At 46.0% G+C, this 56,523-nt stretch carries 62 protein-coding genes, 2 tRNA genes and 1 riboswitch (2 of these 65 only partly in view); of the genes, 43 read left to right on the forward strand and 21 right to left on the reverse strand.

Annotated elements, in window-relative coordinates; translation table 11 throughout:
• From M2125_RS03320 to M2125_RS03385, 14 genes are all read left to right on the forward strand, one after another.
• A protein-coding gene (locus tag M2125_RS03320; RefSeq protein WP_280742475.1) for an outer membrane protein crosses the window boundary here: on the forward strand, positions 1–417 show its 3' portion. Its footprint begins 393 nt before the window's first position; the window shows 417 of its 810 coding nt (coding positions 394–810); the start codon falls outside the window, past its left edge; its stop codon occupies positions 415–417.
• A 79-nt stretch (positions 418–496) separates the two neighbouring features.
• Positions 497–2,170, forward strand: a complete 1,674-nt coding sequence (locus M2125_RS03325; protein WP_280742476.1) for an AMP-binding protein — start codon at positions 497–499, stop codon at positions 2,168–2,170.
• Positions 2,167–3,147 carry an NAD(P)H-dependent flavin oxidoreductase gene (locus M2125_RS03330; protein WP_280742477.1) on the forward strand — a complete coding sequence of 327 codons (981 nt, stop codon included), beginning with the start codon at positions 2,167–2,169 and terminating at the stop codon, positions 3,145–3,147. The genes M2125_RS03325 and M2125_RS03330 overlap by 4 nt, the downstream gene beginning before the upstream one ends.
• A gap of 33 nt (positions 3,148–3,180) precedes the next feature.
• Positions 3,181–3,930, forward strand: a complete 750-nt coding sequence (locus tag M2125_RS03335) for a lysophospholipid acyltransferase family protein (RefSeq protein ID WP_233126615.1) — start codon at positions 3,181–3,183, stop codon at positions 3,928–3,930.
• Positions 3,930–4,832, forward strand: a complete 903-nt coding sequence (locus M2125_RS03340; protein ID WP_277540753.1) for a TorF family putative porin — start codon at positions 3,930–3,932, stop codon at positions 4,830–4,832. Before M2125_RS03335 ends, M2125_RS03340 begins: the two co-directional genes overlap by 1 nt.
• Positions 4,833–4,846: 14 nt before the next feature.
• Positions 4,847–5,242 carry a DUF805 domain-containing protein gene (locus M2125_RS03345; RefSeq protein WP_076023268.1) on the forward strand — a complete coding sequence of 132 codons (396 nt, stop codon included), beginning with the start codon at positions 4,847–4,849 and terminating at the stop codon, positions 5,240–5,242.
• Positions 5,243–5,394: 152 nt separating this feature from the next.
• Positions 5,395–6,063 carry a carboxylesterase/lipase family protein gene (locus tag M2125_RS03350; protein WP_280742478.1) on the forward strand — a complete coding sequence of 223 codons (669 nt, stop codon included), beginning with the start codon at positions 5,395–5,397 and terminating at the stop codon, positions 6,061–6,063.
• A 220-nt stretch (positions 6,064–6,283) separates the two neighbouring features.
• Positions 6,284–6,574 carry a hypothetical protein gene (locus M2125_RS03355; RefSeq protein WP_076023270.1) on the forward strand — a complete coding sequence of 97 codons (291 nt, stop codon included), beginning with the start codon at positions 6,284–6,286 and terminating at the stop codon, positions 6,572–6,574.
• Between the two features lie 144 nt (positions 6,575–6,718).
• Complete coding sequence (locus tag M2125_RS03360) at positions 6,719–6,904, forward strand: helix-turn-helix domain-containing protein (RefSeq protein ID WP_076023271.1); 186 nt, start codon at positions 6,719–6,721, stop codon at positions 6,902–6,904.
• Positions 6,901–7,197 carry a hypothetical protein gene (locus M2125_RS03365; protein WP_076023272.1) on the forward strand — a complete coding sequence of 99 codons (297 nt, stop codon included), beginning with the start codon at positions 6,901–6,903 and terminating at the stop codon, positions 7,195–7,197. The genes M2125_RS03360 and M2125_RS03365 overlap by 4 nt, the downstream gene beginning before the upstream one ends.
• A 37-nt stretch (positions 7,198–7,234) precedes the next feature.
• Positions 7,235–7,696 (forward strand): Smr/MutS family protein, encoded by a 462-nt coding sequence (locus M2125_RS03370; RefSeq protein ID WP_280742479.1) that lies wholly within the window; start codon positions 7,235–7,237, stop codon positions 7,694–7,696.
• Positions 7,697–7,751: 55 nt separating this feature from the next.
• Positions 7,752–8,093: an ElaB/YgaM/YqjD family protein gene (locus M2125_RS03375; RefSeq protein WP_076023274.1), complete on the forward strand. Its 342-nt coding sequence runs from the start codon at positions 7,752–7,754 to the stop codon at positions 8,091–8,093.
• 6 nt (positions 8,094–8,099) lie between these two features.
• Positions 8,100–8,468 carry a phage holin family protein gene (locus tag M2125_RS03380; protein WP_076023275.1) on the forward strand — a complete coding sequence of 123 codons (369 nt, stop codon included), beginning with the start codon at positions 8,100–8,102 and terminating at the stop codon, positions 8,466–8,468.
• Positions 8,465–8,749 (forward strand): YqjK family protein, encoded by a 285-nt coding sequence (locus M2125_RS03385; RefSeq protein ID WP_233126617.1) that lies wholly within the window; start codon positions 8,465–8,467, stop codon positions 8,747–8,749. The genes M2125_RS03380 and M2125_RS03385 overlap by 4 nt, the downstream gene beginning before the upstream one ends.
• 17 nt (positions 8,750–8,766) lie before the next feature.
• Here the strand turns inward: M2125_RS03385 and M2125_RS03390 are convergent, their stop codons facing one another.
• Complete coding sequence (locus M2125_RS03390) at positions 8,767–9,285, reverse strand: adenine phosphoribosyltransferase (protein WP_277540762.1); 519 nt, start codon at positions 9,283–9,285, stop codon at positions 8,767–8,769.
• An 11-nt stretch (positions 9,286–9,296) separates the two neighbouring features.
• On the opposite strand from M2125_RS03390, the gene M2125_RS03395 reads away from it, so the two are divergent.
• On the forward strand, positions 9,297–9,857 hold the full coding sequence (locus tag M2125_RS03395; RefSeq protein WP_280741482.1) for a phosphorylase family protein: 561 nt from the start codon (positions 9,297–9,299) through the stop codon (positions 9,855–9,857).
• Between the two features lie 15 nt (positions 9,858–9,872).
• Here M2125_RS03395 and M2125_RS03400 read toward each other — a convergent pair whose 3' ends face one another.
• Positions 9,873–10,748, reverse strand: a complete 876-nt coding sequence (locus M2125_RS03400; RefSeq protein WP_143742147.1) for a transporter — start codon at positions 10,746–10,748, stop codon at positions 9,873–9,875.
• Positions 10,749–10,781: 33 nt separating this feature from the next.
• Positions 10,782–11,312 carry a hypothetical protein gene (locus M2125_RS03405; RefSeq protein WP_076023279.1) on the reverse strand — a complete coding sequence of 177 codons (531 nt, stop codon included), beginning with the start codon at positions 11,310–11,312 and terminating at the stop codon, positions 10,782–10,784.
• A gap of 200 nt (positions 11,313–11,512) precedes the next feature.
• Between M2125_RS03405 and M2125_RS03410 the strand changes: the two genes are divergently transcribed.
• From M2125_RS03410 to M2125_RS03425, 4 genes are read left to right on the forward strand one after another with little or no spacing between them, the layout of a single operon-like run.
• Entirely contained in the window at positions 11,513–11,923 is a 411-nt protein-coding gene (locus tag M2125_RS03410; RefSeq protein WP_280741483.1) for a MarR family winged helix-turn-helix transcriptional regulator, read from the forward strand.
• The gene (locus tag M2125_RS03415; protein WP_277540766.1) at positions 11,920–13,350 is read left to right on the forward strand and encodes an efflux transporter outer membrane subunit; all 1,431 of its coding nucleotides are present in this window, start codon (positions 11,920–11,922) and stop codon (positions 13,348–13,350) included. Before M2125_RS03410 ends, M2125_RS03415 begins: the two co-directional genes overlap by 4 nt.
• Positions 13,351–13,372: 22 nt before the next feature.
• On the forward strand, positions 13,373–14,341 hold the full coding sequence (locus tag M2125_RS03420) for an efflux RND transporter periplasmic adaptor subunit (protein WP_280741484.1): 969 nt from the start codon (positions 13,373–13,375) through the stop codon (positions 14,339–14,341).
• Between the two features lie 8 nt (positions 14,342–14,349).
• Positions 14,350–15,885, forward strand: coding sequence for a DHA2 family efflux MFS transporter permease subunit (locus M2125_RS03425; RefSeq protein WP_076023283.1), 1,536 nt, complete (start codon positions 14,350–14,352; stop codon positions 15,883–15,885).
• Positions 15,886–15,914: 29 nt separating this feature from the next.
• Here the strand turns inward: M2125_RS03425 and thiD are convergent, their stop codons facing one another.
• Positions 15,915–16,790: a bifunctional hydroxymethylpyrimidine kinase/phosphomethylpyrimidine kinase gene (gene thiD, locus M2125_RS03430; protein WP_280741485.1), complete on the reverse strand. Its 876-nt coding sequence runs from the start codon at positions 16,788–16,790 to the stop codon at positions 15,915–15,917.
• 21 nt (positions 16,791–16,811) lie between these two features.
• Here thiD and M2125_RS03435 point away from each other — a divergent pair.
• Positions 16,812–16,887, forward strand: a tRNA-Asn gene (locus tag M2125_RS03435).
• A gap of 65 nt (positions 16,888–16,952) precedes the next feature.
• On the opposite strand, the gene M2125_RS03440 is transcribed toward M2125_RS03435, so the two are convergent.
• The 7 genes from M2125_RS03440 to M2125_RS03470 form a co-directional block, all read right to left on the reverse strand.
• Positions 16,953–17,537, reverse strand: coding sequence for a hypothetical protein (locus tag M2125_RS03440; RefSeq protein WP_076023285.1), 585 nt, complete (start codon positions 17,535–17,537; stop codon positions 16,953–16,955).
• A gap of 117 nt (positions 17,538–17,654) precedes the next feature.
• Positions 17,655–18,581 carry a thiamine phosphate synthase gene (gene thiE / locus M2125_RS03445; protein ID WP_277540859.1) on the reverse strand — a complete coding sequence of 309 codons (927 nt, stop codon included), beginning with the start codon at positions 18,579–18,581 and terminating at the stop codon, positions 17,655–17,657.
• Positions 18,582–18,599: 18 nt separating this feature from the next.
• Positions 18,600–19,418 (reverse strand): thiazole synthase, encoded by an 819-nt coding sequence (locus M2125_RS03450; protein ID WP_076023287.1) that lies wholly within the window; start codon positions 19,416–19,418, stop codon positions 18,600–18,602.
• Between the two features lie 21 nt (positions 19,419–19,439).
• Positions 19,440–19,637 carry a sulfur carrier protein ThiS gene (gene thiS / locus M2125_RS03455; protein WP_076023288.1) on the reverse strand — a complete coding sequence of 66 codons (198 nt, stop codon included), beginning with the start codon at positions 19,635–19,637 and terminating at the stop codon, positions 19,440–19,442.
• Positions 19,628–20,782, reverse strand: a complete 1,155-nt coding sequence (locus M2125_RS03460) for an FAD-dependent oxidoreductase (protein ID WP_280742480.1) — start codon at positions 20,780–20,782, stop codon at positions 19,628–19,630. Before M2125_RS03460 ends, thiS begins: the two co-directional genes overlap by 10 nt.
• A 9-nt stretch (positions 20,783–20,791) precedes the next feature.
• A complete protein-coding gene (thiC, locus tag M2125_RS03465; RefSeq protein ID WP_277540863.1) occupies positions 20,792–22,708 on the reverse strand; it encodes a phosphomethylpyrimidine synthase ThiC in 1,917 nt (638 codons plus the stop codon).
• 38 nt (positions 22,709–22,746) lie between these two features.
• Positions 22,747–22,855, reverse strand: a riboswitch (TPP riboswitch).
• A gap of 90 nt (positions 22,856–22,945) precedes the next feature.
• A complete protein-coding gene (locus M2125_RS03470) occupies positions 22,946–23,788 on the reverse strand; it encodes an NUDIX hydrolase (RefSeq protein WP_076023291.1) in 843 nt (280 codons plus the stop codon).
• A 284-nt stretch (positions 23,789–24,072) separates the two neighbouring features.
• Here M2125_RS03470 and M2125_RS03475 point away from each other — a divergent pair, with 284 nt between their 5' ends.
• The 7 genes from M2125_RS03475 to M2125_RS03505 all read left to right on the forward strand — a co-directional run bounded on the left by M2125_RS03475 (position 24,073) and on the right by M2125_RS03505 (position 30,135).
• Positions 24,073–24,486 carry a surface-adhesin E family protein gene (locus M2125_RS03475; RefSeq protein WP_076023292.1) on the forward strand — a complete coding sequence of 138 codons (414 nt, stop codon included), beginning with the start codon at positions 24,073–24,075 and terminating at the stop codon, positions 24,484–24,486.
• An 85-nt stretch (positions 24,487–24,571) separates the two neighbouring features.
• Entirely contained in the window at positions 24,572–24,925 is a 354-nt protein-coding gene (locus M2125_RS03480; RefSeq protein WP_277540866.1) for a DUF1622 domain-containing protein, read from the forward strand.
• Positions 24,922–26,124, forward strand: coding sequence for a c-type cytochrome (locus M2125_RS03485; protein ID WP_076023294.1), 1,203 nt, complete (start codon positions 24,922–24,924; stop codon positions 26,122–26,124). The genes M2125_RS03480 and M2125_RS03485 overlap by 4 nt, the downstream gene beginning before the upstream one ends.
• 114 nt (positions 26,125–26,238) lie before the next feature.
• Complete coding sequence (locus M2125_RS03490; protein WP_280742481.1) at positions 26,239–27,486, forward strand: hypothetical protein; 1,248 nt, start codon at positions 26,239–26,241, stop codon at positions 27,484–27,486.
• A 6-nt stretch (positions 27,487–27,492) separates the two neighbouring features.
• Positions 27,493–28,929 (forward strand): patatin-like phospholipase family protein, encoded by a 1,437-nt coding sequence (locus tag M2125_RS03495; RefSeq protein WP_280742482.1) that lies wholly within the window; start codon positions 27,493–27,495, stop codon positions 28,927–28,929.
• A 39-nt stretch (positions 28,930–28,968) separates the two neighbouring features.
• Positions 28,969–29,781 carry a peptidylprolyl isomerase gene (locus M2125_RS03500; RefSeq protein ID WP_076023295.1) on the forward strand — a complete coding sequence of 271 codons (813 nt, stop codon included), beginning with the start codon at positions 28,969–28,971 and terminating at the stop codon, positions 29,779–29,781.
• A 210-nt stretch (positions 29,782–29,991) separates the two neighbouring features.
• On the forward strand, positions 29,992–30,135 hold the full coding sequence (locus M2125_RS03505) for a hypothetical protein (RefSeq protein ID WP_280741487.1): 144 nt from the start codon (positions 29,992–29,994) through the stop codon (positions 30,133–30,135).
• A 53-nt stretch (positions 30,136–30,188) separates the two neighbouring features.
• Here M2125_RS03505 and M2125_RS03510 read toward each other — a convergent pair.
• The 4 genes from M2125_RS03510 to M2125_RS03525 form a co-directional block, all read right to left on the reverse strand.
• Positions 30,189–30,263 (reverse strand) — tRNA-Arg (locus M2125_RS03510).
• A gap of 29 nt (positions 30,264–30,292) precedes the next feature.
• Positions 30,293–30,460 (reverse strand): hypothetical protein, encoded by a 168-nt coding sequence (locus M2125_RS03515; RefSeq protein ID WP_158025474.1) that lies wholly within the window; start codon positions 30,458–30,460, stop codon positions 30,293–30,295.
• Positions 30,461–30,498: 38 nt separating this feature from the next.
• Entirely contained in the window at positions 30,499–31,740 is a 1,242-nt protein-coding gene (locus M2125_RS03520; RefSeq protein ID WP_280742483.1) for an MFS transporter, read from the reverse strand.
• A 14-nt stretch (positions 31,741–31,754) separates the two neighbouring features.
• On the reverse strand, positions 31,755–32,975 hold the full coding sequence (locus tag M2125_RS03525) for a CaiB/BaiF CoA transferase family protein (protein ID WP_076023297.1): 1,221 nt from the start codon (positions 32,973–32,975) through the stop codon (positions 31,755–31,757).
• A gap of 79 nt (positions 32,976–33,054) precedes the next feature.
• Here M2125_RS03525 and M2125_RS03530 point away from each other — a divergent pair, with 79 nt between their 5' ends.
• Positions 33,055–35,043 (forward strand): DNA topoisomerase IV subunit B, encoded by a 1,989-nt coding sequence (locus tag M2125_RS03530; protein WP_076023298.1) that lies wholly within the window; start codon positions 33,055–33,057, stop codon positions 35,041–35,043.
• The gene (parC, locus tag M2125_RS03535; RefSeq protein ID WP_280742484.1) at positions 35,043–37,475 is read left to right on the forward strand and encodes a DNA topoisomerase IV subunit A; all 2,433 of its coding nucleotides are present in this window, start codon (positions 35,043–35,045) and stop codon (positions 37,473–37,475) included. Before M2125_RS03530 ends, parC begins: the two co-directional genes overlap by 1 nt.
• 87 nt (positions 37,476–37,562) lie before the next feature.
• On the opposite strand, the gene M2125_RS03540 is transcribed toward parC, so the two are convergent.
• The 3 genes from M2125_RS03540 to M2125_RS03550 all read right to left on the reverse strand — a co-directional run bounded on the left by M2125_RS03540 (position 37,563) and on the right by M2125_RS03550 (position 40,141).
• A complete protein-coding gene (locus tag M2125_RS03540) occupies positions 37,563–38,021 on the reverse strand; it encodes a RidA family protein (RefSeq protein ID WP_076023299.1) in 459 nt (152 codons plus the stop codon).
• Between the two features lie 71 nt (positions 38,022–38,092).
• Positions 38,093–39,268 (reverse strand): vWA domain-containing protein, encoded by a 1,176-nt coding sequence (locus M2125_RS03545; protein ID WP_277540882.1) that lies wholly within the window; start codon positions 39,266–39,268, stop codon positions 38,093–38,095.
• 15 nt (positions 39,269–39,283) lie between these two features.
• Positions 39,284–40,141: an AAA family ATPase gene (locus tag M2125_RS03550; protein WP_076023301.1), complete on the reverse strand. Its 858-nt coding sequence runs from the start codon at positions 40,139–40,141 to the stop codon at positions 39,284–39,286.
• 164 nt (positions 40,142–40,305) lie between these two features.
• On the opposite strand from M2125_RS03550, the gene M2125_RS03555 reads away from it, so the two are divergent.
• Positions 40,306–40,668 (forward strand): c-type cytochrome, encoded by a 363-nt coding sequence (locus M2125_RS03555; protein ID WP_425334231.1) that lies wholly within the window; start codon positions 40,306–40,308, stop codon positions 40,666–40,668.
• A gap of 17 nt (positions 40,669–40,685) precedes the next feature.
• On the forward strand, positions 40,686–41,030 hold the full coding sequence (locus M2125_RS03560; RefSeq protein WP_076023302.1) for a c-type cytochrome: 345 nt from the start codon (positions 40,686–40,688) through the stop codon (positions 41,028–41,030).
• An 88-nt stretch (positions 41,031–41,118) separates the two neighbouring features.
• Here the strand turns inward: M2125_RS03560 and M2125_RS03565 are convergent, their stop codons facing one another.
• Positions 41,119–41,757, reverse strand: coding sequence for a GntR family transcriptional regulator (locus M2125_RS03565; protein WP_076023303.1), 639 nt, complete (start codon positions 41,755–41,757; stop codon positions 41,119–41,121).
• Between the two features lie 98 nt (positions 41,758–41,855).
• Between M2125_RS03565 and scpA the strand changes: the two genes are divergently transcribed.
• Genes scpA through M2125_RS03605 form a run of 8 tightly spaced genes read left to right on the forward strand, consistent with a single transcriptional unit; the run spans position 41,856 to position 50,979 of the window.
• On the forward strand, positions 41,856–44,039 hold the full coding sequence (gene scpA, locus M2125_RS03570) for a methylmalonyl-CoA mutase (RefSeq protein WP_076023304.1): 2,184 nt from the start codon (positions 41,856–41,858) through the stop codon (positions 44,037–44,039).
• Positions 44,040–44,052: 13 nt separating this feature from the next.
• The gene (gene meaB / locus M2125_RS03575; RefSeq protein WP_280742486.1) at positions 44,053–45,078 is read left to right on the forward strand and encodes a methylmalonyl Co-A mutase-associated GTPase MeaB; all 1,026 of its coding nucleotides are present in this window, start codon (positions 44,053–44,055) and stop codon (positions 45,076–45,078) included.
• 9 nt (positions 45,079–45,087) lie between these two features.
• On the forward strand, positions 45,088–46,620 hold the full coding sequence (locus M2125_RS03580; protein WP_076023306.1) for an acyl-CoA carboxylase subunit beta: 1,533 nt from the start codon (positions 45,088–45,090) through the stop codon (positions 46,618–46,620).
• Positions 46,621–46,645: 25 nt separating this feature from the next.
• Positions 46,646–48,670 (forward strand): acetyl-CoA carboxylase biotin carboxylase subunit, encoded by a 2,025-nt coding sequence (gene accC / locus M2125_RS03585; protein WP_280742544.1) that lies wholly within the window; start codon positions 46,646–46,648, stop codon positions 48,668–48,670.
• A gap of 10 nt (positions 48,671–48,680) precedes the next feature.
• Positions 48,681–49,145, forward strand: coding sequence for a VOC family protein (locus tag M2125_RS03590; RefSeq protein WP_076023308.1), 465 nt, complete (start codon positions 48,681–48,683; stop codon positions 49,143–49,145).
• Positions 49,146–49,181: 36 nt separating this feature from the next.
• Positions 49,182–49,916, forward strand: coding sequence for a tRNA (adenosine(37)-N6)-threonylcarbamoyltransferase complex dimerization subunit type 1 TsaB (tsaB, locus tag M2125_RS03595; RefSeq protein ID WP_280742487.1), 735 nt, complete (start codon positions 49,182–49,184; stop codon positions 49,914–49,916).
• A gap of 2 nt (positions 49,917–49,918) precedes the next feature.
• Complete coding sequence (rimI, locus tag M2125_RS03600) at positions 49,919–50,455, forward strand: ribosomal protein S18-alanine N-acetyltransferase (RefSeq protein WP_076023310.1); 537 nt, start codon at positions 49,919–49,921, stop codon at positions 50,453–50,455.
• On the forward strand, positions 50,452–50,979 hold the full coding sequence (locus M2125_RS03605) for a uracil-DNA glycosylase family protein (RefSeq protein WP_076023311.1): 528 nt from the start codon (positions 50,452–50,454) through the stop codon (positions 50,977–50,979). Before rimI ends, M2125_RS03605 begins: the two co-directional genes overlap by 4 nt.
• Here the strand turns inward: M2125_RS03605 and lplT are convergent.
• Positions 50,976–52,295, reverse strand: coding sequence for a lysophospholipid transporter LplT (gene lplT, locus M2125_RS03610; protein ID WP_277540904.1), 1,320 nt, complete (start codon positions 52,293–52,295; stop codon positions 50,976–50,978). The genes M2125_RS03605 and lplT overlap by 4 nt on opposite strands.
• Before the next feature lie 74 nt (positions 52,296–52,369).
• Here lplT and alr point away from each other — a divergent pair, with 74 nt between their 5' ends.
• Positions 52,370–53,461: an alanine racemase gene (gene alr, locus M2125_RS03615; RefSeq protein WP_076023428.1), complete on the forward strand. Its 1,092-nt coding sequence runs from the start codon at positions 52,370–52,372 to the stop codon at positions 53,459–53,461.
• A 73-nt stretch (positions 53,462–53,534) separates the two neighbouring features.
• Here alr and M2125_RS03620 read toward each other — a convergent pair whose 3' ends face one another.
• Positions 53,535–54,428: an outer membrane protein assembly factor BamD gene (locus M2125_RS03620; protein ID WP_076023313.1), complete on the reverse strand. Its 894-nt coding sequence runs from the start codon at positions 54,426–54,428 to the stop codon at positions 53,535–53,537.
• A gap of 20 nt (positions 54,429–54,448) precedes the next feature.
• Between M2125_RS03620 and M2125_RS03625 the strand changes: the two genes are divergently transcribed.
• The 3 genes from M2125_RS03625 to phaC form a co-directional block, all read left to right on the forward strand.
• Complete coding sequence (locus tag M2125_RS03625; RefSeq protein WP_280742488.1) at positions 54,449–55,486, forward strand: RluA family pseudouridine synthase; 1,038 nt, start codon at positions 54,449–54,451, stop codon at positions 55,484–55,486.
• Entirely contained in the window at positions 55,486–56,247 is a 762-nt protein-coding gene (gene pgeF, locus M2125_RS03630) for a peptidoglycan editing factor PgeF (RefSeq protein ID WP_076023315.1), read from the forward strand. Before M2125_RS03625 ends, pgeF begins: the two co-directional genes overlap by 1 nt.
• 107 nt (positions 56,248–56,354) lie before the next feature.
• Positions 56,355–56,523, forward strand: partial view of a class I poly(R)-hydroxyalkanoic acid synthase gene (gene phaC, locus M2125_RS03635; protein ID WP_277540914.1) — the 5' end (the start) only. Its footprint extends 1,463 nt past the window's final position; 169 of the gene's 1,632 nt are visible here — the first part of the coding sequence; it begins with the start codon at positions 56,355–56,357; its stop codon lies off the right edge, out of view.

Consider the following 56,523-nt stretch of genomic DNA (forward strand, 5'->3'; position numbering starts at 1 on the left):
GGGCAGCTCAGTCTTGCGCCTACCACCATGAATGGTAATGCTGGCGTGATTCCTATACCGGGGGCCTCAACAACAGCTACATACAACGTTAAAAACCTGTATAGCGTTGTATTTACACCAGGATATGTAATTGATAAAGACCGTTTGGCTTATGCGAAGCTTGGTTACACCGGTACAACAATAGGATTGTCGGGCCCAACTCTGGCCTATACATCTGTTAACTTATCTGGGTATACATTAGGTCTTGGTTACAAACAAATGGTTTCGCAGTCTCTGTATGCTTTTGGAGAGGTTAATTACGGATCTTACGGCAATAAATCTTTGTCACCGACCCTTACGAATGGAACAGCGCTTAGCGGTATGACCGTTAGTGGTAATGGTCTCGACTTCTTGGTTGGTATCGGTTACCGCTTCTAATGTTGTAATTGCCTGATTAAAAGCCCTCTGCTTGAGGGCTTTTTCTTTCCTTGTTTTTGCTTTTCTTACAAACACAAATATGACGAATCCCAGTAAGCCATGGCTTCAGAGTTACCCAGAGGGTGTACCACATGATGTCAACATTTCTGCCTATTCATCTTTGGTGGAAATGTTTGAAGAATCATTTTCTCGCTACCCTAATCGCAATGCTTGTGAATATATGGGTAAGTTTTTTACTTATCGCGAAATTGATTTCTACTCTAAAAATTTTGCCGCTTACTTGCAAACTTTAGGCTTAGAACCAGGGTCTCGCGTAGCCGTGATGTTGCCAAATATCGTGCAATTTCAGATTGCAATGCTCGGTATTTTGCGAGCTGGCTTCGTGGTGGTGAATGTCAATCCACTCTATACATCCAGAGAGCTCGAGTATCAACTCAAAGATAGTGGCGCTACTGCCATGATCATTCTAGAAAATTTTGCCCATGTGTATCAGCAGATAGCAGGCATCGTCCCTTTGAAGAAGTTAATCGTTACAAGCCTCGGAGAAATGATTGGCTTGAAGGGCAAGGTGGTCGATTTTGTAGTGCGCAAAGTAAAGAAAGCAGTACCAGCATGGGATGTGCCTCACGACACTTTTAAAGGGGTCTTAAGTAAAGGATCGCGCTCCCACTTATTAAAACCAAATTCATCTTTGGACGACATTGCCTTTTTGCAATACACCGGTGGTACTACTGGTGTGGCGAAGGGTGCGATTCTGTTACACCGGAATATTCTCGCAAACGTTTTTCAAACGGAGCTCTGGTTAGAGCCTGGTCTACGTAATCGATCCGTCGATCAATTGGTTTTTTTGTGCGCTTTACCCATGTATCACATCTTCGCTTTAACAGCCTGCGCACTTTTTGGTATGCGAAAAGGGGGCTTACTTATTTTCGTTCCCAATCCGCGTGATATGGATGGATTTATCAAATTACTAGATACGCATCCCAATATTAATATTTTCCCAGGAGTAAATACTCTATTTAATGCGCTAGTTCATCGCCCAGCATTTTTAAAGGTGAAGTTACCTAATTTATTGGTAACCATTGGTGGCGGTATGGCGGTACAGAAGGTGGTAGCAGATCAATGGCAAAAGATAACGGGTGTACCGATTGCAGAGGGATACGGCCTTTCTGAAACCTCTCCAGTGGCTTGTGTCAACACTCCTCTGATATCGAGTTTTACCGGAACCATTGGACTGCCTGTGCCCGGAACCGAGGTTCTTATTTTGGATGATGCGGGAGTCGAGGTGCCCTTTGGTGCTCCAGGTGAAATTGCTATTCGTGGCCCGCAAGTAATGGCGGGTTATTGGAATAAACCAGACGACACTAAACATGTGATGACGAGTGATGGCTTTTTTAAATCCGGCGATATAGGGGTGATGAACGAGCAAGGGTATACAAAAATTGTTGACCGTAAAAAGGACATGATCGTAGTCTCAGGCTTTAAAGTATTTCCAAATGAGCTTGAAGAGGTGATCTCTAAAATGCCTGGTGTTTTGGAATGTGCTGCGATTGGCGTACCAAATGATGAGTCTGGCGAGGCGGTGAAAATATTTATTGTTAAATCAAATCCAAATATCACCGAAGAGGATGTTGCTGAGTATTGTAAAAAAGAATTTACAAACTATAAACGCCCTCGATTCATTGAATTTAGGGCTGATTTACCAAAAACAAACGTTGGAAAAATCCTACGCAGAGAATTGAGAAATAAATGAGCGCCTCAAGAATACCTAAAGCATTGCAAGGACTAAGATTACCCATCATTGCTGCGCCAATGTTTACAGTCAGCTATCCAGAATTGGTTCTCGCCCAATGTAAAGCGGGGATCATAGGTTCATTTCCGGCTCTCAATGCCCGACCACCAGAGCTTCTAGATGAGTGGTTGAGTAATATTAAAGAGGAGCTCGCAAGACATTCTGCCGCACATCCGGGCAGGGCCGTTGGTCCTCTGGCAGTCAATCAAATCGTTCATATTTCTAATACACGCCTTGAGCATGATGTACGTGTCTGTGTACAACATCAGGTTCCCATCTACATTACTAGCCTGCGTGCACCGGTTAAAGAAATTATTGATGCCGTTCATGGTTATGGTGGAATTGTTTTGCACGATGTGATTAGTATTCGTCATGCTGAGAAAGCACTTGAAGCTGGTGTGGATGGGTTAATACTGGTAGCTGCTGGAGCGGGAGGTCATGCCGGCAATCTATCGCCTTTTGCTTTAGTGGGCGAAGTACGTGCCATGTACCCAGGTCCAATTATTTTATCTGGGGCGATATCAACCGGTGATGCAGTACTAGGCGCTTTGGCGATGGGGGCTGATTTCGCCTATATGGGCACTCGCTTCATCGCAAGTAAAGAAGCTCATGCAAGCGAGCCATATAAAGAGGCCATTGTGAAGGCGCAAGCTGCTGACATTATTTATACGGATCATTTCACTGGCATTCATGGGAACTATATTAAGCAGAGCATCATTAATGCTGGCTTAGATCCCAGTAATTTAGAGCCTGGAGATTCTCAAGCTTTTGCAAAGCTATCCCAGGCCGGTAAAGATGGCTCGGGTGCGAAGGCTTGGAAAGATATTTGGGGTGCGGGCCAAGGAGTCGGGCTGATTGAGGATGCTCCTAGTGTTGCACAGATTGTTGACACAATTGAGCGCGAGTTTAATGCGGCCAAGCAAAGGTTGCTAGGCTAAAATCTTCAGCAAGTTCCCATTTCTGGTTGGCTGATGACTATTCTGATTCTCTGGCTTCGTTCGCTCCTTTTTTACCTCTTTCTTTTTGCCTATGTAACGCTGTGCGCAAGCATCGTAGTCATCATGATTCCCTTTTCTAGTACCAGTGCTCGCTACCAGATAGGTGTCTTTTGGAGTAAAACCACTTTATGGGTGCTAGCAAAGCTCTGCGGTATTGAATATCGAGTTCAGGGCTTAGAAAATATTCCCAAAGATGAAAAGACCCCCCTGATCATTCTGGGTAAGCATCAATCTGCATGGGAAACCATTGCTTATCCCTCAATCTTTCCAAAACCCTTGTGTTTTGTCTTTAAAAGAGAATTACTTTATTTGCCATTCTTTGGTTGGGCATTGGCTTCCTTAAAGATGATTCATATCAATCGCGGCGATGCAGAAAAGGCGCGAGTTTTGGTGGCTAGTCAAGGCAAGCTGCAACTGGCAGAGGGTAAGTGGATTGCGATTTACCCCGAAGGAACTCGTACCCGCGCTGGGAGTTTTAGCCCCTATCGTAAGGGTGGCGTGCGCCTAGCATTAGCTACACAAACCAATATATTGCCGGTCGCTCAAAATTCAGGGCGATTTTGGCCTAGGAACTCAATCTTAAAACGCCCTGGAGTGATTACAGTATCGATAGGTTCGGTTATTGAGGTTGCGGGCAAGAACGAGGTAGAGCTCCAGCAAGAACTCGAGACTGTCATTGAGTCTGAAATGCATCGACTAGATCCCCATTCCTATCATCAGTAATGAACAATAGCTATATTCGTATTCGTCACATACTATGCTTGGTTTCTATGCTAATTGGCCTAAATACATACGCTCAAACTGATAGCGATCACAGCAAGAAATTCAATGCAGCGCAAACTCCCTATCAATTTCAATGGGATATGGATGTAGTCTCAGACTACCGATCGCGTGGCCTGACCCAAACTTTTGGAATGCCGGCAGTGCAGGGCGGAGTGGGGTTGATGCTCCCCAACCACTTTTATGTCGGCAATTGGAACTCTACCGTCTCTTCGGGGGCCGGTTATCCCGGAGCGCTTTTAGAAACAGATCTCTTTGGAGGTTGGGCTCAGCAGGTTGATGAGTACCATATCAATACTGGAATTTATGGGATCATTTATCCAGGTAGCAATGTATCCAACTACGTATTTAGTCCTTTTAAAACTGGAATGTCTTCTGGGATGGTGCATAACGGGGCTGTATTTTTTGCTGTTCAGCGCGGCCCGTTTTCCGTCCAACAAAATATTGCATTTACCAATTTTGAAAGTATGCTCAGTCCCACAGGCGCCTCCACTGCAGGCTCTGCTTATACGAATCTGACTGGTAATTTCCCTATGTCTTCATGGACTTGGGCTGACGGAGGGTGGAGTTTAATAGCCCACGCTGGATACCAGTACGTTGCCAATTATTCTGTTGCTAGCTATGTCGACTGGAAGCTTGGTATTGAAAAAAAATTTGCCAGTATGTGGTCTGCTAACTTGGCATATACACAGACCAACGCCAATGGTAACTGCAGCGCTGCAGCCATTAGCGCTCAACCATACTGCGTTAACAAGTACACTAACAGTAGTGGCATCGGGTCGGGTCCAACGATGAATTCTGGCGGTGCGGCTTTGTTTCTCACAATCAAGGTTGCAAATTATTAATATCAGAGATATTGATGAACATAAAAGAATCCATTGCAAGCTGTTATTTCAAGTATGCAAGCTTTAAGGGTAGAGCCTCTCGCAGTGAATACTGGTACTTCTTTTTGTATGCTGTTATTTTGGGCGAGATCATTCAGTTTGCGGTATCAATGGCGATGCAGCAGCCTTATATGATGATTGATCCTGTTAATGGTTCCGTTGTTTACACCAACGCTTTTTGGATTACACAGGCTATTAGCTTGTTTCTCATTACGATACCTTCCGCATCAGTCATGATTCGCCGCTTGCACGATTCTGATAAATCGGGTTGGTGGTGGTTGGTTAATTTCACAATCATCGGCGTCTTTTACTTTATTTATTTGTTAATTCGAAAGGGCACAGATGGCCCTAATCAGTTTGGTAGCAATTAATTCCTTGTCGAGAAATTCAATGAAGAAAATGATTCCTATTTTTCTAACCCTCAGTGTATTTGCCATCACTGTCTACGCTGATCAGCAAAAACCGATTGTTTAGATTCAAACAGGCACCCTGCAAGGCGCTTTTGAAAACTCCATGATTAGTTTTGGATCCCAGCGCCTTCTATAAGGGCGAATTTGGTAGCTCATTTGTGGATTGTCAAATCATTCCTGGAGATCCGCCGCAACTATTCGCCGCGCATAAACAGGCTCAAGTTCCATTTATTATTGGCACCAATTCTTGGGATTCTAGTTTTTTAGTCCCCGGCCAACCTCCCGTCGATGTTCTCCTGAAAAAGCTGCATGAAGACCCAAAAACTATTGCCAAGCTGTATGCAAAAGTAAAGGATCGCTGTATTTTGTCCTCTGATATCCAAGGGGATATGATTTATCGCGCTAGTACCAAGATGTTGACTGGCAGCATGAAAGGCATTGCCCCTGCTTATGCCTATTATTTTGATTACCTGAGCAAAAACATTCGGGTCTCTCATCCGGGAGCGCATTCCTTTGAAATTCCTTATGTCTTCGGCAGCCTGGCTCTCATGCCGCAAACCCCTTCTCAGCCTGAATCTGGGGCAGATCAATGCGGTTTAATTGCGCATGCCACTGCTGATCTAAAGAAGGGTATTTGGTCTACATATTGGTATCCAAGCATGGGTAAAAATAGTCCGCAAGATCAAGCAATGTCTGAAAAATTACTCAAAGCTGGGCGGCATTTGCAAAAACTGGTAATCCCAGTGTGGATGGACAAGCTCATTGGCCAATCTACGATATGAAGCAAGATGTGATGAGGGATTTCACGTACGACAGGGGGATCGTAAAAAATCTTCTGAAAGATAGGGGGTTGGTTATCAAATCACACATCTCAAAGAAATCTTTGGACTTGAGTTTTTCAAGGATATTTTTTGATAATCAGCCAACTTAATAACCACCTTAGGGTGGTTTTTTATTCGCTAAGGGGCGTAAAATAAACCTAGAAACTGATACACAGCGATTATGAAAAGTTACCTCATTCCCTTGGCCTGCACTGTTTTTTTAACAGCTTGCGCTGATATTGAGGCTGAACAGACCAATAATCCTGAAGATATTACATCCAGTGTTGAGGGTTCTACGCCTTGGTCCTTGGGGTCAATCCCCATGAATATGCAAATCCAAGAAGCAACTTTATTGTGCAAAGAGCAGGGCGGCACCTTGCAAATTGTCGATACCCGCATTGCAGCACCCTCCAATCTGAATTCTATTGAATTTGGTGACGTCCAATTCATGTGCTTTGGCACCACCCGCTGACCACCGAGCCTTCCTAGCGTCATAGAAGCCCCTCTCGCAGGGGTTTTTTCTTTTTTCTTATCCCATATCTCTGCTAATAAATATTTTTACTAAAGTTCACAACTTCACAACTTCAGTGGTATAGTAATAAAAGAAAGGGGAGATATGAAACGATTGATACCAAAAACCCACCAAGCGCTAGAGTGGGTGGGCAAGGGCATGACTGCGGCTCAAGCTGCTAGAAAAATGGAAATTTCAGAGTCAAGTGTGTATGCCGCTCTCCGAAAAGTTCGAGCGCAAGATTTAGGTTGTTGCCCAACATGTGGTCACAAATTAAGGAAAACAGAATGAAAAAGACAATACTTGCTGCTATTTCAATATCAGTTGTTGCAATAGCGTATGCCAATACAAGCACCGATTCATCTGAGATGCTCGATCAGCAGTGCAAAATTTCAGCTGAAGCCGTATCCACTCTGAAGGAGTTACGTTATGGAAATACCTCCATTCGTAAGGATGTGAATAGCCTGATTAATACAAGTCTTAAAGTGCAGGAGAATAGAGATGAAGCACGCAAGGCTTTAAATAAAATGGTGGATGATGCATCAAGCAACGCTAGCGTATTAGAAAAGAAATATTGCTCTTAATATTTTTGCAATTTATTTCTTGTGGGGTTGAATCCTAGTGACCAGCGCTTTTGAGTGTCCTGAATGTGGCAACCCTCGCCCTATGGTTGGCTCTTGCCCATATTGCAATAGCAATCTTCTACCACTGTTGCATGAGGACACGGCAGTATTTAATTTAAAGCAAGGCAGTCCAACCGTAGAGGAGGCCGTTGATCGTCTTACGCACTATTTGCGTCGTGCAAGTGAGGTGGGAATAAAAGCGATCATCCTGATTCATGGCTATGGATCTAGCGGTGAGGGCGGAAGAATCAAGTCTGGAGTCCATCAGGCCCTAGAAAATAACTATTTCTCAGATCGCGTTGACGAGTATTACTTCGGTGAACAAGTTGCATTTGGCGGTGAGGCATACCATCGTTTATTGAGAAGGCGTCCCGGCTTAAAAAGTCACCTGAAACACTTTAAGGAAGGTAATGCCGGTATGACAGTTTTATTATTAGGAAATGAGAGCAGAATTGCTTAGAATAGAAGTGTTAATCACTTGCAACCATTTGCCGTCATATTTTTGAAGGATAGGTATGTCTACCAAAGCTTCATCACACCATATTGAGCATGGGACCGCAGCATCAAGCACAGATCAATTGGTCGGTGACTTTAAAGCCCTGATGACTGACGTAGAGGCTCTAATATTGGCTACTGCTTCCCATTCTGATGGGCCAATTAGCGCTATTCGAGGTAAAGCCCTCGAATCTCTTGCAAGCGCCAAAGAATCCTTATCTACGGCTCAAGGGCCAATCACTGAGAAGGTAAAAGAGCTTGCTGAGGGCACGGATGATTTTGTGCATCGCAATCCATGGGAGGCAATTGGCGTTGCGGCCGGCCTAGGTTTGTTAATTGGTCTTTTCATTAGTCGACGCTAGGAATTTATGTCTCAGGAAAATTTGCTGGCATCTCTCAAGGGCCTATTTTCTACTGCGGCCTCAATAGCGCAGACACGGTTAGAGCTACTTTCAACAGACGTACAAATTGCTCGTAGCAAATTTATTAGCATCCTGGTGTTGATTCTCTTTAGCCTTTTCTTTCTATTTTTTGGTTTAGTAATGCTGGCTTTGTTTATTGTGATTTATAGCTGGGAAAGTAATCGGATGTTAGCTTTAGGTCTACTGACTGGCGGCTTCCTCAGTATTGGGCTGATTTTTTCTTTGATTGTGCTGCGCTCTCTCAAAACCATGCCTAAATTATTCGAGGCAACCATTGCTGAGTTGGACAAAGATCGTAAGGCGCTTTCTAAATGATGGCTCAGCAGCTCAGAGCTTTGGAGGGGCGTCGGAATGAGCTCCAGATGCAGGCCGCACATGAACGTGTGCAACTTGCTATCCATTTTGAGCCTCTTGAAAAGCCGCTGGCATGGGCTGATAAGGGTATTGGCGCAATTTCATTTATTAAAAATACTCCTATCCTTTGGACAGGCACCTTTGCTTTGCTTGCCCATTACAAACCCAAGATTGCGAGCAAGGCGCTAGCAGTTGGCTGGGGCGCCATGAAGTTATTAAAGACTACAAAAAACTTCATTTAACTTTTTAGCTTAAATATTTAGACGGTCAGCACTGTCTTATGTTCAATTTGATGTTGATTAAGTAACTGCAAACCATTTAGAAAGCGGATTTCTAGTAAAGAGAGTGCGCCAGCAATCCTAAATCCAGCACTTTCAAGTAATTTCTTTGCTGCTACGATGGTTCCTCCGGTGGCTAGTACGTCATCAATGATTAAGACTTTTGCATCCGCCGGAAGAGCAGCCTGTTGAAGTTCCAATGAATCATTGCCATACTCAAGGCCAAATGATTGCCGATGGCTCGCCTGGGGTAACTTATTTGGCTTTCTAGCGAGAGCCAAACCTTTTTGGTTGCGGTAGGCTAGGGCGCTCGCAAAAATAAAACCACGCGATTCAATACCCAAAATATGACTAAATTCAAATTCCAGTGCCAGTAAACTCATTTGATCAATCGCATGCTGAAAGGCGATGGGGTTTGCTAATAATGGCGAAATGTCTCTAAAAAATATCCCGGGCTTCGGAAAATCTGGCACTACCGGTAGATAATCAATTAAATTCATGCTTATAGAATATGAAAACACAATTACTCATTATTACCGCATTAGAGTCTGAGCTCAAGCGTGATGCACTTCCGAGAAACGTCGAAGTGATTTACTGTGGGATCGGTAAGATCAATGCAGCAATTGCGAGCGTCAAAGCCATTACGCAGTTTGAGCCAGCTCATATCATTAATTTTGGGACTGCTGGCAAAGTAAATACGAAGCTATTTGGGTTGATTGAGATTGGTAAAGTCATCCAGCGCGATATGCTGACCGAACCTTTAGCGCCCCGTGGAAAAACGCCATTTTGTGATCATCCGCATGAACACTATTCATTGGGCGGCCAGTATTGCTGTGGAACGGGTGATAGTTTTGTTACTGCTCATGATCCGTGGCTGAATGACAATCAAATTGATGTAGTTGATATGGAATTATTTGCAATTGCAGCTGTCGCCCATCAATTTAACGTACCATGGAAATCTTTTAAGTACATCACTGATGATGCAAATGAACATGCTGGAACGGACTGGCAGAAAAAAGTTCATCACGGCCAAGAACTTTTTTTAGATAAATTACATTCTCTTTTGATGTGATGATTGATCTGGATCCTATAAACCAGGCCCCCAGCGATACTGCCAGGATAGGCCTAACAAATCAAAGCTATTGTTTGTTCTAGATGAAATACCTGTGCTAGCTGATAAGCGAATCGCATTGTGCTTATCGATTGGGTAGGAGAAGGTGCTGCCGAAGCGCCAATTTTCTTGTGAGCCATTGATTGGGGTGCCATTTACAAAAGCTTGGCCGCCAATAAAGTAGGTGGTGTCAATTGATAACCATGCGGTGGATGGAAAATAATAAATGACATGCGTTTGAGTGGAGTAAATCGGGTTTTCTGAGAATGTATTGCTACCAATATAACTTGTATTGCTGGTAAAAATAGTTGCCGCACCTTCTAATTCAAGCCGCCAGGGCCCAATCGCCTGTGATGCACCAACCCCTGGTTGAATAAACCAGCGATTAGCACCGACATTAATCAGTTGTTGATTGCTATAACTACCCCATGGAATGGAGGCATTGAGACTGGCGCCGACAATTAAATCCTGTTGATAGCTTTTGAATTCTTCACTATCGAGAGCGGGGGCACCATATAAATTGATGGAGGCCTTGAGAACAGGGTCTGAAAATCCGTTCGCAGAGGCATTGATAGTTTGACTATTAACGTTTTTAGATCCCGTTAATTCAGCATAGGGAATAATGAGACTTATTTTTCCGGACTGTCCGTTGATATCCAGAATATGGGTAAAACTAGTAACTTCGCTGGTGAGGGTATAGGAGCCGCTAGAAGCTTGGGCTATTCCAGCGCTAGCAAAATTAAGGCCAATAGGCGCGTTAGAGTATGCGCGCGCCTCAATTTCTTGCCCGAACGTCGCGCCATAATATAGAGCTAATGTCCACCAAACACAAACTTGGAATAGTGTGCTCACAGCTACTTGGTTTTTTCTGAAACCGGACGCCACTTATTTTGACGGGCTGCCAAATAGAATTTCAGAGGTTTCGCTTGCTCCAAGCGCCTTTTTAAGGCCGATGAAAATCAAGTAAGGCCAAATAATGAGCCAATAAACAATCGATAGGGCAAGAATATGGAGTGGATAACCATGACCAAAGTTATTTAGGGAGCTAATAAAACTTTCGCCATGAAAGAGTCCTTCAACTCCCGCTTCTACAAAGCTCAGCGCAATCACGATGACGAGATAAGTTATTGATTTTTTGAAGAGCACATTGAAAATGCCTTTGCTCTTATTAATTACGATTGGGTAAATCGCCTGACCGATCAACATAAACTTGGCACAAATTCCGGCCTTGATGAATGCCAAGCCAAATACTTCTAGTGGTATTGGATCCTTATGCATAGTAGTAAGCGCTAAAAAGGCGAGGGCGCAAAACCAAGAGGCTAGGTACAGTGTCAGATAAAAAGCTTTCTTTGCCTCCGCTTCCGCACTTGCTTTAAATAGGCTAATTTTGCTGGGTTTTGGGGGGCTTGAGCTCATCAGGTCATTGTAAGTGACTGATAAAAATAGATAAAGCGCAGTTTTAGTCTTTTAGGCAGGCTTCATAAGCCTTCTGCAGAAAATATCAGAATCCACTAGAATTACTTGACTAGTCAACTAATTGAATCAATATGCCTCTCACAGAGCCGCAATTCTATAAACCAGAAAGCTACACGCCACACGGTAGTTTGGTTTACCTTATGCTGAGAAACAAATCGGTTTATCAGCGTATTGCAGATATCAGCTTGTCTGACTTGGGCGTTACTGCTGCTCAGATGAGCGTATTAATGATGGTTGCTCACAATGAAGAGCCAACCATTTCATCCATTTCACAGCTACTTGGAATTCATGCTGCTGCAACCGTACGCATGATTCATAAGCTTGAATCAATGGAGTTGATTAAAAAAATACAGTCTGATTCAGATAAGCGTGTGTTTCATTTGTCTCTCACTCAGTCGGGATCTAAGCTTGCTAAACGCATTCCTGAGCGCCTATGTGGACTACTCAATCGCTCATTGATGGGCTTTACGCATGCTGAGTTTGATCAATTCAAAGATTTCTTGCTGAGAATTGAAAAGAACAATGCGTTGCAATTAAAGGATCTTTCATGATTCATTCAATAAGTAAGAATATGCGAAATATTTTGATCATTGGTTTTGCTCTGCTGTTATCTTCTTGCGCTCTTTTTCCAAGGGATAGCTTGCCTGAACAGGCGATTAAGCCGCTTGAGCAACTGGAGCCGCAATTAGATACGAAAGCCAGCCAAATTAGCGATGAGTGGTGGAAAGCATTTGGAGATCCACAGTTAAATCGGCTGATCTCCTTGGGGCTTAAGAATTCACCAAGCCTGGAGACTTCAGGCGCAAGGATTGTTGCTGCGCAAGCTATGCTTGACACTGAGAAAGCGGCTTTCTTGCCCCAAATTGGTGTAAGTGGTCAGCTTGATCGTGAGCAGCTTTCGCAGAACTATATTTTTGTGCCGGGCATGCCGGTCTATACGGGTTATGGATTGGCCAGCGCTTCACTAAATTGGTCAATCGACATATGGGGTAAGCAGAAAAAGTATTTCGATGCAGCCAAGAATCAAGTCATTGCTGCTCAAGCAAATTATCGAGCCTCCCAGTTACTACTCGCTACAACGATTGCTAGAATTTATCTCGATTACGATCGCATGACTCAGGCCCGGGCCTTATTTACCCGAGATGCAGACTTAAAAAAATCCCTCTATCAAATAGCACGCGATAAACAGCGTACTGGCTTGGCGGATGCAATTCAAGTAAATCAGCGCCAAGTCGAATTTGAAACTGCAGAGGCCAACTTAAGTCAGGCTAATTTAAGTGTGAAGATGTTGCAACATCAACTGGCTGCTTTGGTTCAAGAGGGTCCGTCATGGGGTGAGACTCTAAATGCCCCAACGCTTAAGGTCGTGGGACTTGGTTTACCTGAGGTGATTCCCTCTAACTTACTTGAAAGAAGGCCTGATTTACAGGCCCTGCTTAGTCAAATAGATGTAGCGAAACTTCAATTAGATGGAGCTAAGCTAGAGTATTTGCCCGATGTCAACCTGGCTGGTTTTATTGGCGTCCAATCGTTTGGTATTTCTCAGCTCTTTAACAGTAGAAGCCAGCAATTCAGTATTGGACCTGCAATTAGCCTGCCTATATTCGATGGTGGCGCAATAGCAGCAAATATTACGGGCAAGGAATCTGCCCGCAATCAGGCGATTGCTAATTATCAAGAGCAGTTGGTGCAGGCCTTACGAGATGTCGCTGATGGTGTTGGCTCCATGAGAAGTAGTCAGGCTAATTTTGAGAGCTATAAGACCACCTTTCAAAGTGCAAAATCAAATTATGAGATTGCTCGTCAGCGTGCAAAGGTAGGCATTAGCTCGCAAGAAGCAGTATTAACTACGGAACAATCCTATCTAGCTCAGGGCCAAAATTTTGCTGATGCTAAAGCCAAAATGCTTACTGCCAATGTTGTCTTGGTGCAGGCGTTAGGCGGATCCTATTTACAACATTCTAAAAAATCAGATTAACACTTCATATAAAGAAATCTTTATGGAAAACGCTTCAGAAAATTCAACGTTTAATCGACCAAAAGCATTTAAGATCTTTGCAGCTATTTTGCTTGCAGTCGTTGCGATTGGTTTACTCTATTGGCTCATTTTTGGCCGCAACTCTGAGTCGACCGATGATGCTTACGTCAGCGGCTCTCAGGTCCAAGTGGTGTCCCAGATTGAGGGAGCTATTGCTTCGGTGAACATTTCCGAAACGCAATCGGTAAAAGAGGGTCAGACCCTTTTTAAAATTGATCCAACTGAGGTCAAAATAGCTTCGGAGAAAGCCGATATAGATTTGCTCAATGCGTATTCGGATTACCAGAAACGTAGCGCGCTCGAGGGTGATGCAGCGGTTTCAAAAGAAGAGCTTGAGCATAGCCACTTGGCATTATTAAAAGCCATTGCGAATGCTCGTCAAGCTTATGTCAATGTATTGCGCACTAATGTACAAAGTCCACTAGCTGGCGTTGTGGCAAAGCGCTACGCCCAAGTTGGGCAAAGGGTTGCTCCCGGCGCCGAATTAACACTGATTGTAGAAAATCATGAGATTTGGGTGGATGCCAATTTTAAAGAAGACCAACTAAAAAATATTCGCGTAGGGCAGAGTGCAAAATTAGAATCTGATGTTTACGGCTCCAAGATTGAATACCACGGGACTGTAATGGGCTTTGCTCCAGGAACTGGATCCACATTGGCTTTGTTGCCTCCTCAAAATGCGACTGGTAATTGGGTCAAAGTGGTTCAACGCTTACCAGTCCGTATCGCCTTAGACCCGAAGGATCTAAAAGACTATCCATTGCATATTGGCCTATCGATGTATACAACGGTTGACACCAGCAATACTGCTGGATTACCTTTGCAGGCGATGGAGGGTGGCCCAATTAGCGAGACAAGCATTTATCAGAAGCAATTTGATGAAGCGCAAAAGCATATTGAATCACTGATACATCCACACAGCAAAAAATAAGTAAATATATGTCAGCCAATCATCAGCTGGAGCCTTTGCACGGTTATAAATTAGTGCTGGGCACCTTAGCCTTGGCATTAGGCTCCTTCATGAATGTGTTAGATATGTCGATTGCAAACGTGGCATTACCAACCATTGCGGGCGACTTTGCAGTGAGTCCAACGCAGGGTACTTGGGTCATTACGTCATATGCAGTAAGTGAAGCAATCTTTTTGCCTTTAACCGGTTTTCTTTCTAAACGTATCGGTGAGGTTCGCCAGTTCTTATTTGCAACGATGCTCTTTACACTTGCATCGATGCTGTGCGGAATCTCACCAAGCTTTCAGTTTTTAATTGTGGCGCGTATTTTGCAGGGCGTAGTTGGGGCGTCAATGATTCCGCTTTCGCAAGCCTTGCTCATGAAATCCTTTCCTCCCAATAAACGAGGGATGGCCTTAGGAATATGGGCCACTACTACGGTGGTTGCGCCGGTTCTAGGGCCTTTAATTGGTGGTTGGCTGACTGATAATTTAGTCTGGCGCTGGGCTTTTTATATTAATTTACCTTTCGGAATATTGAGCGCCTATTTAGTCTATTGGCTCATGGGCGCACCAAAGCCAGAGCCCTCCAAAGAGAAGATTGATATTGTAGGCATTGCTTTGCTAGTTGCAGCTGTCTCATCCATGCAGATTGCGCTTGATAAGGGTAGTGAGTTAGATTGGCTTTCTTCTCCATTCATTACTTTTTTAGCAATCGTATCCAGTATTTCTTGGATCTCTTTTGTCTTATGGGAGCTCGGAGAGAGACACCCTATTGTTGACCTGCGTTTATTTAAGTTAATTAACTTTCGCATGTCCGCCATATGCTTAGGCCTAGGATCTTTTGCTTTTTATATCTACATTGTGATTGGCCCCTTGTGGTTGCAAACACAATTGGGCTATACGGCGTTTAATGCCGGTAAGGTGATGGCCATTACAGGTGTCTTGGCTCTATTTTGTGGACCCTTATTTGGCGCTAATATTCATCGCGTGGATGCGCGTATTATTGCCAGCGTTGGGTTTTCAGCCATGGCGATTGGTTGCTGGATGGCGGCAAACTTTACAACTGGCGTCGATGAGAAGACCTTGATGCTGGCACGTGTCATTATGGGTGTAGGTATTGCTGGTTTCTTTATGCCGATGTCAGCCATCTCGATGTCACAGCTTAAGGGCCATCAAATTGCCTCAGGCTCTGGCATCTCTAATTTCTTACGAAATGTTGGCGCCAGTGTGGGTACCGCAGTATCTACGACCCTTTGGCAAGATAATGCGATTCGTCATCATGCCAACCTCACCGAGCACGTTCAATTGGCTAACCCAGCCTACAGCGAATTTTCACAAAAAGCGCTGCAATTGGGCTTTACTGAGATGCAAAAAAATGCCTATATGGATTATTTGGTTAACTCTCAGGCGTATATGCTTTCAACCAACCAACTGATGCTGCTGGCTGCCGTCATATTGGTGCTGCTCATGCCATTGATTTGGTTTGCGAAACCACCATTTGCATCTGGTAAAGGCGCACACTAATAGCTCAATCATCAATTGAGAGTGCCGCCTTATTTTTCCAAGGGTAGGGAGGTGGGGTAAAACTCAAACATGTGCCACAAAGGTCCCGGTCCTTCACCAATGCTCAAAAATTTACCGGCTTCTAGACCTGCCTCAACATAAGAAATTGCTTTGGCTACCGCATGCGTGAGTTCATGGCCATCCGCTAGGTAGGTGGCAATTGCAGATGCGAGAGAGCAACCCGTTCCATGCGTATTAGCGGTAGTAATTCGATCATGTTTGAATTCTTTTGAGAGGACTACTTCTAGATCATCGTCGATGCTGCGCCACATTAAGTAATCAGTTATTTGTGTATGCGTTGCATCCAGATGCCCGCCTTTAATGAGGACTGCTTGTGGACCCATCTCCAACAGTTCTTGTGCGGCTAATTTAAAGTCATTTGGAGAGTTTAAATCGCGGCCCAATAAAAGTGAGGCCTCGTCTAGGTTCGGCGTAATGATGCTGGCGATTGGAAAGAGCTCCTTCATCATGGCTTGGGCAGTATCGTCACCACCCAAGCTCGCTCCAGATGTGGCTCGCAAAACGGGATCCAAGACAATCTTCTTCATTCCATGGCGACGCAAAGCAATTGCTACCGTGTGAACAATTTCTGGGCTGGCTAACATTCCGATTTTGACAATATCAGCGCCAATATCCAGAAGGACGGCGTCTATTTGAGCTTCTATGACATCCAGATCGATATCCTGGATTCGCGTAACGCCCAGAGTATTTTGGGCTGTGATGGCTGTGACGACCGATAGACCATAGCCACCCAGGGATGTGATCACTTTGAGATCTGCCTGAACACCCGCGCCACCACCGCTATCAGACCCTGCAATGGTCAGTACTTTGGGGATCTGTATAGAAGTAGGGGAAGTCGTTTTCATTTTGCTATAATATTCGCTTATTCCTCGATAGCTCAGTCGGTAGAGCGCCGGACTGTTAATCCGTAGGTCCCTGGTTCGAGCCCAGGTCGAGGAGCCAAATAAGTGAAAGGCCTAGAGAAATCTAGGCCTTTTTGCTTTTCAGCCCAGCAGCAATGCGGTGATTTAAATGATGCCCTTTTTGCGCAGGTTAGTAAGGCGGTTATTTAAGCTCTTATCTGTCAGAAGCATGTATTTGTCACCTTCAGACCAATTGCTGCCTCGCCACTCAATACCTTCTGTGGTGATGTTGGCAAAAGGCTCTTTGCCTTCCTTTGCATAGCCTTCCAGGATTGCCATTAGGATTGAGCGATCATTTGAGCCGTTGGCATCTTTGATGGCATCGAGAATAACTTGGGTAATCGCTTCTTTATGAATCACTTTTGAGTCAGGATGTTTTGCTTTAGCTGGTTCATCAAAGATGTAGTCGTGCGGCCATTCAAATACATTGCGCGCCGCATTTTTGACCGCCTCTGGACTGACTGTGATGAAGTCTGTATTTTTTGGATTGCTAGGCAAATTCAACTCTAAGATCCACGCCTCAAATTCCGCAATACGGCTGTAACGCTTGGCTTCACTGCCACGCGTTTCTTCCTCTTGTGACAATAGTAGGGTAACCCAGGCCCAGGCAATGTCCTTAGGTGTGGAAAACTCCTGGGAGAGTATGTGAGCGGCTCGCTTGAGAATCGGTTTTGATTTGAGCTTAGTCATTCTTATTTCCTTAATGCTTCAATAGTGGGTAGTGAGTGCGAGATAGCATCCCCTTTACTTGGGGTTCACACCATAGATGACACAGAATACTCTTGATTCGTATGGTTGAGACTAAGTCTAGCTTTCCATTAATTCTTTAAGCCGTTTAACAGCCGCTTGTGGATTGGCTGATTGGGTAATTGCTCGAACGACAGCTACTGAGCCAACACCGCTCTGTGCCACTGCATGAATACTCGTCTCGTCAATTCCACCAATCGCTACCAGAGGGTAGTTGCTCATCAGCTGGGCATATTTATATAAGCGGCCGAGGCCTTGTGGCGCTGTTGGCATTTGTTTTAGTTGCGTTGGAAAGACAGCGCCCATTGCTATATAGCTAGGGCAGAACTGATCAACGTAGGCCATCTCTGCATATCCATGGGTACTTAAGCCAAGCCGTAAGCCGGCCGATCGAATTGCATCGAGATCGGCGGTTTCAATATCTTCTTGACCAAGGTGAACACCATATGCACCAGCTTCAATGGCTTCTTGCCAAAAATCATTAATAAATAATAGGGTTTTGCTGCCCTTAACAGCAGCTACCGATTCAGTAATCTGTTTTTGGGCTTGGGCAAGATCGCTACCCTTATAGCGTAATTGGACTGTGGGAACTTCAGCATCGACCATGCGCTTAACCCAATCTGCATCGGGCATGACCGCATATAAGCCCAGTCTCTTTGGGCAAGATGGATACGCCTTGGGATTTATATTTCGAATCCAGGGCAGAAGATCAAAGTGTTCTGGGCGGTTGGGCCACTTAAATGGATTAAACCCACCATCTTGATGCACCATGCGCGACCATGCCTTGCCTAAGACTTTCGCATCACTCTCAATAAAGCCCATTTCAATGGCTGCTACCGTACCAGCTAATTCATAGTGGTCAGCAGCATGTTCATTATCAATCTGGGGTGGCGGATTGTTGATGCTGAATGTAGGAATCGGCAGGCACAAATCCTCCATACGGTGGGCTGCCACAATTTGATCCGCTAGGTCGCGTACTAAACTCATTTCACTCTTTGCTATTGATTAGGACTGGTGCCAAAAAGGGGTCCCCACAAGTGGGGTGCTGGCTTGGGCGGATTCTTGGGCAGGCATTGCCCCCGAGAGGTAGGCGGTACGGCCAGCCTCTACAGCCTTCGCAAATGCTGTGGCCATAGCCACTGGGTTATCGGCTAAGGCAACGGCAGTATTTAGTAAAACCCCATCAAAACCCCATTCCATAACGGTGCAAGCATGTGATGGCAGCCCGAGCCCAGCATCAACCAGCAAGGGAACGTTCAGGCGCTCACGCAGTAATTTCATGGCAAATGGATTAAGGGGGCCCTGGCCGGTGCCAATGGGTGCTGCCCATGGCATTACAGCCTGACAGCCAACATCAACCAGGCGCTGGCATAAGATGAGATCTTCAGTGCAATAAGGCAATACCTTAAAGCCATCCTTAATTAAGGATTGAGCGGTTTCCACTAACCTTAAGGTATCGGGTTGGAGTGTGTAGTCATCACCAATGAGCTCTAACTTAATCCAATCGGTTTCAAATACCTCGCGCGCCATCTGTGCAGTAGTAATGACTTCTTGTGGGCTATGACAACCTGCCGTATTGGGTAAGACGGGAACCTGCATTTTCTTCAGCAGATCCCAAAATCCACTATGGGATTCGGTAGTGCTCGTTCCTTGTCTACGCAAACTCACCGTGATCATGCCTGGATTAGATGCCAGGACTGCGTTCTCCAAAATCTGTGGAGAGGGATAGCGTGAGGTACCCAATAGCAGCCGGCTGGAGAATTGCTCTCCGTAAAGCGTTAATACATCGGCTTGAGGAAAGTGATTAGGTAGAGGTGCAGTCATTGCAATTAGTTTGAATAAAAATTAACCGCCGGTAACAGGAGCAATCACTTCGATATGATCGTTTTCATGCAGACCGTGCTCTGTATATCGGCTTTTAGGTACGAACTGTAAATTCACTGCTACAGCATAGGGAGGTTTGGCATTAATCAGACGCAAGGCATCACTCACTTTGCTTGAGTTCTCCACTTCGTAAGGGAGTTGATTGATGACTATGCGCATAGGGCATCCCCTTTTGCTGAACTCAGTGCAGTTGACTTGGTCACACGCAGATTTAGTGTGCTTGCTGTTGTGCTGACACCATGCTCCAAGATCTCGAGGGCGCAATCTAAGATTGCTGGAGAGATCATAAAACCATGACGATACAAGCCATTAATTAACATCAGGCCGGGCTGTGAAATGCGAATTTCTGGTAAGTTGTCCTTGAGAGTAGGGCGACATTGAGTCGCCATCTCTAAAATACGCGCTTCAGCGAAACCGCTATGAACGGTATAGATTGCACTGAGTAATTCCATGGCTGAGCGTAAACTCATCTCAGATAGATCTTCCGATTCAATTTCGGTGGCACCCACTACATAGACATCATTTTCTTTTGGTGCAATATAAATCGGATAGCGCGGATGAATGAGGCGCGTTGGTCTTTGTAGCTTGACTTCTGGTGCATGTAAGCGAATGACTTCACCCCGAATGCCACGCAATGGATTGCTATTAGCATGCTTCGCATTTTGGCCCCATGCTGCTTTAGCGCCCAACCCGCGACAGTCAATGACCCAGTCATATTTATTTTGTTCACGCAGCAGTTCTGGATCGGCAGGGCTGTTCCAGTGACAACGAACTTTTAATATGTCTAATTCTGTTGCCAAGGCACTGAGTAGTTGGCGGTTATCCAGCTGGCCTTCATTAGGTAGATATAGAGCCTGATGAAAGCGCTCGCCAATACTCGGATCTAGACTTCTTAAGCGTTCGCCGTCCACTTTCTCTGGGTTACTGAGCATTTCATTATTAGCACTATTGCGCTCTAAGTGTTTAATAAAACGCTCGGCATCGCTGGCATCTTGGCGATGCCACAAAATTAAAGTGCCATTTTGCTGAAAAAATACCGGAGAACTGAGTTCGCTTAAAAGCGTTGGCCAGCGTGACAAGCTATACACACCCATCCGCACCACGTTATCTTCGGTAATGGCTGATTCTGCTAACGGGGCCAACATGGCGGCAGCAATTCTTGCGGGCGATTGCAATGCATCAGCTGCGCCTTGTTCATATATCTCAACTTGAGCGCCGCGCTTTGCCAAGGCAACAGCAAGTAGTCGGCCGATGAGCCCGGCGCCGACTACTGCATATTGACTGTTGGCAAAAGTCTTGCTCATTCTGGTTTCTTATTGATAGATTTCACTACCGCGTTGACGAAACTCAATCGATTTTTCTTCCATGCCTTGGACCGCCTCAACTGCAATCGGAATGACCTTGGGATTGCCATCGGCATCCAAAGAGGCAGCATAGTCACGCACTTCCTGGGTGATCTTCATCGAGCAGAACTTCGGTCCACACATTGAGCAGAAGTGGGCGATTTTGGCGCCCTCTGCTGGCAAAGTTGCGTCATGATATTCACGAGCGCGCTCAGGATCTAAACCGAGGTTAAATTGATCCTCCCAGCGGAACTCGAAGCGGGCTTTAGATAGGGCATTGTCGCGAACCTGGGCACCAGGTAAGCCTTTTGCCAAGTCAGCACCATGAGCGGCAATCTTGTAAGTAATAATCCCCTCGCGGACATCTTCTTTGTCTGGCAAACCGAGATGCTCTTTGGGGGTGACATAGCAAAGCATCGCTGTGCCATACCAACCAATTTGTGCTGCACCGATGCCGCTGGTGATGTGATCGTAGCCAGGCGCAATATCAGTAATCAATGGTCCGAGAGTGTAGAAGGGCGCTTCCAGGCAGTGCTTGAGCTCTTCAGTCATATTCTCCTCAATGCGTTGCATTGGAACGTGACCAGGACCCTCAATCATGACTTGCACATCATGCTTCCATGCTTTAGCAGTGAGTTCACCTAGGGTATGCAGTTCACCGAATTGGGCAGCATCATTGGAGTCGGCAATGCAACCTGGACGTAAGCCATCACCAAGACTAAAGGACACGTCATACGCCTTCATGATTTCGCAGATCTCATCAAACTTTGTATATAAGAAGTTTTCTTTGTGATGAGCAAGACACCATTTAGCCATGATAGAACCACCACGTGAAACAATGCCAGTGATGCGATCAGCAGTCAGTGGTACATAACGTAACAGAACACCTGCATGAATGGTGAAGTAATCAACACCTTGCTCTGCCTGCTCCACTAATGTGTCGCGGAACATTTCCCAGGTGAGGTCTTCTGCAATACCACCGGTCTTATCCAGCGCTTGATAGATGGGTACTGTTCCAATGGGTACTGGGGAGTTACGAATAATCCACTCACGAGTCTCATGAATATGTTTCCCGGTAGATAAATCCATAATGGTGTCTGCACCCCAACGAATAGACCACACCATCTTTTCAACTTCTTCATTAATAGAAGAGGTCACTGCTGAATTGCCTAAGTTGCCATTAATCTTGACGCGGAAGTTGCGGCCAATAATCATTGGCTCTAACTCTGGGTGATTAATGTTCGCTGGAATAATCGCGCGGCCCGCTGCAATTTCTTGCCTTACAAATTCACCGGTCACAATTTCTGGAAGATTTGCACCATAGCTTTTGCCAGGATGTTGTTTGAGGAGCTGCTTATATTCTGGATTCTTGCGAAGTTGTTCAAGACCCATGGATTCGCGCAAAGCCACATATTCCATTTCAGGAGTAACAATGCCTTGGCGTGCGTAATACATTTGGCTAACATTCTTGCCTGCTTTTGCAACGCGAGGAGCGGCAATATGGGCAAATCTCAAATTGGCAGTTTGTGGATCTTGGGAACGTGCAACACCATACTCTGAAGATGGGCCACTGAGCAGTTCAGTGTCATTGCGCTGTTCAATCCATTCTTTGCGTAGCTTGGGCAAACCTTTTTCAAGGTTAATCAGGATGTCTGGATCGCTGTATGGGCCAGATGTGTCATACACAGGTACCGGCGGATTAGCAACTAACTGCTCGCCTACGCGAGTGGGTTGCTGCTCAATCATACGAATCGGTGCTTTGATATCCGGGCGTGAACCTTGAAGATACGTTTTTGTAGAGGCCGGATAGGCAAATTTTTGGCCAAAGTCTTTTTCAAGGCTTTGAATACTTGGAATTGCTGTTTTCGTTTTTGATGTATTGCTCATGTCCATCTCCTGACTGTTTGTAGATGGACGAAACCGGGTGTCGGTCTGATGTAACTCCCCACGCCAGCATTACCTGGATCGGGTTCTAGGGTCTTTCTCAGCGCCTCTTGGCTAAATCAGCTTTGGAGGGCACCCCTGTTTCATCCTTAACCTTGATTTAACCACGAAAAAGCACTTTCATGGATGATCAACATCAAGAGATTGACGGGGAGATGAAGCAATAAAAGACGTTTGGCTTTATTTTGCATTGCGCAAAATGAAATCAGCCGTGACAAACCCGGCGTCCTTGGTAAATTCATCAGCCAAAATGCGTGCCGCTGCCTCTGATATGGATATCTCAATAAAACTACTGACCTCTCCATCATGGTTGGTGGGGACGAAGTTTTCAGTGAGCTTGAGGTCATATATATAGAGCTGCTCATCATGAAACCCGCGCTCGCTACTAATCCGACGCATATGCATGCGTCCAACCGGTTGAATATGCTCAGATATTTGCTGGGGAACACCAGCTTCCTCCCAAAGTTCGCGGCGAGCGCAAACCCAGGGGGTTTCATCAGCAGAAATGCCGCCGGCAGCCAAATTATCTAAAAGCCCTGGGTCTGTAGCCTTATTTTGACTGCGACGACCTAGCCATAGAGTGCCGGTAGCGGTAAAACCATTGATGTGAGTAGCCGTGCTGCGCAAGCCAAAGGTGCGAAAAGCAGCCCTTTCCAGGTGAAAGTAGGCATGACCATTTTGATCGATCCAAGAGAAGTTCTCATTTCGCCACCCTGGAATAAAGCCGCCTGCTCGCATTCTTTGGGCTAATTCTGTCCAACTGCGACTCAAGTCACTTGGAGGGGCTGCTGCTATGGTGAGATGATGAGAGTCAATTCGAACGTTGGCAATCGGCTCTTTTTTGAGGGATTTCTGCAAAAAATGAGAAAACTCAGGATTTATGTGGCCAATGACCTCGCCATTTGCTTGCGCATGCATCCCGCCTTGAAAATGAATAGGTAAGAAATCGGCTGGGGGCGTGCGCGCTATGTTTTGAAGCATCTCTTCAAGAGCGGCAATGGTGCTAGTGTTCAAATTATGCATAGACGAAGTGTAAGAGATAAGTCGAGATTCCTTGACCAAAGTCAAGCAAGTTTTACATTTTTAAACATCAATAATTTCTGCTTATTTTTTAAGCAAGCCAGGTGTCCCTATACAAATCGGTGACTTACGAAAACTTTTCAGTATTTATCCACACAATCTGTGGATAAGTTTTACAACATAAAAAGAAATTTCTGTTGCAAGGCAAAATTCTTAAAATGTGTGCTAGCACTAAAGTAGTGTTCATAAAAATTTCTTGACATAGATCCCCAAGTATCATGCCTCTTATGAAATCTTCACTACGTCTTTTGATTGCCTCACTATTTTTTTGGAGCGTTATTGCGCATGCAGAGTGGCTGACATATAAGGACCCCGCTCAAAAGGGGGTTGTCATTACCTATTCCACTTTGAGTATTAAAAGAATCGATGAAGTGCATTATGCAGTGAGTGTTTTCACTAATTACCCCACAATGCAGACTGCAGAAATCAATCGCCAGAAAATTCAATATCAGTCCAAAACTGAAACACAGTTTTTTGGATGCGAGACCCAGGACTTTGCGCTTGGCGCTTTTGAACTGTATCGGGATAAGGATGCGCTAGGGCCAAAAACCAGCGTTCCAGCAAAAGATCTACTCTGGAATCCAATTGCCCCAGGAAGCTTGCAAATGCAGTTTTTAAACTCTTTTTGTAGAAGAGGCTAGATACTTTTTGTCAGCAGCATTTACCTTGCGTTGGCAGTAAGTTACGATAGATTTCATATTATTAAATATAGAGCGCTGGCTTTCCATGAACTTAATTGAAGCTATACAAATTGTCAGTGATTGCATGGATGTGCTGGGAGTTGCTATTGTCTCGATTGGCGTAGTTTGGGGTTTAATTGGTTTTGCTCGAGCTATGTTTGGCCAGGATTTTGATTTGGCCTACAAATCATTCCGCATTCAAATTATTCGTGCTTTGATACTAGGCCTTGAGGTTCTAGTGGCTGGCGATATTATTCGTACGGTTGCTATTAGTCCAACATTAACTAGCGTCGCCGTCTTAGGAGCTATTGTATTAATTCGTTGTTTCTTGAGCTGGTCATTGGCTCTTGAAATTGATGGGCGTTGGCCTTGGCAAGGCATCTCTCCAGTAAATAAATGAAATTGATCCGCACCCTTTATTTTTTACCCCTCTTATTTTTAATCCCTGCTGCTTTTGCAGGCACTCAGACGCAAGTGGAGCGCGGTCAATATTTAGCAACGGCTGGGGATTGCATTTCTTGCCATACGGGGCCATCAGGCAAGCCATTTGCAGGTGGCCTGAAGATGAAAACCCCTTTTGGCTATCTCTTAACACCCAATATCACCCCAGATGTGCAGACAGGCATCGGCTCTTGGTCGGAAGAAGATTTTTTCCGAGCTATCCACGATGGTGTCAATAAGCACGACCAAGATTTATTTCCTGCTATGCCATTTGTGGCGGGCACTAAGGTGAGCAGGGAGGATGTCAATGCCATTTATGCCTATATCCAAACTATTCCTGCTGTTAGCAATGCAGTGTCTGTCAATCATTTGGATTTTCCGTTCAATATTCGCAAATCGATGTTTTTTTGGCGTGAACTCTTTTTTACACCTGGTTTTTATCAGCCCGATACCAGTAAAAGTGCCAGCTGGAATAGGGGTGCCTATTTAGTTGAGGGCCTAGGTCACTGCAGTGACTGTCATTCACCCCGGGATGTCTTGGGTGGAATTAAACAATCGAAAGCATTTACTGGCGCCCTAATTGATGGCTGGTTTGCCTTGAATCTCACTTCCAACATCACAACTGGCTTGGGTGCGTGGTCAGCATCCGATATTGCAACTTATCTCAAAACGGGAGCATATCCTGGAAAAACGACTGCATTGGGTCCAATGGCTGAGGTAGTACATAACAGTACCAGCCATCTCACCGACGACGATCTTCTGGCAATGGCAACTTATCTAAAAACCTTGCCTGCCAATTCCAGTTTGTATGGTGGTAATAAAAAGATTGATTTGCATAAATTAGAGGGGGCCCGCCTCTATATTGATAATTGCAGCGGCTGCCACCAATCATCAGGTAGGGGTGTTCAGGGGGTTATTCCCCCTTTAGCTGGCAATCCTGCGGTGATTGCTCCCAATCCAGGAAACATCATAAAAGTCGTTTTAAATGGGGTAATTGCGCAAAATAATTACATTGCTATGCCTGAATTTAGCTCGAAACTCACTGATGTTGAAATTGCAGAGCTCGTAAATTATGCAAGAACCAGCTGGGGAAATGCGGCAAGCGCTGATGTCACTGCATCGATGGTGGCCAAGGAAAGGCGCACGCCGAAAAATTGAGCGTACACCACATTGGTGCGCGAGCATCCTAAATGTTGCAATAAATGGGTATAGTGGGGGGATTAGGCCTACAAAGCCCATTCATTACCCTCGGTAACATTCTTGAAAATTCGTATGAAGCGTATTGCTAGACTTTTTTGCTCCTCATTAAGCTTGTTATTGCTCTTATGTGGGTGCTCCCAGCCATTTACCCCTGAATTTGGTGAGATGTCAGCAAGGTACGCTAATTTGCTTGAGCAGTATCAAATTAATATGATTTTCCATAACATCATTCGGGCAGCCCATACCAGGCCACTCAGTTTTCTGGATATCCCAAATATCAATGGGTCTGGAAGTGTTGAGCTGACACCATCGGTTAGCGGCTTGTTTAATGGAGGCGGTCTTCCGGCCAATGCTTATGGGTTAAATATTCTTGGGGGACTTTCCACTCTCACACCAAGCGCCGGGATAGCGGTTGGCAAGTCATTTAACTTTTCGCAATCCTCTCTCGATAACGCGGTGTTCTGGAAGGGCTTTCTCAGTGATCTCCCGCCAGAAACCATTAAATACTTTGTCCACAACCATTTGCCTAAAGAGTTGATTTTTTCACTGGTGGTTGATGAAATTCAAATTCAGAGTCCGGATGACTCGATCAGGTCCTATGTCAATAATCCCATGCTCGACTCACATCCGCAATTTCAGGAGCAGATGTATCAGCTGATTCGTGATGGCTTAACACCGCAGTACGTGGTTGCCAGCCAAAAGGTTGGCGGTGTCATGACGGAGGCAATGCTCAGAAAAATGTATGGCGACAACTACCGGCAGACTTTAAGCAGAGATCATTTGGACCTGATTGCCGTGAATACCTCTGGCGCTAAATCTTTTCAGATCATTAGTACTCAGCCAGGCTTTAAGTTGTGCCTGAAAAATAATCGTTTTGCTAACTTTGATAAAGATATTTCAAGAAACGACTATTGCCAGGTATCACCCCTTAGCGAGGATGAGGTGCAGGTATCGAGCAATCGTGGAACTAGACTCTTCTTAAAAATGAGGTCTACCTCAACAATCTATACTTATTTAGGTGAGGTTGTGAACGCGCAATTACAAGATAAGCCTTACATGGTGTCAATCCCCCCGGTAGAAAAAGAAAATGATTTGGATGCGCGCAACTCCAATCGATATGCATTATTAGTGGTGAAACAAAACGCGCAGTTGGATCGCCCCTTTGCGTATTTGAATGATGTGTTGGAGGGGGATACCTACGCTATACCTTCAAAGGACAATGGCTATTCAAAATTGACAATTAAAACGCTTACAGAATTCCAAACCCTGCAAAAGATACCGGGTAGCGTAATGCCATCTCCAGCTGTCTTGATTCGGTAATGATTTGTGCGTATTAATTGCATCCCGTTTCTTGGGTGGATTCTCGCAGTAACGCTTCTTGGTGGCTGTGCCAGCAGGCCAATTAATCCGCCAATTGCCGCTGTAGATCTCAATAAAGGATATCGATATAAGAACTCTACTGAATATTCGAAAGAAAAGACTCCCGATACTTTAGTTGTCTTGGCTTTTTCAGGTGGTGGTACGAGAGCGGCAGCATTTTCATACGGAGTTCTTGAAACGCTGCGCGATATTCAGTTCACAAATAAACAAGGAAAACGGGTTCGCGCATTAGATGAGGTCGACCTGATTTCTGGCGTATCGGGCGGTAGCTTTACTGCACTTGCTTATGGTCTTTATGGTGAAAAGTTATTTGATACCTACGAGTCTGATTTTTTAAAGCGCGATGTTCAAGGCGAAATCGTTGGACGGGTAATGAACCCCTTCAATTGGGGTGACCTTGCATCCACAGGCTGGGGGAGATCTGAATTAGCTGCTCAGTACTATGATGAAATCCTGTTTCATGGGGCAACATTTGATGATTTACAAAAGAGCGGTGGCCCCTTTATTCTCACCACAGCCACGGATATATCGACCGGCGCTGGATTTGCCTTTACCCAATTGTTTTATGACAACCTTTGTTCAACAGTTGGGCCAATGAATCTTTCCAGGGCTGCAGCAGCTTCATCTGCAGTTCCCTTGGTACTCTCACCAGTGACGATGAATAACTACGGCGGTAGCTGCGTCTATAAGCGCCCTGGTTATATTGATCCATTTGTGAATGAGGCTACCGCCCCAAGACCTGCGGCACGTTTAATTAAGCAGATGCAGGAGATGGATTACTACCATGATGGCAAAGATAATCCCTACATTCATTTGGTCGATGGCGGGGTCTCGGATAATTTAGGTATTCGTGGGGTTCTGGAGTCTTTAGAGGGTCTGGAAGCGATGCGACTTGCGGGATTACCTACACCCTTAGATTATGTAAAACGCATTGTGGTGGTGGTAGTCAATTCACTTTCTTCGCCCAAGACTGATTGGAATCAATCAGAAAATGGGCCGGGGAGTATTGAACTCCTACTTAAGGCAACTGGCGTACCCATTGATCATTACTCCTATGAAGAAATCGAATCTTTGAAAGATACTCAAGCACGCTGGAAGAGTATGAGTATCCTGCGGAACTCTAAGTTGTTTGCTCACAACAAAAACCCGCAACTCGAGAAAATCGTCAACACGCCGGATATTGACCTGTATGTAGTGGATGTTTCGTTCAAGATGCTGAAAGATAAGCAAGAATATGAGTACCTAAACAACCTACCCACGTCCTTCAGTCTGCCGCCTGAGGCGGTTGACCGCCTCAGAGCTGCAGCCAAAAAGATTATTTTGGCTTCACCTGACTTTCAAAAGGTCATGCAGGATACCGGTGTGCGAGATATTCAATACTAATTCGTTATCATTCTAATAACCCACTAACAAAGGATTCCAATGAAGTTAAGAAATATTGCATTAGCGCTTGTAGCGGTGAGCTCCCTTTATTCCATCAATAGCTACTCACAATCTGGCAGTCAAGCTGTTGTGACAGTCAATGGAACCAAAATCTATCAGCGTCAAGTAGACGAGATGGTGAAAGCTGAGGTAGCACGTGGTGCAACTGATAATGCGCAATTAAGACAGGGCGTACTTGAGGATTTAGTCTTCCGTGAAGCGGTCATGCAAGATGTCAAGAAAAAAGGCCTGGCGACTCAACCTGATAACGAATTTCGTATCCGCATGGCGCAGCAAACAGCCATAGTTGATATTTGGTTTGCCCAATACATGAAGTCTCATCCTATTTCTGAAGCAGATGTTAAAGGTGAGTACGATAAGTTGGTTGCCTTAAGTAAAGAGCCTAAAAATGCAAATGAATATCTTTTCTCAGATATTGTTGTGGGCACAGAAGCTGAAGCGAAGGAAGTGATTGCCAGTGCAAACATGGGTACTGACTTTGCCACCTTGGCCAAAGAAAAATCACTGGATAAGCAGGGCGGAGCTCAAGGCGGTCAGATGAACTGGTCATTACCAGGTAAGTTGTTGCCAGCCATTGGTGATGCGCTCCTCACTACCGGTAAAGGTAAAGTAGATAGCACCCCTATAAAAACAGATTATGGTTGGGTAGTTCTAAAAGTAAATGACATCCGCCCATTCAAGGTGCCACCGTATGATGAAGTCAAGCAAGGTATCGCGAGCATGATGGTGCAAGCTGAAAAGCAAAAAGCGATTCAACAGTTGATGTCTACTGCGAAAATCACTAAAGGCTAAGCAACAAATTGCATAGTAAACGCTTAGGATAGTTTTAGACACCTAAAAAGCCCTTGCAGTGGATGCAGGGGCTTTTTTCTTAACAAAATGACATCCATAGTTCTTTAGTTCTAGTGGAGCCTTTTTATTGACCAAGGTCAATATTTTGTTAATACACCGCCTTTATAAATCGGTAAGCGGGCGTGCGCTCATTTCAAAAGGGTGGTGAGTATGAAAAAGATTATTTACTGGTGCCTATTTGGCTTAATTTGTTTTTTTGGTGGCGTTGTTAGTGCTTCTAGTTTCACAAATGCGAAACCATTTATTAGTGAGAACTTCATTCAATATCTCAATACAGCACACGCACAGAACTGAGTCTGTTAGCGCATTACCGGGGGGGTACATGCATTTAGTTTTGATTTACGGTTTGGTCCCGCCGACAGGAATCGAACCTGTATCCCACGCTTAGGAGGCATGTGCACTATCCATTGTGCTACGGCGAGTTTGTATCTCAATAAGCGATAGATTTAGCTTACTGCCAGCCACACATCGTCATTAGCTGACTGGTCATGGCGTACATCATATCGGGAGCATAGTAGCTTGCAAAGACTGCAGCCAGTATCAATAGCACTAAGCTTGCTGTTGCCCATTGCAAAAAGGGGGCTTTCTTTTTCTGCTGGATAAATAATGCTCTAGTCATGGTGCTCTTTAAGATTTTGTATGATTGTACTAATGAACTTAGGCGACCGCTGTTTTATGCATTCTTGTCACGGCTCTCTCTTTAATTGGTAGGTTCACCAGGAATCCAATGACGCCCAAGGCAATCGATATTTGCCAGACAATGGTGTAGGAGCCGGTTTTATCAAATAAATAGCCGCCAAAATAAGCGCCACAAAAACTACCCATTTGATGCGAGAAGAAAACCAAACCAGATAGCATGGATAGGTGCTTGACCCCAAAGATTTGCGCCACGATGCCATTTGTTAATGGAATGGTAGCTAACCACAAAAATCCCATGAGAGATGCAAAAACATAGGTTGTCATTGGTGATAGTGGAAGACTTATAAACGCAATGATTACAATGGATCTACTCAAGTAAATGCCCGCGAGTAAATAGCGCTTTGGAATGCGTTGGCATAATATACCTGCTCCGTATGTTCCAAAGATATTAAATAAACCAATTAGTGCTAGCGCACTTGTAGCAACGGATGGTGCGCCAACACTCGGATAAATACTAGAGAGATCTTTGAGATAGGGTGCCAAGTGGACCGCAATAAATACCACCTGGAAACCACAGACAAAATAACCAAAAGCGAGCAATTGAAAGCTGGAATTTTTGAGTGCTTCTTTAAGTGCTTCTGCGATGGTTTGATCCTCAGCATGATGTACATGCGTAAATTCTTTTTCGCGCAACATGAACGCCACCGGAATCATCATGCTTGCCATAAGGGCCAAGAGCATTAATGCATTTTGTGCGCCAAAGCTGCTAATTAATCCTTGTTCAGTTGGAATCATGAGGAACTGACCAAAAGACCCTGCCGCCGCAGTAATACCCATCGCCCAGACCCGTTTTTGGGCGGAGACATTTCGACCCAATACGCCATACACCACGCTATAAGTTGTCGCAGTTTGAGCTAAGCCAATGAACAGGCCCCCAGCAACGGTAAAGTTCAGGACGTCGGTAGATAGAGCCATGCCTGCTAAACCGAGTGCATAAAGAATGCCGCCCATTACCATGATCTTGAGAGCCCCGTAGCGATCAGCCAGCGCACCAGTAATTGGTTGGAATGCCCCCCAGATCAGATTTTGCAGGGCAATCGTAAGGGCAAAGGTTTCACGTCCCCAGCCATTGGCCATCGTAATGGGAAGATTAAATAGGCCAAAGCCATGACGAATGCCCATGGACAGGGTGACCATCAGGCCACCAAAGATCAGCACTTGAGCTAGGGATAAACGATTGGATTGTGTGGATGTATTCATGATTGGGGGGGTGTTTAAACCACGCCATGCTTGTGAAGTGCTTCGATAGCACTGCTATCAAGTTTTAAGTATTCTCGCAAAATTTCATCGGTATGCTGACCCAGGGTTGGCGGCGCTGTCCGAATTTCTGTCGGGGTAGCTGACATCCGTATTGGGCTCGCTACTAATTTCATGGTGCCAGCGGTATCGTGAGGAACGCTGATGGCTAATTTGCGCGCCTGAACTTGTTCATTGGCAAATACTTCTTTCATATTATTGATCGGTCCACAGGGAACTCCATGTTCATCCAGTAAGGAGATCCACTGCGCCTTGGTTTTTTTCCGCGTCATTGCCTCTAGCAATGGCACTAGCTCTGTGCGGTGTTGAACGCGCAATGGGTTTTCGGAAAAACGAGGATTGTCAGCTAAATGATCCTCGCCACCCACTTTTACAAAATGTCTAAATTGACTGTCATTGCCCACAGCCACAATCATCCAGCCATCTGATGTTGGAAAGGTCTGGTAAGGAACGACAATGGGTGAGGTGTTGCCCCAGCGTCGTGGCACCTCATTGGTACTGAGATAGGCGCTTGCTACATTGGCCATCATGGCCACTTGGGTATCAAGTAGAGCCATGTCGATCATTTGACCTTCGCCTGTTCTATCTCGATGGATGACTGCAGCCAAAATAGCGCTGCTCGCGTACATCCCAGTAAATAAGTCGGCGATGGCCACCCCCGCTTTTTGAGGACTGCCTCCTGGGAACCCGTCCGCCTCCCCGGTAACACTCATAAAACCACCCATGCCCTGAACAATGTAGTCATACCCAGGACGATGGGCGTATGGACCAGTTTGTCCGAAGCCTGTAATCGAGCAATAGATCAAATTGGGCTTGATTTGGCGCAAACTGGCGTAGTCAAGTCCATATTTTGCTAAATCATCCACTTTGTAGTTCTCAATGAGGACATCGGACTCTAAAACCAATTGCCGAATGATCTCTTGACCCTCTGGCTTGCTTAAATTGACTGTAATGGAGCGTTTATTGCGGTTGATGCAGACAAAATAAGTCGATTCTGCCGTATCTTGGCCTTGGGCATCTTTCACGAATGGCGGGCCCCAATGCCGGGTATCGTCTCCGACGCCAGGGCGCTCTACTTTAATCACTTCTGCCCCCAAATCAGCTAAGTTTTGGCTACACCATGGGCCTGCCAGCACTCTGCTGAGGTCTAAAACGCGAATGTGGCTAAGTGCTCCCATAGGCTGATTTTGGCATGAACGAGGGGTTAATTTGGGAAAAGTTCCGGTTTCGGCTCAGACATGACTACAATTTGCGCGCATGGCTACTCGTAAAACATCCGAATACAGTGAATCGTCGATTCAGGTCCTAAAGGGGCTAGAACCAGTCCGTCAACGGCCTGGTATGTACACCCGCACCGATAACCCCCTGCATATTATTCAGGAGGTATTGGATAACGCTTCTGATGAGGCATTAGGCGGCTTTGGTAAGCAAATTATCGTAACGATGCACACTGATGGCAGTGTCAGTATTGAGGATGATGGTCGCGGCATTCCGGTGGGTATGCATCCAACTGAAAAACTACCTGTTGTAGAGATCGTTTTTACGCAATTGCATGCCGGCGGTAAATTTGAAAAAGGCACCGGCGGTGCTTATGCTTTCTCCGGTGGTCTTCATGGTGTGGGTGTATCGGTCACCAATGCTTTATCTAAACGTCTGGAAGTGACGGTTTGGCGTGATGGCCAGGTTTCTACCTTGACCTTCGCTGACGGCTTGGTGATTGAAAAGCTCAAAACTAAGCCCGCAAGCAAAGAAGATAAGTCACACGGTACACGTGTTCGCGCTTGGCCTGATGGAAAATATTTTGATAGTTCTGCCATTCCCATGCCAGAACTGATTCGTTTGTTGCGTTCGAAAGCAGTTCTTCTGCCCGGCGTGAAGGTAACCTTGATTCAAGAGAAGTCTGGTGAAAGCCAAACTTGGCAATATGCACAAGGCTTGCGCGGCTACTTGACGGAGGCCATTGCACAAGCAGGTCATGGCCCAGAAGTGATTCCCCCATTTGAAGGCGAGCAATATGCTACCGGCACTGGGGATGATGACTCCTTTGCTGAAGGCGAGGGCGCTGCTTGGGTGGTGACCTGGACAGAAGATGGCGCGCCTGTGCGTGAAAGCTATGTCAATCTCATTCCAACCCCGGCTGGTGGTACGCATGAGAGTGGTCTGCGCGAAGGTCTCTTTAACGCAGTCAAGGGCTTCATAGAGATGCATGCATTGCAACCGAAGGGTGTGAAGCTGATGCCTGAAGACGTCTTTGCCCGCGCCTCATTTATTTTGTCTGCCAAAGTATTGGATCCACAATTTCAGGGGCAAATAAAAGAGCGCCTGAATTCACGTGATGCAGTGCGTTTGGTTTCAGCTTATGCAAAGTCAGCCCTTGAGCTCTGGCTCAACGAGCACGTAGACTACGGTCGTAAATTGGCTGACTTAGTCATCAAGCAAGCGCAAGCACGAACCCGTGCCGGTCAAAAAGTCGAGAAGAAAAAATCGTCTGGCGTAGCAGTGTTGCCTGGTAAATTGACCGACTGCGAAAGCCAAGATATCAGCCTCAATGAAATTTATTTGGTAGAGGGTGATTCGGCGGGTGGCTCAGCCAAAATGGGTCGTAACAAAGAGTACCAAGCTATTCTCCCATTGCGCGGTAAGGTATTAAATACTTGGGAAGCAGAGCGTGATCGCCTGTTTGCCAATAATGAAGTGCACGATATTGCAGTAGCTATTGGCGTAGATCCACACGGCGCTAATGACGCCCCTGATTTATCCAATTTGCGTTACGGCAAGATCTGCATTCTGTCAGATGCGGACGTGGATGGCGCGCATATTCAAGTGCTATTGCTAACCCTGTTTTATAAACATTTCCCAAAACTTATCGACTTGGGTCATGTCTATATCTCTCGCCCACCGCTCTTTAGGGTAGATGCCCCTGCGCGCGGTAAAAAACCAGCCCAAAAGATTTATGCACTTGATGCTAATGAGTTGCAGGCAATTGAAGATAAATTACGCAAAGATGGTGTGAAGGAGTCTGCCTGGCAAATCTCCCGCTTTAAAGGCTTGGGCGAGATGAGCGCAGAGCAGTTATGGGACACCACCTTAAACCCAGATACACGTCGCTTGCTTCCAGTCACCTTGGGAACCTGGACTGAAGACGAAACAATCAAAACAATGGATATGTTGATGGGCAAATCAGAATCAGCAGCGCGCAAAGACTGGTTAGAAGAGCGCGGCAATGAAGTAGAGGCGGATATTTAATGACAACTAAAAAAACTCCTGGTGAAATTGCTGCAGCAGAGCAGGCTGATTTATTTGCGGATACCGTTGAAATTGCACAAGAAATTACAGCACCGTCGACTGATGGTCCAAAAGATCCACATGATCCCAAGTTGGTAGATTTAAACGAAGACGGCAACGATAGTCTTACCCTGGCGGTGTATGCCGAGCGGGCTTATTTAGATTACGCCATCAGCGTAGTAAAAGGTCGCGCCTTACCAGATGTTTCTGATGGTCAAAAGCCAGTGCAACGACGCATTCTGTTTTCTATGAGTGAAATGGGTTTGCGTGCTGATGCTAAACCAGTAAAAAGCGCGCGTGTGGTGGGTGATGTGTTGGGTAAATTTCATCCACATGGCGACCAATCTGCTTATGATGCTTTGGTACGCTTAGCGCAGAGCTTTTCACTGCGGTATCCGCTGATTGATGGTCAAGGTAACTTTGGTTCGCGCGATGGTGATGGCGCAGCAGCAATGCGATACACCGAAGCACGACTGACTAAGATTGCCGGTCTATTATTGAGTGAGATTGACGAAGGCACGGTAGATTTCGCGCCGAACTATGACGGTTCATTTCAAGAGCCCAAATTATTACCCGCCCGCTTACCATTTGTATTGCTGAACGGCGCATCTGGTATTGCTGTGGGTATGGCTACTGAAATTCCGTCACATAATTTACGTGAAGTAGCCAGCGCAGCTATTGCGCTGATGAAATCACCCAAGATGACAACCCCAGAGCTTCTGGAGATCATGCCAGGGCCAGATTACCCGGGTGGTGGCCAGATTATTTCTTCTGGCGCTGAGATTGCGCAGATTTATGAAACAGGTCGTGGTAGCGTCAAAGTTCGCGCCCGTTGGTCTATTGAAGAATTGGCGCGTGGCCAGTGGCAAATTGTAGTGAATGAATTACCCCCAGCCACCTCATCCCAACGTGTTTTGCAAGAAATTGAGGAAATTACCAATCCTAAGGTGAAGGTTGGCAAAAAGACCCTCACTCCAGAGCAAAACAACTTGAAGTCAACCATCCTTAATGTCTTGGATGGTGTGCGCGATGAATCGAGTAAAGATGCTGCGGTACGTTTGGTATTTGAGCCAAAGAGTAAGAATATTGACGTAAATGAATTCGTGAACCTCTTGTTGGCGCATACCTCACTTGAGTCCAATGCGCCGATGAACTTGGTGATGATTGGTAACGATGGTCGCCCGCGTCAAAAAGGCTTAAAAGAAATTTTGACCGAGTGGATTGCATTCCGAGTTACTACAGTAACGCGTCGTACTCAATATCGCCTGGGCAAAGTAAAAGACCGTATGCATATATTGGAAGGGCGTTTAACCGTTCTTCTCAATATTGACAAGGTCATTAAGATCATTCGCAATAGTGATGAGCCCAAAGCCGACTTGATTAAAGAATTTAAATTAACCGATCGCCAAGCGGAAGATATTTTAGATATTCGTTTGCGTCAATTAGCGCGCTTGGAAGGCATCAAAATTGAGCAAGAGCTCAAAGAGCTGAAGGCCGAACGGGATGACTTAGAGGGTCTACTACAAAGTGATGCCATTTTGCGTAAACGCATCATTAAGGAAATTGAATCAGATCTGAAAGAGTTTGGTGATGATCGTCGCACTTTGATTCAGGAAGATAAGCGGGCTGTTGCTGAAACTAAGGTGGTAGATGAGCCGGTGACTGTGATTGTTTCGCAAAAAGGTTGGGTGCGCGTGCGTCAAGGTCACGAGCACGATGCTACTCAGTTTGGTTTTAAATCGGGCGATGCCTTATACGCGACCTTTGAATGTCGCACAATTGATGTGATGCAAGGCTTCGGTAGTGACGGACGGGTCTATACCGTTCCTGTCAGTGAATTACCTGGTGCACGTGGCGATGGTTCTCCATTGACAAGCTTTATTAATCTGGCTGCCGGCTCACAAATGGTTGCTTACTATGCAGGGCAGTCAGATGATTTAGTGTTAATTTCAACGCGAGCTGGCAATGGCTTCTTGGCCAATGTAGCGGATATGACGACCCGTAATAAAGCTGGTAAATCATTTGTCGGAATAGACAGTAAGTTCCCTGCTGGAGATGCCCCATTGGGTGTCGCCAAGGTTTCTGTTGGTATGAAGCAAGTTGCCTGCCTTTCTGAGTCAGCCAAATTATTAGTATTTCCATTAGATGAGCTCAAGCGGCTACCTACAGGCGGCAAGGGCGTTATCTTGATGGGCTTGGACGATAAAGAGAGATTGGCCTCAGTCATTGCAGTAGGTCCTGAAGGGGCAACTTACTCGGGGGCTGGCCGCGCAGGAAAGCCAACTGAACTCAATCTGGATGCCAAAACTTTGAAGTCTTTCGCTGGTAATCGTGCCCGCAAAGGCCACTTTGTTGAGCCCAGGCTTAAAGAAGGTAAGCTCAAGGCTAATTAATATAATCAGCCTCCAATAAAAAACCCGACCTCAAGCAGTCGGGTTTTTTATTGAGAAGAATAACTCAACCAATCTCAATGGTTTCAATCAAATTTCTGCGATGAGTTCAATTTCAACACAAGCGCCCAATGGAATTTGTGCAACACCAAAGGCACTACGCGCATGTTTACCGGCATCGCCAAAGACTTCGAAGAGTAATTCAGAACAGCCATTAATGACTAAGTGCTGCTCGGTATATTGGTCGGTAGAGTTCACCAGGCCCATCACTTTCACAATGCGTTTGACTTTATCCAAAGAGCCTACATGGTTCTGTAAAGTAGAAAGCAAATCAATTGCGATGGATTTGGCTGCCTCTTTACCAGTCTCGGTATCCATATCGAGACCCAGTTTGCCAACCCAAGGTTTGCCATCGCGCTTGGCAATATGGCCAGATAGAAGAACGGTGTTACCCGTTGTTGCAGCCATGACATAAGCTGCAGCAGGAGGGCCTGGTGGCGGCAAATCAATTCCAAGGGTTTTTAGACGTTCAGTAATTAAGCTGGTCATAGGGGCTTCTAAAAGAATGAATGAAAAAATAAAAAAGATTGGAAATCTTGAAAAAGACTCACACCAAGATCTTACTTTGAAAGTTGGCGCATAGCGCTTTCTAGACCATTTAAGGTAACCGGATACATCCGATCTTTTACCAGCTGGCGCATGATGTCGATCGACTGGCGATATTGCCAAACCCCTTCAGCCTCTGGGTTAAGCCATGCAAAGTGGGGGAAGTGGTCTAACAAGCGATTCATCCAAGTGGCTCCTGACTCAGTATTGTTATATTCAACTGAACCATGGGGGCTGAGGATTTCATAAGGAGACATAGTGGCATCGCCGACAAAGATCAATTTGTAATCAGGGCCATACTTGTTGATGATGTCTTGGGTCGGCGTAACTTGGTCACGCCTGCGACGATTGCTTTGCCATAGATAGTCATAAACGCAATTGTGAAAATAGTAGTACTCCAAGTGCTTAAATTCTGTTTTGGCGGCAGAGAATAATTCATCGATCCGTTTAACGTGATCATCCATCGAGCCGCCCACATCCATCAATAGCAATACTTTCACTTGATTGTGTCGTTCAGGCCGCATCTTAATGTCTAACATGCCAGCATTTGCAGCAGTTGCATGAATCGTCTGATCCAAATCTAGTTCGAGATGAGATCCCTCTCGCGCAAAGCGGCGCAAACGACGCAAGGCTAGCTTGATGTTGCGTGTGCCTAAAGCTAAATTAGCGTCATAGTCCTTAAATTCACGTGCTTCCCATACTTTGATTGCAGTACGATTGCCAGCGCTCTCGCCGCCAATTCGAATCCCTTCGGGATGGAAGCCACTATGACCAAAAGGTGAGGACCCCCCTGCGCCAATCCATTTAGTACCGCCACCATGCCACTCTTTTTGTTCCTTTAAGAGTTCTTCCAGGAGCTTTTTGAGAGCCTCAGGCCCACCTAATTTTGTGAGCGCAGCTTTTTCTGCTTCAGTTAACACCCGTTGAAGTTTTTTCTCGAGCCAGTCTAGCGGTATATCGGGCTGCAGAGCAATAATTTGCTCGATACCGCTGAAGTAGGCGCCAAAGACCTGATCAAAGCGATCAAAGTGCTGCTCATCTTTGACTAAAGTCATGCGTGCCAATTGGTAGAAATCATCAATCGAAGGGTCAATCACCCCTTGTTTGAGTGCTTCCAGTAAGGTTAAAAATTCCCGCACTGAAACCGGCACCTTGGCCTCTTTGAGCTTCAGAAAGAATTCGATCAACATGGGACAGTAGGGGGCTTAGCGATTGTTGCGGTTCATTTGTACTAAGCGTTCAAACAAGTGAATATCCTGCTCGTTCTTTAGCAATGCACCATGCAAAGGAGGCACAACAATCTTGTCATCGCCACTGTGCAGCGCTTCTGGAGCAATATCTTCAGCTAACAAGAGTTTGAGCCAATCAATGAGCTCAGAGGTCGAAGGTTTCTTTTTGAGACCTGGTAGAGCGCGCATTTGATAGAAAGACTTTAAGGCGGCATCGAGTAAGTCTTGTTTAATTTGGGGGTGGTGTACATCAACAATGCGCTGCATGGTTTGTGCATCTGGAAATGAGATGTAGTGAAAGAAGCAGCGACGCAAAAATGCATCTGGCAACTCTTTTTCATTATTTGAAGTGATGATGACGAGAGGGCGGTGTTTGGCTTGGATGAGTTCGCGCGTTTCATAAACATAAAACTCCATGCGATCAATTTCGCGTAAAAGATCATTCGGAAATTCAATATCTGCTTTATCGATTTCATCAATTAACAGAACGGTTGGCTCATTTGCCTCGAATGCCTGCCAGAGCACTCCTTTAATAATGTAGTTGCGAATGTCATTGACCTTGTCGTCACCTAATTGAGAATCTCGTAAGCGACTAACTGCATCGTATTCATAGAGTCCTTGCTGGGCTTTGGTGGTTGATTTGATATGCCATTGCAAGAGTGGCATTTTGAGAGCGGCAGCCACCTCTTCGGCTAGCATGGTTTTGCCAGTCCCGGGTTCGCCTTTAATTAATAAAGGTCGTTGCAGCATCATGGCGGCGTTTACGGCCAGTTTCAGATCATCGGTGGCGACGTAGCTCGATGAGCCATCAAAGCGCATTTGGTTTTTAGTCATCTGTTTAGGGTTCGGGGTCGATTTAGCGAGGGTTCAGTATAGGTAAAAGAGCCTTAATTTTCAGCATTTATGCTGTTTTTTTACAGCTGAAATGACGAATTCAGGCTTACTCCGCTATACTCTGTGCAAATTGATTGAAATCAAACCTACTATTGATGATTTTTATGAAAAAACACCTCATTCTTTCCCAAATTTCCGTATGCGCTAGCTTGGCTTTTGCTGGGTTCTCAGCATATGCTGATGTGACTGGTTCTGCTCAAGCAGGTCAAGGCAAGGTATGGCTTTGCACCGGTTGTCATTCCATTCCTGACTATCGTGCCGATTACCCATTGACTTACCGCGTACCGATGTTAGGTGGACAAAATGCTGCCTATATCGTTACGGCTCTTTCTGAGTACAAAAAAGGCGAAAGAAAGCATCCAACTATGCGTTCTATTGCTGCCAGCTTGTCTGATCAAGATATGGCTGATATTGGCGAGTACTATGCTGCGCAAACTGCCAGCTCACCTAACAACCCATTGAAGTGATATTTAGAGGCACGTTTATGAAATTCGCACTAATTACAGCTATTTTGCTCTCCAGCATTGGTATTGCCAATGCGGCTAGCGTTGAAAAAGGTCAAGCATTGGTTGAGAAGGGTAATTGCACCTCCTGTCACGGCGCTGGTTTGAATGCCCCGATTGCCCCTAATTACCCAAAGTTAGCTGGCCAGTATCCAGACTATCTGTATTACGCACTTCATGCTTATCAGGTTGGCGATAGCAATGCCAAGTATGGTCGCGTGAATGCAATCATGGCTTCTCAAGTGCAGAACTTCAGTGATGCTGATTTGCACGACATTGCTGCCTACATTGCATCCCTACCTGGCAATTTTGTAATTAAAAAGTAAGTTCAATTACTTTAAAACAAAAGGCTTAGACTAATACTCTAAGCCTTTGTTATTTATAGGTTTGATTTTTATAAACCGAATTAAACCTTTATTTCGCCGCTTCTAGCCCATGCGCCAAATGCTTGCGCATAGCAGCTTCTGCTGCAATCGGATCTCTTTTGAGAATCGCCTCTAGGATTTGGCGATGCTCAATGACAGAGTGCTGCATCCGGCCAGTGCGATTCAAAGAATCCCTTCTTTGAAGCTTGAGGACCTTTCTGAGGTCCGCAATCGTATTGTTCATCCAGCGGTTCCCAGCAATGCCTTGAATTAGTTCATGAAACTTGACATTAATCTCAAAAAATTGGTCTAGATCACGATCAGCTGCGGCTTTCTCAAGGCGGTGGTGCAAATTGTCCAGCTCAGTCAATTGATCCTCAGTGGCTCTCAAAGCCGTTTCTTTAGCAGCTTGGCCTTCGAGTAGGGATAGGACGGTGAAGATCTGCTCCAAGTCACGCCTGTCCACCTCGGTGACATAAGCGCCTCGGTTCATGTACATGGTGATCAGCCCCTCGGCTGCCAAAACCTTAATGGCTTCTCGCATGGGTGTGCGGCTAATACCTAGTTGCAGAGCTAAGCTTTGCTCATCCACCCAACTGCCAGGTGCCATTTGATGGGCAAATATTTGCTCACGCAAGCGTTCGGCAACCTCTTCATATAAGGGTCTTTTGTTTAGTTTTGTATTCATAATTATGAATTCATTTTAACTGGACAAATTGAATATTGTCTAGCAAAATAACCCCACATTTTTTGTAAATATGCAATAAAGCCAAACAGGAGTGCTTTATGAGTACCAACGAGAACAAACCAACGACCAATTGGCCTAATGTGCCTGAGACCAATTTAGATGCATGGGCTAAATCAGCACAAAAATCCGCTCCCAATGGGGATGTTGGAAATCTTGGTTGGAAAACTCCTGATGGCATTCATCTCAAAGCGCTTTATACCTCGGCTGATATAGAGAGCTTGCAATACACCAATACCTTACCTGGTTTTGAGCCATTTGTGCGTGGACCGCAAGCAACCATGTATTCCGTACGCCCTTGGACGATTCGCCAGTACGCTGGATTTTCTACTGCTGAAGAATCCAATGCCTTTTATCGCAAAGCTCTTGATGCAGGAGGGCAAGGTGTCTCAGTTGCATTCGACTTAGCAACCCATCGTGGTTATGACTCCGATCACCCCCGAGTTACTGGTGATGTTGGCAAGGCAGGCGTAGCCATTGACTCAGTGGAAGATATGAAGATCTTGTTCGATGGAATACCGCTCGACAAAGTATCTGTTTCCATGACGATGAATGGCGCTGTCTTACCGGTCTTAGCGGGTTACATTGTTGCGGGCGAAGAGCAGGGCGTGAAACAAGAGCTCTTATCTGGGACCATTCAGAATGACATTCTCAAAGAGTTCATGGTGCGCAATACCTATATCTATCCACCAGAACCTTCGATGCGGATTATTGGCGACATTATTGAATACACCGCCAAGCATATGCCCAAGTTCAACTCGATTTCTATTTCGGGTTACCACATGCAAGAAGCTGGTGCTAACCAGGTCTTGGAGTTGGCCTTCACATTGGCCGACGGTAAAGAGTATGTCAAAACTGCTCTTGCTAAAGGCTTGGATGTGGATGGCTTTGCAGGTCGCTTGTCTTTCTTCTTTGCGATCGGAATGAACTTCTATTTAGAAGTGGCAAAGTTACGCGCCGCCCGTCTTTTATGGTGGCGGATTATGAAGTCTTTTGAACCAAAAAATCCCAAGTCGTTGATGTTGCGTACACACTGCCAAACATCTGGTTGGTCGTTGACTGAGCAGGATCCATACAATAACGTAGTGCGAACCACTGTTGAGGCAATGGCAGCAGTATTTGGTGGCACTCAGTCACTACACACGAATTCTCTAGATGAAGCCATTGCTTTGCCATCAGAATTCTCTAGTCGTATTGCGCGAAATACGCAACTCATCCTCCAGGAGGAAACCCATATTCCTAGTGTGATTGATCCATGGGCTGGTTCATACATGATGGAAAGCCTCACGCAAGAAATGGCTGATAAGGCGTGGGAAATTATTCAAGAAGTAGATGCCATGGGCGGCATGACTAAGGCAGTAGAAAGTGGTTGGGCTAAATTAAAAATTGAAGCTGCCGCCGCTGAAAAACAAGCCAAAATTGACTCCGGAACGGATGTGATTGTTGGAGTCAATAAATACAAGCTTCAAAAGGAAGATCTGCATGATGTCTTGATGATTGACAACGATAAGGTTAGAGAGAGTCAGGTTGCACGTTTACAAGCTATTAAAGCAAAGCGCGATAGTAAAAAAGTAGAGGCCGCATTAGAGGCTATCACCATAGCCGCCGAAAACAATACAGGCAACCTGCTTGATTTGGCGGTGCAGGCAATTCGTTTGCGTGCAACGGTTGGCGAAGTATCTGATGCATTGGAAAAAGTTTACGGGCGTCATCGCGCCGATACGCAAAAGGTGACCGGAGTGTATGCAGCTGCTTATGACTCAGCCGAAGGCTGGGCAAAATTACAAACAGAAATCGCTGACTTTGCCAAAGACTTTGGCCGTCGCCCGCGGGTGATGATTGCCAAGCTCGGACAGGATGGTCACGATCGTGGTGCTAAAGTGGTTGCAACTGCTTATGCTGATTTGGGATTTGACGTTGATATTGGACCGCTTTTTCAGACGCCTGAGGAGTGTGCGCGCCAGGCAATCGAGAATGACGTACACGCTCTGGGTGTTTCAACTTTAGCGGCTGGTCACAAAACCTTGGTGCCAGCCATCATTGCTGAACTCAAAAAGCAGGGTGCCGATGACATTATTGTTTTCGTCGGTGGCGTGATCCCCAGGCAGGATTATGAATTTTTATATGAGGCGGGCGTCAAGGGCATCTACGGGCCTGGCACCCCAATTCCAGCATCGGCCAAGGACGTGCTTGAGCAGATTCGTAAATCGGTAAGCACGAGTTAAGCGGACACAAAGCATGCTCAATGCTGTTGACCAGGCTTTAGTGGGTGACCTCACTGGTGGTCCGTCGCCTAAACAGAGGCGCGCACTAGCGAAGATCATCACCTTACTGGAATCAACCCGCTTAGATCATCGTAAGCGTGCCGACGATGTTCTCAACACCTTACTTCCGAAGACCGGCAAGTCATTTCGGCTTGGTATCTCCGGTGTACCGGGTGTTGGCAAATCAACCTTAATTGAAACGCTAGGTCTGTATTTAATTGAAAAAGGTCACCGCGTTGCAGTCTTAGCAATTGATCCTTCCTCTAGCTTATCGGGGGGCTCTATTCTGGGTGATAAAACCCGTATGGAGCGTTTATCTGTTTTAGAGAATGCCTTTATTCGACCCAGCCCTTCCTCTGGCACCTTGGGGGGTGTTGCTGAAAAAACCCGCGAAGCACTATTGGTTGCAGAGGCAGCTGGCTTTGATGTGGTGATTGTAGAGACGGTTGGCGTTGGACAAAGTGAAATCACAGTGGCCGGTATGACAGATATGTTTGTGCTCTTGCAATTGCCTAATGCTGGTGATGACTTGCAAGCCATCAAAAAAGGGGTGATGGAAATAGCCGATCTGATTGTGATTAATAAAGTCGATATCGATCCAGATGCAGCAATGCGCGCACAATTATTTATTACGAGTTCATTGCGCTTACTTGGGTTTCATGGCAATCCCGACCATGCCTCACATCAAGCAGAGCATTGGCACCCAATCGTCATGCGCTTAAGTGCCTTACAGGGCAATGGGGTGCCTGAGTTATGGGAAAAAATACAGCAATTTGAAGCACTGCAAAAGGCTAATGGTGAGTTTGATGCAAGACGCAAAAAACAATCGGGCTCATGGATGTGGGATCGTATTGATGCGGGCTTAAAAAATGCATTTGCAAATAATGTAGCAGTACAAGAACTTTTACCCAGCTTGAGTGCTGCCGTAAATCAGGGAACTATAGCTCCATCAGTTGCCGCCAGGCGATTGCTGGAAGCGATGGGGCATGAATTTTTCTAAGGAGTCGGTATGAAGGAAATCATTGAACAGCTTGAATCGAAACGCGAACTCGCCCGTTTAGGTGGGGGACAAAAACGTATTCAGGCGCAACATTCAAAGGGTAAGCTCACCGCACGAGAGCGTATTGAGCTCTTGCTTGATGCTGGCACCTTCGAAGAATGGGATATGTTTGTCGAGCATCGCTGCTATGACTTTGGCATGGCCGATCAAACGGTACCAGGTGATGGCGTTGTTACTGGTTACGGCATGATCAATGGCCGATTGGTGTTTGTATTTTCCCAAGACTTCACCGTTTTAGGAGGCTCACTTTCTGAAGCGCATGCAGAAAAGATCTGCAAGATCATGGATCAGGCGATGAAGGTGGGGGCACCTGTGATTGGCTTGAATGATTCAGGTGGGGCGCGGATTCAAGAGGGCGTTGCTTCTTTGGGAGGCTATGCAGAGATTTTCCAGCGTAATGTCACTGCATCTGGAGTGATTCCACAAATCTCGCTCATCATGGGTCCATCGGCAGGAGGCGCGGTTTATTCTCCAGCCTTAACGGATTTCATCTTCATGGTGAAAGATAGCTCGTACATGTTTGTTACCGGCCCAGAGGTTGTCAAGACCGTAACGCATGAAGATGTTACCGCTGAAGAGTTGGGTGGAGCAGTCACGCACTCCACGGTTTCAGGGGTTTGCGATCTGGCATTCGAGAATGATGTAGAAGCCATTTCTATGTTGCGCCGTTTCTTCAATTACTTGCCATTATCGAATCGCGAAAAACCGCCTCTGATTAAAGGTGCCAACCGCAATGAAGAGCCTGATTTTTCCTTGGATACCTTAGTCCCCTCGAATCCCAATCAACCATATGATATGAAGGAATTGATTGCCAAGATTGTTGATGATGGTGAGTTTTTTGAATTGCAACCCGATTACGCCAAAAATATTCTGATTGGGTTTGCTCGTATGGAGGGCCGCTCGATTGGCATTGTTGCAAATCAACCCTTAGTTCTGGCTGGTTGCCTAGATATCAAAGCTTCTATCAAAGCAGCTCGTTTTGTTCGCTTCTGTGATGCCTTCAATATTCCAGTAGTCACCTTGGTTGATGTGCCTGGCTTTATGCCGGGTACTGCACAAGAGTATGGTGGAATCATTAAGCATGGCGCAAAACTCCTATATGCCTACGCTGATTGCACTGTTCCTAAGGTAACATTAATTACGCGTAAAGCCTATGGCGGCGCCTATGATGTGATGGCTTCCAAACACCTGCGTGGCGATGTGAACTTTGCTTGGCCTTCAGCGGAGATCGCTGTAATGGGGCCTAAAGGTGCGGTTGAAATTATTTTTCGCGAGGAAAAATCAGACCCAGCCAAAATTACAGCACGTGAAGCTGAGTACAAAGCCAAATTTGCGAACCCATTTGTAGCAGGTCGTCGCGGCTATATTGATGATGTCATTTTGCCGCACGAGACCCGTAAACGTATCGCACGCTCCTTAGCGATGTTGAAGGATAAAGATTTGAAGAATCCTGCCCGTAAACACGGCAACATTCCTCTGTAAGGACCCATACATCATGACTACCAAAATGTTTAAAAAAATATTGATTGCTAATCGCGGCGAGATTGCTTGCCGTGTAATGAAAACTGCTAAAAAGATGGGCATCAAAACGGTTGCCGTTTACTCCGAAGCGGATAAAGAGGCTCGTCATGTCCAGATGGCCGATGAAGCAGTTTGTATTGGGCCGGCACCATCTCGCGAATCTTATTTGGTAATGGACCGCATTATTCAGGCCTGTAAAGACACTGGCGCCCAAGCAGTTCATCCTGGTTATGGCTTCTTATCTGAGAATGAGCAGTTTGCAAAACGTTGTGAGGAGGAGGGTATTGTCTTTATTGGCCCCAAGCACCAATCGATTGCGGCCATGGGCGATAAAATTGCTTCTAAGAAATTGGCGCTGGAAGCCAAAGTCAATACGATTCCTGGTTTTAATGAAGCCATCGATAAAGCAGAAGATGCAGTCAAGATTGCGCAGGGTATTGGCTATCCTGTAATGATTAAAGCCTCGGCCGGCGGCGGCGGTAAAGGTCTGCGTGTTGCCTTTAATGACAAAGAAGCTTTTGAAGGATTTACCGCTTGTCGCACAGAGGCGCTCAATAGTTTTGGCGATGACCGTGTCTTTATTGAGAAGTTTGTTGAAGGTCCGCGTCATATTGAGATTCAGGTGTTAGGTGACTCGCATGGCAATGTGGTGTACTTGGGTGAGCGTGATTGCTCGATTCAGCGTCGTCATCAAAAAGTCATTGAAGAGGCGCCATCACCGTTTATTGATCCTGCAACGCGCAAAGCCATGGGTGAGCAGGCAGTTGCTTTAGCAAAGGCCGTTAACTACCAATCGGCTGGTACGGTCGAGTTTGTTGTAGGTAAAGATAAATCTTTCTATTTTCTGGAAATGAATACCCGCCTACAAGTTGAACATCCTGTCACGGAAGGTATTACTGGTCTTGACCTCGTGGAGCAGATGATTCGAGTCGCTGCTGGTGAAAAGCTGGCTTTCAAGCAAGAGGATATTCAGTTAGACGGTTGGTCTATGGAGTGCCGTATTAATGCCGATGACCCATTTCGTAACTTCCTGCCTTCCACTGGGCGACTGGTCAAATACCGCCCGCCCCAAGAAATGGATGGCGTGCGCGTAGATACAGGCGTCTACGAAGGCGGTGAGATCCCGATGTTCTATGACTCAATGATCGCTAAGTTGATCGTGCACGGCAAGGACCGTACGGAAGCTATCGAGAAAATGCGTTCTGCCTTAAATGACTTTGTAATTCGCGGCATTCATTCCAATATCCCATTTCAAGCGGCTTTACTGCAACATCCACGCTTTGTATCGGGTGACTTCACTACTGGATTTATTGCAGAAGAATACCCACATGGTTTTAAGACCGATTCAGTGCAACCAGCTGACCCAAAACGGTTAGCTGCATTAGCTGCATTTATGCGATATCGCTATCTTGAGCACATCAAGATGATTGATGGTCAGTTGGTTGGCCATGAAATGATCATTGCCAAGAAATTTGTAGTGGTAACAGGTGCTCGGGTTGGTTCAGAAGAGGATCCATATGAGATTCCAATTCGATTAGAGCTAAAAGAAAATGTGTACTCTGTGTATATTGAAGAGGCTGATGGGGTTAGTCGTTATGACATCGTCAGTAACTGGCGTCCAGGTGAAATTTGTCTGCATGCCACCATTAATGGCACCAGTAAAATAACTGCACAGGTTGAGCGTCGTGGCACCAAATACCTATTGGTGCTCGATGGTGCGCAGTTTGAATGTATGGTCTTGAGTCCATTGGGCGCTGAGCTACAGCGCCGTATGCCTGTCAAAGTTCCGCCTGATACCTCTAAGTTAGTGATGTCACCAATGCCTGGTTTACTAACGACCATTGCCGTTAAGGTGGGCGATGCAGTAACAGCCGGTCAAAAAATTGCTGCCATTGAGGCGATGAAAATGGAAAATACCTTGACGGCTGCGCAAGACGGGGTGGTCGCCGAAATTTGTGCAAAAGAGGGTGATAGCTTGGCAGTTGATCAATTGATTATTCGTTTTGAATAGGTAAATGACAATGACAAAGCCATTCAAAATCTTGGGTATTCAGCAAATTGCTATTGGAGGCGAAAATAAAGACCGCCTAAAAACCCTTTGGGTAGACTTATTGGGTTTTGAGTACAAGAGCACTTTTGTATCTGAGCGTGAAAACGTCGATGAGGACATCTGCGCAATTGGTAAAGGTGCGCATGAGATTGAGGTTGACCTCATGCAACCTTTTGACATTGAAAAAAAGCCAGCGGTTCATCAAACCCCTCTTAATCATATTGGTCTTTGGGTCGATGATCTACCAAAGGCAGTAGAGTGGCTTACTGCCAAGGGCCTACGCTTTGCCCCAGGCGGTATTCGTAAAGGGGCGGCTGGCTATGACATTACGTTTGTGCACCCCAAAGGCAATGATCAATTCCCGATTAGCGGGGAAGGTGTTTTAATTGAGCTTGTCCAGGCGCCCGTTGAAGTGATTCAAGGATTAAGCGCCTAATTAAGTGTAATTGGGGTTTGTTATTAAGGATTTAAATTGACTGCATTATTAGCCATCGACACCTCTACAGCCTGGTGTTCGGTGGCTTTATCTTTAGGTCAATCTACGCCATTGCTTAGACATCAAAAGGTGTCCGCAGGCGCTAGTGGACTATTGCTCCCTTGGATTGAAGAGCTGCTTGCCGAAGCAAATATAACGCTCCAAGACTTGGATGCAATCGCCATTGGCGTTGGGCCCGGTGCTTTTACGGGTGTTCGCTTGGGAGTAGCTGCCGTTCAAGGTTTAGCAATTGCTGCCAATCTTCCCGTCCTGCCGGTCTGCAGCTTAGATGCAATTGCAGCACAGCTGTCTGTCAGCGGCCCATTTAATCAAGCAATGACTCGGGATCATGCGCAATTTGTAGTTGCGGTGGATGCACGCATGGGTGAGGTGTATTGGGCTCAATATGAAACACAGCCCGCAGCCTTACCTAGGCGTATGAGTGAAGTCATGTTAAGCGCGCCCGAAGAGGTTGATCTGTCAGGTGCTCAGTTTGTAGCGGGTAGTGCCATAGCAGAATTTGGTGAGCGTCTACTGATCACTGCTAAACCAGCTTTACCCCTGGCTAGGATGGATTCCCAAATTGGCGTGCATGCTATGGGCTTGCTTCTCCAAAGCCAACACCTATGGGATCAAGGTGGGCAACTGGAAGTGCACGCTCTCGAGCCCTTGTATATCCGTAATAAAGTAGCTTTAACTACTTTAGAGCGTGAAAACGCATTCGGGGTCTAGCAATGTCGGTCAACACCAGTCCACAAGCAGATGGGGTGGCTGAGCTTTCCTTTTTTCCAATGAGTGCAGTGGATCTGGAAGCTGTCTTGGCAATAGAGAATCAATCTCATGTTCACCCATGGACTAAGGGCAATTTTTCTGACTCATTAGCTGCGGGTCATTGGGCGTATTGCATTCGTCCTGCGCATGATCAGGCTGTGAAAGGATCATTTTTGGATCCAGAGGTGCTTTGGGCGTATTGCATTCTCTATCCTGCAGTGGATGAACTTCATCTTCTCAATATTACGGTTGCCCCTAGTTTGCGTCGCCATGGCATTGCTCAGCGCATGATGAAGGCTATTGAGGGGGTGGCAGCCCAGCAAAATATGCCGCGCATCATTTTGGAGGTGCGCCCCTCCAATACCAATGCCCTCAAGTTGTATGAAAAGATGGGTTTTGAAGCGATCGGCGGCCGTAAAAATTATTACCCCAGCAATCCAGAGACTGGATTGCGTGAAGATGCGATCGTGATGGCTAAATCGATTAAGCTAGCAACATGAATACTAGTACGCGCTCCATTTTCTTAAAAGAAATGGGAATTACCGAATGGACTTCCCGAGATGCACCTCAGTCCGACATCCAGCCAGAATTAGCCAGCCCTGTCGCACAAGCGGATGAGCTTAGTCCACCTGGGCAGCATAAAGGCATGTGGTGGTTCTTTGGTTCGCCACCCCAGGGTGATGCGCAGACCTTATTTCACAATATTGTTCGCGCCCTAGGACTTGACCAAAATGAGTGGGTTTGGAAGAACCCTGCAGAAAGTTTGGTAGGTAAAGAGGCGCAATTGGGTTCTTTGCCAGTCATTGCTTTTGCCTTCGGTGGTCCGGCTGCACAGAAACTCTCAGGTGAGCGAGATCCCTTGCCTCAGTTAAGAGAAACGGTTTTGGGTATTGCGGCGGACGGGTATGAAGAGGTACCCTTGATTGCGTCGTTTGAATTAAATCAATTGCTCGCCAGGCCTAAAGATAAGGCCTTGCTTTGGCAGGACTTGATCCTCGCTCGCTCGGTCTTACACAGCCTCTAGTGCTTGCTTTCGCCAATCAGATGCATGGAGTCATATTGCGCTTGATTGGCGGCATGGCGCTTGATTACAAGCCACATGAGGACGCTCACGACGATTCCAAACCCAATAATGACAAATTGAATTTGGATATCGAGCCAAATGAGCAATGAGTACACCAGCAGCATCATCAAAACAGAAATATTTTCATTGAAATTTTGGACGGCAATCGAATGACCTGCAGACATCAAGACGTGACCACGATGTTGCAGCAGGGCATTCATTGGAACCACAAAATAACCAGCCAAGCTGCCTACCAGTATTAATAAGCCATATGCCGGCAATAAATTAAGGCTCAGCTTCAGTTGTCCGACTGTAAAGAGCGTGGTATCAGGAAGCATATTGGAGTTGTATAAAGCCATGATGCAAACAACCACCCCCATTGCAATGCCATAGGGGAGTACTGACAGAGATTTGCGCAGAGGCACGCGCCAGGCAGCCCAGACTGCACCGAAGGCAACACCAACAGCGGAGATAGCTTGCAAAATGGCTCCTTGAGACAGATTCATATGCAAAGCAACTTCAGCCCACTTAATTACAATAAATTGCAAGGTAGCGCCTGCACCCCAAAACAGGGTGGTAACAGCTAAGGAGATTTGCCCTAGACGGTCATCCCAGAGGGTTGTAAAACAATGCGCAAAATCCTTAATTAACTCAAGGGGATTGGTTTTTTGCGACATGTAGCGTGCACCCGTATCTGGGATACGCAGATTAATCATGGCGGCGATCACATAAATCATCATAATGACAAGAATGGCTGACTCAGCAGGGGTATCTATGCCGGTATCAATAAAGGGCATATCAAAGCCCAATAGTGTTTGGGATACTGCATTGCTGATCAGGACGCCCCCAAGGACGGTACCCAAAATAATCGAGCTCACTGTCAGCCCCTCAATCCAGCCATTAGCGGCAACCAGTTTTTCAGGGGGGAGAAGTTCGGTCAAGATGCCATATTTGGCTGGGGAATAGGCTGCGGCTCCAAGTCCCACAATGGCGTATGAAAACAATGGATGAGCCCCAAACAACATGACAATGCAACCTACAAACTTAATGGTATTGGTAATGAACATCACATTGCCCTTGGGCCTGGAATCGGCGAAGGCGCCCACAAAGGCTGCAAGCAAGACGTAGGAGAGTACGAAGAATAATTTGAGTAAAGGAGTCATCCAGGCCGGAGCATTGAGCTGGACCAAGAGGGCGATTGCTGCGATCAGCAATGCGTTATCAGCAAGCGACGAAAAAAATTGCGCCGCCATAATGATGTAAAAACTGCGGTTCATTCGTACAATCTAGTCATTAGTGCAATTAAAACATGAAAGGAGGGGTGGATATGACTGGTTTAGCTAATCGCTTGATTAATCGACCAATTTTGGCATCTATTCGCACCAGTGCCTTTCGGCATAATTTAAACCGCGTTCGCGAGCTGGTACCAGAGTCCAAAATTTGGGCCGTTATTAAGGCCAAAGCTTATGGGCATGGTCTTGAAGGTGCTTTGCAGGGTCTTGAATCGACTGATGGATTTGCCTTGCTGGACATTGAGGATGCGCTATGGCTCAGGGCGCAGCAGTGGCAGGGCCGTATTTTGCTCTTGGAGGGTTTATTTCATGAGAACGAGATCCCAGTTGCCCGTGAATTACATTTGGATCTAGTGGTCCATTGCGAGGCGCAGATCCAGTGGTTGGAAACGAATGCTTTAGCTGGTAAGCCTTTAAATATTTTCTTAAAACTGAATTCCGGAATGAATCGCCTTGGATTTACTCCTAAGGCCTATCGAAATGCATTTCACCGCCTACATGCTGCTGGTTACCACTTGCACCATATGACGCACTTTGCCAATGCCGATCAAATTGATCGACAGCCTACAGTAGGTCAGCAAATGGAGTGTCTCCAAAAAACCATTGAGGGCCTGGAGGCATCAAGCTCACTGGGTAACTCAGCCGCTATTTTGTGGCATCGCAACGCCGTTGGTGAATGGGCGCGACCAGGCATCATGCTCTACGGAGCTTCACCCACTGGGCTTCATGCCGATATTGCGCATGCCCACCTTGAGCCTGTCATGCAACTGCGCAGTGAAATTATTGATGTTCAGGAGCTTAAAAAGGGTGATCGGGTAGGCTATGGCGGTCGTTATGAGGCTCCTGAAGATATGCGGATTGGAGTGGTGGCGTGCGGCTATGCTGATGGCTACCCACGACATGCAAAAGATGGAACCCCGGTTTGGGTTGAATCTGAGAATGGGCTGGGGGTGACTTGCCCGATCGTTGGTCAAGTTTCAATGGATATGCTTACTATTGATTTACGAGCTGCGCCTGCTACCGGAGTTGGGACTGTAGTAGAGCTCTGGGGTGCGGTCATTTCAGTTGATGATGTCGCTCAGATGAGCGGCACTATTGGTTATGAGCTTTTATGTGCCCTAGCGCCTCGGGTGCCAGTATCGATCGAGTAGTTATCGGTTTGAAGATTGATGGGATAAAAAAAGGACGCCTATTAAAGCGCCCTTATTCTTGATCTTTAGTAGTTTATTTATTCCACAGCTGCCACCAGCGACGCTCTTTCTTGGGGGTTTGTCCTGTCACTAGGATCTGACTGTCGGGGAAGTTCAGTTGAAGGACTCTCAAAGCGTCATTGCTCAGTTCGGGCATGTTTAACTTTTCGTAAGACTTAACCAATAGGTACAAAGCCTCTTCAACAGCTGGGGCGCGGTCATAATCTCGAATAACTAATTGGGCGCGATTAGCTGATGCCAAGTAAGCTCCGTGTTCATAGTAATAACGGGCGATGCGAACATCTGACTCTGCCAGCGAGTTCACGATATAACGCATGCGATCAAGAGAATCAGGCGCATATTTACTGTTTGGGAAGCGCTCAACCACCGTCTTAAATGATTCAAATGCTTCTTTGGCAGCCTTGGGATCGCGCTCACTTAAGTCTTGCCCAGTAAACCTGCCAAGCCAACCCAAGTCATCGTTGAAGGTAATGAGTCCTTTAAGGTAATACGCGTAATCCAGGCTCTCGCTACCTTGATGTAATTTAATGAAGCGATCGATTGCAATAATTGCCTGGGGCTGCTCTTCAGCCTTCCAGTAACAATAAGCGGCATTAATTTGTGCTTGCTGTGAGTAGGGGCCAAAAGGGAAGCGGGCTTCTAGTTTGTCGAAATATTTACCGCACTTTGCATAGTCTGCATCGTTGAGCTTTGCAGTTGCTTCAGAGTAAAGCTTGGTTTCAGACCATACATCGGTATCATCCTTCTGACCATCGCTACCAGCACAAGCAGTGAGCAATAAGCAAGCAGCGCTGAGTGTGAGTAATAGCGCAGCGGGGATAATTTTGAAAGATTTGTGGCTTTTTTGGCGAGATGACTCAACAATGGCCGCAAGCCTTAAACTGGCGTTTGAAATAACGTCCGACATAACTGAAAGGCTCTTTAAGCGTGGCATTGCCGCAAACTCCTGATTCGAATCCCGTTGATTATATCGATGAAGAGGATTTCATTGCTCTAGAAATGTCCCATGAGGTGGCAGGCGAGCGTTTAGATAAGATTTTGGCTGCTGCTTTGCCTGATTATTCTCGAAATCGCCTCAAGTCCTGGGTTGAGGCGGGGGCTGTGATGGTCGATGGAAAGATCACCAAAGCCCGGTATTTACTGCGTGGCGGCGAAAGTATTAAGGTTTTTCCACAAGAAATGCCTGAACAATTTGCTTTTAGTCCTGAAAACATCCCTCTGGACATTGTGTACGAAGACGATTCCATCATTGTGGTTAATAAGCCTCCTGGCTTGGTGGTCCATCCTGCAGCAGGCAATTGGACTGGCACTTTACTGAATGGACTCTTGTTTCATTATCCGGAGCTCAAGCTGCTGCCTAGGGCTGGCATTGTGCATCGTTTAGATAAAGATACCTCTGGTCTGATGGTGGTGGCGCGCACCGCTCTGGCTCAAACTGCTCTGGTGCGTCAATTACAAGAAAGAACCGTTGGCAGACGCTATTTGGCTTGGGTTTGGGGTGAAGCACCCAGCCAAGGCAAAGTTCTGGCTTCTGTTGGGCGTGATCAAAGGGATCGTTTGCGTATGGCAGCCGGTATCGCCCAAGGCAAACCAGCGGCTACCTTGTTTCGGCGTTTGGCCAAGGGCGAGTTTGCTTCAAGCCCGCTTGCTTTATTGGAGTGCCGATTAGAGACTGGCAGAACCCATCAAATTCGAGTGCATTTAGAGTCACTGGGTTTTCCATTGCTTGGAGACCCCGTTTATCGCAAGAAAACGCCTGGCGCAGCTAAAACGCTGCCATTTCATAGGCAAGCATTGCATGCCTATGCCCTGAGTTTGGAACATCCTGCTACCCATGAGACGATGACCTGGTTTCGTTTGCCGCCTGCTGACCTGATGGATTTGATGTCTGAGGTGGCAATTGATTTAGATAGCCTTCCAACAGAGGCGGGTTTAACGGCCTCCATTCAAAACGATCATCGCTAATGCCTCTTTTGACGCCAGAATGGTCTTTGCCGCCAGGGGCGCAGGCACGATTTAGTACGCGTGCCGGGGGCGTCAGCAAGCCGCCCTATACCTCTTTAAATTTGGGTGATCACGTAGGCGATGATCCTCGGGCGGTATTGGAAAATCGCAATATTCTGAAGACTCAATTACCAAGTGAACCGCTGTGGTTAAAGCAAACCCATGGTGTTGCAGTGAGCACGCCCATATCAAGGTCCCTTTTTCAAAAAGTAGGCATTGAGGCTGACGCTGCAGTGACTAATGTTCCCAATGAAGTATTGGTTGTGATGACGGCAGACTGTTTGCCAGTCTTATTTAGTAGCTCCAATGGCGAAGTGGTCGGGGTCGCGCACGCCGGCTGGCGCGGTCTTTGTGGGGGGGTTTTGGAAAGTACGATGCAAGAGATCCTGCGGCTGAGTACAGACTTAAAACCAGAAGATATTCTGGTTTGGCTGGGGCCTGCGATTGGCCCACACGCCTTTGAGGTCGGCGAAGACGTTGTTGATGCATTTTGCTCAGATGGGCTGCCAATTCCGCCTGATGCTTTTGTTCCGATTGCTGGGCGCGAAGGAAAGTATTTGGCAAATCTCTATTTGCTTGCCCGGCAGCGTTTATTGGCTTTAGGCTTGAAGGATATTTCCGGTGGCACACACTGTACTTATCAAGAAAAAGAACACTTCTTTTCCTATCGTCGAGATGGGTTAACTGGTCGGTTTGCATCTTTTATCTGGATTTCTGCATAGACTCTTTGACGGGTTATTACTAGAATTTGGTATTTGCTAGGGTTAGTGCGTATAACCTTAGTGCATATATGCAACGAGAATGTATCCATTCACTATAAGAGACGACTATGTTTGCAGGAATGAATTCCGGTAGCACGCCATCCTTGGCGCCACATCATATGGCCTTAATTCCTTCAGAGCGTTTGACTGAAATTCAGAAAGACTATTTTGCTGAGTTGGCGCATCTGGCAACCAATCCTGAAGCGATTGAACTCAAGGATCGTCGTTTTGCAGGAA

The organism is Polynucleobacter sphagniphilus (assembly GCF_029892205.1).
Lineage (GTDB): Bacteria > Pseudomonadota > Gammaproteobacteria > Burkholderiales > Burkholderiaceae > Polynucleobacter > Polynucleobacter sphagniphilus.

Coding starts and splice junctions, on each gene's coding strand:
- M2125_RS03340 (WP_277540753.1), top strand. CDS start 3,930: ATGAACAATAGCTATATTCGTATTCGTCACATACTATGCTTGGTTTCT.
- M2125_RS03425 (WP_076023283.1), top strand. CDS start 14,350: ATGTCAGCCAATCATCAGCTGGAGCCTTTGCACGGTTATAAATTAGTG.
- M2125_RS03500 (WP_076023295.1), top strand. CDS start 28,969: ATGAAGTTAAGAAATATTGCATTAGCGCTTGTAGCGGTGAGCTCCCTT.
- M2125_RS03440 (WP_076023285.1), bottom strand. CDS start 17,537: ATGACTAAGCTCAAATCAAAACCGATTCTCAAGCGAGCCGCTCACATA.
- parC (WP_280742484.1), top strand. CDS start 35,043: ATGACAACTAAAAAAACTCCTGGTGAAATTGCTGCAGCAGAGCAGGCT.
- M2125_RS03405 (WP_076023279.1), bottom strand. CDS start 11,312: ATGAGCTCAAGCCCCCCAAAACCCAGCAAAATTAGCCTATTTAAAGCA.
- M2125_RS03475 (WP_076023292.1), top strand. CDS start 24,073: ATGAAATCTTCACTACGTCTTTTGATTGCCTCACTATTTTTTTGGAGC.
- M2125_RS03460 (WP_280742480.1), bottom strand. CDS start 20,782: ATGAGCAAGACTTTTGCCAACAGTCAATATGCAGTAGTCGGCGCCGGG.
- M2125_RS03555 (WP_425334231.1), top strand. CDS start 40,306: ATGAAAAAACACCTCATTCTTTCCCAAATTTCCGTATGCGCTAGCTTG.
- M2125_RS03395 (WP_280741482.1), top strand. CDS start 9,297: ATGAAAACACAATTACTCATTATTACCGCATTAGAGTCTGAGCTCAAG.
- M2125_RS03380 (WP_076023275.1), top strand. CDS start 8,100: ATGTCTCAGGAAAATTTGCTGGCATCTCTCAAGGGCCTATTTTCTACT.
- M2125_RS03620 (WP_076023313.1), bottom strand. CDS start 54,428: ATGTCGGACGTTATTTCAAACGCCAGTTTAAGGCTTGCGGCCATTGTT.
- M2125_RS03505 (WP_280741487.1), top strand. CDS start 29,992: ATGAAAAAGATTATTTACTGGTGCCTATTTGGCTTAATTTGTTTTTTT.
- thiC (WP_277540863.1), bottom strand. CDS start 22,708: ATGAGCAATACATCAAAAACGAAAACAGCAATTCCAAGTATTCAAAGC.
- M2125_RS03330 (WP_280742477.1), top strand. CDS start 2,167: ATGAGCGCCTCAAGAATACCTAAAGCATTGCAAGGACTAAGATTACCC.
- scpA (WP_076023304.1), top strand. CDS start 41,856: ATGAGTACCAACGAGAACAAACCAACGACCAATTGGCCTAATGTGCCT.
- thiD (WP_280741485.1), bottom strand. CDS start 16,790: ATGAAAACGACTTCCCCTACTTCTATACAGATCCCCAAAGTACTGACC.
- meaB (WP_280742486.1), top strand. CDS start 44,053: ATGCTCAATGCTGTTGACCAGGCTTTAGTGGGTGACCTCACTGGTGGT.
- M2125_RS03365 (WP_076023272.1), top strand. CDS start 6,901: ATGAAAAAGACAATACTTGCTGCTATTTCAATATCAGTTGTTGCAATA.
- M2125_RS03410 (WP_280741483.1), top strand. CDS start 11,513: ATGCTGAGAAACAAATCGGTTTATCAGCGTATTGCAGATATCAGCTTG.
- M2125_RS03605 (WP_076023311.1), top strand. CDS start 50,452: ATGAATACTAGTACGCGCTCCATTTTCTTAAAAGAAATGGGAATTACC.
- M2125_RS03390 (WP_277540762.1), bottom strand. CDS start 9,285: ATGAATTTAATTGATTATCTACCGGTAGTGCCAGATTTTCCGAAGCCC.
- M2125_RS03485 (WP_076023294.1), top strand. CDS start 24,922: ATGAAATTGATCCGCACCCTTTATTTTTTACCCCTCTTATTTTTAATC.
- M2125_RS03545 (WP_277540882.1), bottom strand. CDS start 39,268: ATGTTGATCGAATTCTTTCTGAAGCTCAAAGAGGCCAAGGTGCCGGTT.
- accC (WP_280742544.1), top strand. CDS start 46,646: ATGTTTAAAAAAATATTGATTGCTAATCGCGGCGAGATTGCTTGCCGT.
- M2125_RS03540 (WP_076023299.1), bottom strand. CDS start 38,021: ATGACCAGCTTAATTACTGAACGTCTAAAAACCCTTGGAATTGATTTG.
- M2125_RS03480 (WP_277540866.1), top strand. CDS start 24,572: ATGAACTTAATTGAAGCTATACAAATTGTCAGTGATTGCATGGATGTG.
- M2125_RS03550 (WP_076023301.1), bottom strand. CDS start 40,141: ATGACTAAAAACCAAATGCGCTTTGATGGCTCATCGAGCTACGTCGCC.
- M2125_RS03520 (WP_280742483.1), bottom strand. CDS start 31,740: ATGAATACATCCACACAATCCAATCGTTTATCCCTAGCTCAAGTGCTG.
- M2125_RS03525 (WP_076023297.1), bottom strand. CDS start 32,975: ATGGGAGCACTTAGCCACATTCGCGTTTTAGACCTCAGCAGAGTGCTG.
- thiS (WP_076023288.1), bottom strand. CDS start 19,637: ATGCGCATAGTCATCAATCAACTCCCTTACGAAGTGGAGAACTCAAGC.
- M2125_RS03325 (WP_280742476.1), top strand. CDS start 497: ATGACGAATCCCAGTAAGCCATGGCTTCAGAGTTACCCAGAGGGTGTA.
- M2125_RS03590 (WP_076023308.1), top strand. CDS start 48,681: ATGACAAAGCCATTCAAAATCTTGGGTATTCAGCAAATTGCTATTGGA.
- M2125_RS03415 (WP_277540766.1), top strand. CDS start 11,920: ATGATTCATTCAATAAGTAAGAATATGCGAAATATTTTGATCATTGGT.
- M2125_RS03560 (WP_076023302.1), top strand. CDS start 40,686: ATGAAATTCGCACTAATTACAGCTATTTTGCTCTCCAGCATTGGTATT.
- rimI (WP_076023310.1), top strand. CDS start 49,919: ATGTCGGTCAACACCAGTCCACAAGCAGATGGGGTGGCTGAGCTTTCC.
- M2125_RS03530 (WP_076023298.1), top strand. CDS start 33,055: ATGGCTACTCGTAAAACATCCGAATACAGTGAATCGTCGATTCAGGTC.
- M2125_RS03470 (WP_076023291.1), bottom strand. CDS start 23,788: ATGCATAATTTGAACACTAGCACCATTGCCGCTCTTGAAGAGATGCTT.
- M2125_RS03565 (WP_076023303.1), bottom strand. CDS start 41,757: ATGAATACAAAACTAAACAAAAGACCCTTATATGAAGAGGTTGCCGAA.
- M2125_RS03345 (WP_076023268.1), top strand. CDS start 4,847: ATGAACATAAAAGAATCCATTGCAAGCTGTTATTTCAAGTATGCAAGC.
- M2125_RS03580 (WP_076023306.1), top strand. CDS start 45,088: ATGAAGGAAATCATTGAACAGCTTGAATCGAAACGCGAACTCGCCCGT.
- M2125_RS03515 (WP_158025474.1), bottom strand. CDS start 30,460: ATGACTAGAGCATTATTTATCCAGCAGAAAAAGAAAGCCCCCTTTTTG.
- M2125_RS03420 (WP_280741484.1), top strand. CDS start 13,373: ATGGAAAACGCTTCAGAAAATTCAACGTTTAATCGACCAAAAGCATTT.
- M2125_RS03360 (WP_076023271.1), top strand. CDS start 6,719: ATGAAACGATTGATACCAAAAACCCACCAAGCGCTAGAGTGGGTGGGC.
- M2125_RS03450 (WP_076023287.1), bottom strand. CDS start 19,418: ATGACTGCACCTCTACCTAATCACTTTCCTCAAGCCGATGTATTAACG.
- thiE (WP_277540859.1), bottom strand. CDS start 18,581: ATGAGTTTAGTACGCGACCTAGCGGATCAAATTGTGGCAGCCCACCGT.
- pgeF (WP_076023315.1), top strand. CDS start 55,486: ATGCCTCTTTTGACGCCAGAATGGTCTTTGCCGCCAGGGGCGCAGGCA.
- lplT (WP_277540904.1), bottom strand. CDS start 52,295: ATGAACCGCAGTTTTTACATCATTATGGCGGCGCAATTTTTTTCGTCG.
- M2125_RS03375 (WP_076023274.1), top strand. CDS start 7,752: ATGTCTACCAAAGCTTCATCACACCATATTGAGCATGGGACCGCAGCA.
- M2125_RS03355 (WP_076023270.1), top strand. CDS start 6,284: ATGAAAAGTTACCTCATTCCCTTGGCCTGCACTGTTTTTTTAACAGCT.
- M2125_RS03335 (WP_233126615.1), top strand. CDS start 3,181: ATGACTATTCTGATTCTCTGGCTTCGTTCGCTCCTTTTTTACCTCTTT.
- M2125_RS03490 (WP_280742481.1), top strand. CDS start 26,239: ATGAAGCGTATTGCTAGACTTTTTTGCTCCTCATTAAGCTTGTTATTG.
- M2125_RS03385 (WP_233126617.1), top strand. CDS start 8,465: ATGATGGCTCAGCAGCTCAGAGCTTTGGAGGGGCGTCGGAATGAGCTC.